Source organism: Mesorhizobium sp. WSM4815, from assembly GCF_055811575.1.
The window spans coordinates 167,413-219,641 of the sequence record NZ_JBVVQS010000099.1 but is presented as its reverse complement, the minus strand read 5'-3'; the positions used below and the strand labels follow the sequence as shown (position 1 = coordinate 219,641).

Here is a 52,229-nt window from a genome sequence, read left to right as displayed (position 1 = left end):
GATCGGGATTGGCGATCTCGCCAAGGGAGTGAATGCGCCGCGCTCGACGATCTACACGCTTGTGCGCTCGCTCGTGGATGCGGGCCTGCTGGAAATGGCCGGCGACGGCAATCGCGTCTATTTCGGGAAGAAGCTTTATCTCTACGGAATGGACTATGTGCGCGGCAACGACCTGCTCAGGAGAGGGCGTCAGGAAGTCGACAATCTTTCGCGCGAGACAGGCGAGACCTCCGAATTGTGCATGCTGCAAAACGGCCGCTACACGATTGTCCATTCAAGCCCGGGCACCAGGCCGTTCCGGATCAGTTCGGCCACGGGTCTGCAGATACCGCTTCCCTGGACCGCTTCCGGGCGCCTGCTTCTCGCCGGTTTCGAACGGGCGGTGATCGAAGACATGGTGTCCGAAGACGATCTCGTCCTGCCGGATGGCCGCAGATTGCTGCTGGACGACTTCATTGAAGATATCGCTACGGCCGGGGCTACCGGCTACTGTGTGACCTCCGGTCTTGTCGACGCCTATACAAAGTGCCTTGCCGCGCCGGTCTTTTCAGCTGCCGGCAAGGTCGAGGCGACGATATGCCTGGTGGTTCCCATCGACACTTCCGAGGAAAAGACCGGCGATCTCATCGCCCTACTGCGCGAACGCGCCGCGAGGCTTTCGATCACGGGATGAGCAGGATTTGTCGCGACCGCAAGTGGGATTCGCTCACGCGATGATGTCGGGGATGATCCGGTCTTCCAGCGCCATCAGCCGGTCTTTCAGGAAGAGCTTTTTCTTCTTCATGCGCTGGATCTGCAGAGGGTCGCAGCCCATGGCGATCATCGCGTTGATCGCCGCGTCGAAATCGGCGTGTTCTTGCTTCAGCCGAGAATATTCGAGGCGGATGTCGGCCTGTTCCTGTTCGGACATTATTTACCGTCTGCACGTCTGCGGCGCCCAAAAATGGGCCTGATTGGGCGAGGCCGGAGGTATCTTGCACCGGCGCGCAGCCAATACCACATTTCGTATTGTCGTGGAATGCTACCACGCAGCATTCGACATCGGTGCCCGATAGTGGCACACTGTCATTATGCCGTCACAGAAGCGAAATTGCGGTGGGACGCGCCTTGACGGCTGCAATCGAGGAAACCATGAAAGGGAGAACCAATCATGTCTCTTGCATCCCATCTTGATGAGCTGCAGCGGAAACACGGCGACATCGAACGCGAAATCGATGATGCGATGAACCATCCATCGGTCGACGACCTCGAAATCGTGAATCTCAAGCGGCGCAAGCTGGCGCTCAAGGACGAGATTGAGAAACTGAAGGCGAAACCGAAACCCACCACGCACTGACGCTCAGCTACGGCGCTGCGCGTCCTTTGGACGCGCAAAAGGGCGCTGTCGTGCTTCTGATTTTGGCGCATGGTCCTTTCCGAAAATCCTTTCGGTTTCTGGGTCACGCAGGGGCAGCGCGCGCTTTGCGCGACCATCTTCTCCGGTGGCGACCAATGCCGCCGGAGCGTTTCCTTGTTTGTCCGGCGGTTCGATTTGACAGGTTTGCCTGCCTGGCGCCATTGACAAGCCATCTTTGCTCCTCCACCTCATGCCGGGACCTTCTACAGTGCCGCGCCTCCTTTCGGACGCGCAATGGACGCTGTATTTTGATTTTTGCGCAGATTGTTTCCGGAAACCGATTCCGGAATTCGGCGCTAACAAAGGGCAGCCGGCCATGACCGGATATTTTTCTTCACCCTTCTCGCGCCGCACGTCTGTCGGTGTCGACGTCGGCGGCGTGATGGTCGGCGGAGGCGCCCCTGTCGTCGTTCAGTCGATGACCAACACCGACACCGCCGATGTCGACCAGACAGTCGCTCAAGTTGCCGCGCTGCATCGCGCCGGCTCCGAGATCGTGCGCATCACCGTCGACCGCGACGAGAGTGCCGCCGCCGTGCCTGCCATCCGCGAGCGGCTCGAACGGCTCGGTATCAATGTGCCGCTGGTCGGCGATTTCCACTATATCGGCCACAAGCTGCTCGCCGACCACCCGGCTTGCGCCGAGGCGCTGGCCAAATACCGCATCAATCCTGGCAATGTCGGCTTCAAGGACAAGAAGGACCGGCAGTTCGCGGCGATCGTCGAGATGGCGATCCGGTACGACAAGCCGGTGCGCATCGGCGTCAATTGGGGGTCGCTCGACCAGGAGCTTTTGACCAGGCTGATGGACGACAACCAGCGCCAGGGCTTTCCGCTGACCGCGCAGGAGGTAACGCGCGAGGCGATCGTGCAGTCGGCGATCCTTTCGGCCGACATGGCCGAGGAGATCGGCCTTGGCCGCGAGAAGATCATCCTGTCGGCCAAGGTCAGCGGCGTACAGGATCTGATTGCGGTCTACACCGAGCTTGCCACCCGCTCCAACCACGCGCTGCATCTCGGCCTCACAGAGGCCGGCATGGGTTCGAAAGGCATCGTCGCCTCATCCGCGGCGATGGGCATTCTTCTCCAGCAAGGCATTGGCGACACGATCCGCATCTCGCTGACGCCGGAGCCGAACGGCGACCGCACCCGCGAGGTGCAAGTGTCGCAGGAACTCCTGCAGACCATGGGGTTCCGGCAGTTCGTACCGATCGTCGCCGCCTGCCCCGGTTGCGGCCGCACCACCTCTACCGTGTTCCAGGAACTCGCGCAGGACATCCAGGCGGATCTGCGCAAGAACATGCCGGTGTGGCGTGAAAAATATCCCGGCGTCGAAAACCTCAAAGTCGCGGTGATGGGCTGCATCGTCAACGGTCCAGGTGAATCCAAGCATGCCGATATCGGCATTTCGCTGCCCGGCACCGGCGAGACGCCGACGGCGCCGGTATTCGTCGACGGCAGGAAGGCGGCGACGCTGCGCGGGCCTTCGATCGCCGCCGACTTCGAGAAAATGGTCGCCGACTATATCGAGCAGCGGTTTGGGCAACCTGGCAAGGCTGCGGCGGAGTAGGTCGATGCGACGCTTCCCCTGGGCGACGCCGATTTTGCTTGGTGGATTGGTTTTGCTTGGTGGGCTGGGCTGGGCGACAGCCGTCCACGCCGATCCGCCGCGTCCCGCCAAGCAGCGGCTGCTCGACCGGGTTTGCAATCTGATCGAGGCGCATGCCGATCAAAACGGCCTGCCCAAGGATTTCTTTGCCCGGCTGATCTGGAAGGAAAGCCGCTTCGATCCCAATGCGGTCAGTCCGGTCGGTGCCGAAGGCATAGCCCAGTTCATGCCGGGCACCGCCAAGATACGCGGCCTCGCCAATTCCTTCGATATCGAGCAGGCCATCCCGGCCTCGGCAAAATATCTCGCCGAGATGAAAACCGGCTTCGGCAATCTGGGCCTGGCCGCCGCCGCCTACAATGCCGGCGAAAGCCGGGTGTCGCGCTGGCTGAGTTCCGGCGGATTCCTGCCGATGGAGACCGAAAACTACGTTCTGGACATCATGGGCGAGCCGGCCGACAGGTTCACCGACACCGCCTATGCCGGCAGCATCCAGCCGCTCGACAAGAAAGCGAGCTTCGCGGTCGCCTGCCGAAAACTGCCGGTCATCAAGTCCCAAACCGTGGCCATGGCGTCGATCAACATCAAGCCGTGGGGCGTGCAGGTGGCCGGCAATTTCCGCCGCGCCGCGGCGCTCAATCAATGGACTGGCGTGAAGCGCCGGTTTCCGGCCTTGCTCAAGGGCCATGATCCGGTGGTCAGCCGGGTGCGCTCGCCGATCGGCAGGCGCGGGATCTATGCTGTCCGCATCGGCGCCGACTCCAAAGCCAAGGCCGACAACATCTGCCGGAAACTGCAAAGCGTCGGCGGTGCATGCATTGTGGTGCGGAATCGGTGATGGGTGCCGATTGATTTTTCCGACAAACCACCGAAGCTGCGCTTTTATTCCACGAATTCTGCTGGTCCACCGCTTCAGCTATAGGCTTAAATGAACGACCGTCTCTACAGCGATCCCGATCTCGTCCAGTTCTACGATATCGAGAACGAAGGCGGCGTGGATTTCGATCATTGCGTCGGCTTCGCCAAAGATGCCGGCTCGGTTCTCGATCTCGGCTGCGGCACAGGGCAACTGGCTGCCGCGCTCGCCGATCGGCGCGGCGTGACCGGCGTCGATCCCGCGCCGGCGATGCTCGATATTGCGCGCCGCAGGGCCGGCGGGCAGAGGGTCGACTGGGTCGAGGCCGATGCGCGCAACGTCCGGCTCGGACGACGCTTCGATCTGGTGCTTTTGACCGGGCACGCCTTCCAGGTGTTCCTCACGCCAGAAGATCGAGAGGCGGTGCTTGCCACGATCGCCGCTCATCTGGCGCCCGATGGACGCTTCATCTTCGACACGCGAAATCCAGTCGCGCGGGAATGGCTCGAGTGGACGCCGGAACGGTCGCAACGGGAGCTCAGTCATCCCGAATTGGGCACGGTAAGAGCGTGGAACGATTTCCGCTACGATTCCGCTACCGGTGTCGTCACTTACTCGACCCATTACGAAATGCCCGGCAACGGACGCGTGCTCAGCGCCGAATCGAAAATCGCCTTCCCGACAAAGGAAAGCCTTGCGCAGATACTGGACCAGACCGGGCTGGTCGTCGAAGAATGGCTCGGCAACTGGCGTGGCGAGCCATACGCTCCAACATCGCCAGAAATCATTCCGATCGGCCGGCTGCGCTAGCCCGGACGTTGCTTCGCCTTGAGCGTTTTCCCATTCCTTGACGTGACCGATTGAGCGTACGGATAAGCCAAAGACACCACCGCCCAATTGCGGCGCTGCGCTGACGACGTGCCCACCGATGCACGTCGTGAGCGTCTCGCAGGTTTACGTGTTCTGCACCCATGGCACCTCCTCTCCAGCATTTTGCATGCTGAAGAGGAAAACATATTATGGTTCGCATCTGCTGATAATCGGTGATAGTTTCCGTTCATCTGTGACGAATTGGAATAGATATCATCGACCGGCAAGAGACGATGGGTGTGTACCTGGCAGTTGTCGAGGAAGGCGACTTCTCGGCAGCGGCACGCCGGCTGCGGATGACACCTTCGGCCGTGAGCAAAATCATCGGTCGGCTTGAGTCCCGCCTTGGCGTGCGCTTGCTGCAGCGCTCGACGCGGCGCATCAGCTTGACGGCGGAAGGCAGCACCTATGCCGAAAGCGCTCGCCGCATCCTGAACGACATCAAAGAGGCTGAAATCGCGGTTCAACCCGGAGCAGAACCGCGCGGCCGGCTGCGCGTCAGTCTTCCGAGCGCCTTCGGCCATCGCTTGATCGTGCCGATGTTGCCGGCCTTCATCGATCGCTACCCGGCCGTCGAGCTCGAGCTGATGTTCACAGATGCGATTGTCGACCTGTTGGCTGAGGAAACCGACGTCGCCGTGCGCGTTGCCGCACACAGCGATTCGAGGCTGGTGGTGCGGCGGCTGGCGCCGAATCGCCGTGTCATTTGCGCATCACCTCGATATCTCGAAAGACATGGCATGCCGACAACGCCAGACGACCTTCAAGGTCATGTCTGTCTTGGCGTCACAGCACGCGGTGGTCTCAATATCTGGGAGTTCGATGGCCCGGACGGTCTGCAAAGCATGCGTATCCGCAGCCCGATAGAGGCCAACAGCACCGAAGCGCTACGCCGGCTTGCGCTCGCCGGTATAGGCATAATCCGCATGTCGGAGATATTGGTCGGGCCGGATATCAAGGCAGGCAGACTGACCGCGCTGCTCACCGGATACAATCATCCTGACGGAGCGCCAATCTGCGCGGTCTATCCGCCTGGCCGAATTCTGTCGCCGCGCGTGCGCGTGTTCGTGGATTTCCTGGCCGAACAGTTCGCCAACCCTCCTTGGCTACACGGCGCGCCATAGGACGGGAGTACAGCTTGGAACAGCGTCAGCTGTTGCGGGCCGCCACGAATTCCGCTGCCTGCTTCAGAAGCACGGCGTCTTCGCCATAGGGACAAAGCAAGGCGTGGGCCTGGTCGACGAGGCCTTGAAGCTGGTCCCGCGCCCAGTTGGCGCCGTGCAGCGCCACCAGCGTCGCCTTGCCGGCGGCTGCATCCTTGCCTGTCGCCTTGCCCATCTGGCGCGCATCCGCCGTCAGATCGAGCAGGTCGTCGGCAAGTTGAAAGGCAAGCCCGATCGCCGAACCGAATTCCGCCAGTCTTTCACGGTCGGCCGCCGGCGCGCCGGCAACAATTGCGCCCGCCTCGCAGGCGAAGCGGATCAACGCGCCGGTCTTCATCGCCTGAAGCCGGATGATGCCGGCTTCCTCCGGCCGGTTACGCTCGGCTTCGAGATCGAGCATCTGGCCGCCGACCATGCCGCCGGCTCCGGCGGCGCGGGCCAGCGCCAGCACCAGCGCCGCCCGCCGTTCGGCCGGCAGCATTGTCGCTTCGTCGGCAATGATGTCGAAGGCGAGCGCCAGCAAGGCGTCGCCGGCGAGGATGGCGGTCGCCTCGTCGAAGGCCTTGTGCACGGTCGGTTGGCCACGGCGCAGATCGTCATCGTCCATGGCCGGCAGATCGTCATGGATCAGCGAATAGCAATGCACGCATTCGAGCGCCGCCGCCACGCGCAGCGCCGCCTCGCCGTCGGCGGAAAACAGCGCGGCGCTTTCCATGACCAGGAAAGGGCGCAGGCGCTTGCCGCCATTCAGCACGCCGTGGCGCATCGCCTCCATCAGACGCTGCGGCCGCGCGATCTCGCCTGAAAGCGGGCGGTCGTCGAGCAACCGCCTGAGCAGCGCCTCGATCGGCCCTGTGCGTGCGAGAAGCGCTGCCTCGAACGGTATTTGATCGTCTTTCGCCATGCCGGGGACGGGTAGCCGACACTCAGACGTTGCGCAAGAAGCCAAGCGCCATTATGCCGGGGGAAGGGAGCAGCATGGATTGAGCGGCTTGGCGGAACCGATCGTCGATCACGAAACCGAAGGGCTGGACATGGTGAGGCCGAAACGCGGCAATCGCATCGGTCTCAAACGCTGGCCTCGGCACTGGGTCCGGCGCGGTATCTCCGTCGCCGTGGTGCTGGCGCTGATGCCGCTGGTGTTGACCTTTCTGTACCTGCCGCCGTTCGTGCATCCGGTATCGACACTGATGCTGAAGGATCTGGCGACGTTTTCCGGCTATGACCGGCGCTGGGTCTCGATCGACGATGTGGCGCCGGCGCTGGCGCATTCGGTCATCATGTCGGAGGATGGGCAGTTCTGTTTCCATCGCGGCATCGACCTTGGCGAGTTGAGGGGCGTCGTCGACGACGCGCTGGCCGGCGAGATGACGCGCGGCGCCTCGACCATCACCATGCAGAGCGTCAAAAACCTCTATCTGTGGTCGCGGCCGCTGGGCTCGGTCCGGAAAGTCGTCGAGCTGCCGCTGGCTGTCTATGTCGACATGGTGATGTCGAAACGGCGCATCATGGAAATCTATCTCAATATCGCCGAATGGGGGCCGGGCATCTATGGCATCGAGGCCGCCGCCCAGCACCATTTCGGGGTTTCGGCAAAACGATTGTCGCGTCGCCAGGCGGCGCTGCTTGCCGTCACCCTGCCGAACCCGATCGCCCGCAACCCGGCGAAGCCCGGGCCGGGGCTGAGACGGCTGGCCTCGCTGATCGAGCGGCGCGCCGGTCGGTCCGGCGCCTATGTCGGCTGTCTGCGATAGCTTAAAAAAATTCGCGACGGCGCTGGCCAAAACGGCGCAGGGCGTGTATAGGCACCCGACTTTCTCAGATTCCGGCCCTGACGCGGCCCTTTCACGAGGGCAGCCGGGGCATTTTGACCATGTAGTGGAGCATATCCATGGCCGTACCGAAACGAAAAACCTCCCCATCGAAGCGCGGCATGCGCCGCTCGGCCGATGCGCTGAAGGCCCCGACCTATGTCGAGGACAAGAATTCCGGCGAGATGCGCCGCCCGCACCATATCGACCTGAAGACCGGCATGTATCGCGGTCGCCAGGTTCTGGAGCCGAAGGAAAGCTGAGAACGCTTTCGACGGCTTGTGACTATTGAAGGACCGGCCATCGCGCCGGTCTTTCTGCGTTTTGCGCAGATGATCGCCCCTCGAATTGTTGTCAAATATGCCAGCAGCCATGCCTATGGCAGCCGTACCGGCTGGTACTGTTATTTCGCACGGTCTTTGTCCGTGTTCGCGGTCGCATGCGAAAATTCTTGACGGCGAACGCCGAGCGCATACTAGAGAAGGCTGTCCAACCGGAGCCTTCTGATGTTCGGTGCCATCCCGCTGCTGATCGTACCCTTCGTCCTCTATAATCTTGGGCTTCTGGGAATATTCGGCGGCGGCGACGATCCCTGGGCAATCCAAATTTTCTCGATCCGCATGATGTCGGGCGGAGTGTTCTCGATGACGCTCGGCGATCTGATCGTGCTGATCGGGCTGCTTCTCTTCTTCGTCGAAATCTTGAAATCGACGCGCACGACGAGCGCCTCGATCATGGACCACCTGTTGTCGACCTTCGTCTTCGTGGCGTTCCTGGTCGAGTTCCTGCTGGTGAAGGGCGCGGCGCACTCGGTTTTCTTCATTTTGATGGTCATCGCACTGGTCGATGTCCTGGCCGGCTTCTCAGTATCGATGCGAGCAGCCAGCCGCGACATAACCATGAGCTAATGCATGTCGTGCAAAGCATGCCTCGGGCTTGAACGAGGGTGCGCAGCGGTTTTGCTGTAACGACATGCATAAAGGCGGTGAAGCAGCCGCCTCGTGCCGACGGCAGGACACGCCGGACCGCTATTTTTTCTTGGCGCGTGTCGGCTTCTTCACCGGAGCAGCCGGCGCATTGGCGAGGTCTTCCGCTTCCTTGGCAAGGCGGAGCGCCCTCAGCTTGTTGGTCTTTATCTGGCGGGCATCGCTCTCGGCGACATATTCCGCCATCGCCTTCTGACGAACCGTGGCTGCCTCTTCCTGCTTCTTGAAACGCAAATCGGCCCGCGCGCGGGCAGTATCCTTAGAGTTCTCAACCAAGGCTTTTCCAATCCCGTAAATTATAGTTTTCAATGGCTTTAATAGCAGAGCCGCCCTGCGATGGGGGAAATAAGTTGGTCAGGCGCCGGCATCGCAGCCGGCGCCCGGCGCCTTTCGGGCGACAACCGCCTCGTATCCGGCCTGCAACGTCGCACGCACGGTGGCATCCGGCGGCGTGTCGGAAGGCGTGCCCAGATGTTCGTGGCGCAGTTCGTCCATGAACTTTTCCCACATCGGCGGGCCGCCCTTTTCCAGAAGCTCGGCGCGGATCGAGAGCTCCTCGCTGACCGGCAGCCAGACGCGACCCCAGGCGCCGAGATGCGCCAGGATCGGCACCAGCGTTATCGCCATTTCCGTCAGGCTGTAGATCGCCTTCTGCTTGTGGGTGGGATCGTCAGCTCTGGTCAGCATGCCGAGTTCCATCAGTCGCTTCAGCCGATCGGCGAGGATGTTGGAAGCGATGCGTTCCAATGACCCGTTGAGCAGGTCGCGAAAGTGGCGTTTGCCGCCGAAAATCATGTCGCGGAGGATGATCAGGCTCCACCGGTCGCCGAACACTTCAAGCGACAGGTTGATCGGGCACCCAGAACGATGATCGATGCTCATGCGAATCTCCGACAGAAACTGGTTGCATTATCATATCAGTTTTATTATCGTGCAACTGATTGCGAAATGCAATCGGTTTTGCAGAGAGGAGACGGCGACCATGACCAAGGCAGCGGAACCCGAAATCGTGTCGCAGACGTTTGGCGATCCCGCGCATCCGCCGATGCTGCTGATTATGGGCGCGATGGCATCGATGCTCTGGTGGCCTGAGGCGTTCTGCCGGAAACTGGCCGGCAACGGCCTGTTCGTGATCCGCTATGACAATCGCGATACCGGCCGTTCGACCAAATATGCGCCGGGCGAACCGCCTTACACTTTCGACGACATGGTGGACGACGCCATTCGCGTCCTCGACAATCATGGCATCGCGAAAGCGCATGTCGTCGGCATGTCGATGGGCGGCATGATCGCACAGCTCGTGGCGCTGAAATATCCGTCGCGGATCATCTCGCTAACGGCGATCAGCACTTCGCCAATCGGGATCGACACGTCGCATCTGCCAGGGACGAGCGAAGCCTATATGAAGCATTCGGCCGAAGGCGCCAAGGTCGACTGGTCGGACCGAGCCCAGGTGGTCGACTACATCGTCAAGGACGCGCACGCGATCGCCGGCACCGCGCATCCATTCGACGGGAAGCGGACGAGGGCCTTCGTCGAACAGGACTACGACCGGTCCGGCGGTTTTCTAAGCGCGACCAATCATTTCATGCTCAAGACCGGCGAGGATCGGGGCAGCGAGGATTGCAAGGGTCGCCTGCACGACTTGAAGGTTCCGCTCCTCGTCATCCACGGCACCGACGATCCGATCTTTCCGGTCGAGCATGGCGTCGCTCTGGCCGAAGCAGTTGCCGGCGCCAGGCTGGTCCGCATTGAAGGCGGCGGCCACGAACTGCATCCCGACGATTGGGCCGCGATCGTTGATGCCATCGTCGCCCATAGCCAAGCCAGGTAAGCAGCGGGTCGAACCTTGACACACCATACAACCTGCGGGTGGAATGCGCGCGAGCGCCCCAGCCTGAGCCAAAGACCAGCAGAATCGGGAGGATATAATGAAACTCTACTGCGGCATCGGTCCGAATTCCTACCGCGTCCGCATCTTCATGGCTGAGAAAGGCATCGACGTTCCGCGGGTTGATGTCGATCTGACAAAAGGCGAGCACAAAACCCCGCAATTCCTTGAGCTCAACTCACTCGGCCAGATTCCCGTGCTCGTGCTCGATGACGGGACGGTGATCACCGAAAGCATCGCCATCTGCCGCTATCTGGAGGCGCTTCATCCAACGCCGGCACTGTTCGGCTCGGACGCGGTCAGCCAAGGCAAGGTCGAGATGTGGAACCGCCGCGCCGAGATCGAGATCTTCGGAACGATCGGCAGCATTGCGCTGCATTCCGATCCCATGTTTGCGGAGCGGCTTGTGCAGTTCCCGGCTTTCGCCGAAACCCAGCGCGAAGCCGTTCCGGCAAAGTGGGCGTGGCTTGACCGCGAGATCGCCGATGGCCGCCCGTTCATCGCGGGCGACCAGTACTCCGTCGCCGACATCACCGCCGCCGTCGCAGCGTGGCTTGGCGCCTTCTTCGGAGCCGACATCCCGGACTCGCTCGTCAATGTCCATCATTGGCTCGACCGCGTTCAGAAACGTCCAAGCTGGAACGCTTAGGCCGGTGTCTGACATTGTTTCAATGAGATGTGCGGCTCAGCGCCAGCACCTGGATCCAGAGGAGCTTCGCCATGCCTGTCTACTGGCAAAGATGCGACGGCGCACCTCAGCTTCCGGGCGAGCCAAGCTGCTCGACTTCCCAGAACTGGTCGAGCCAGATGTTGAGCTTCAGGAAACCGGCACTGCTGACCGTATAGACGCGCCTTGTCCCTTCCGGCTTGGCGTTGACCAGCCCGGCGTCGAGCAGCACTTTCAGATGCTGCGAAACCGCCGGGCGCGAGACCGGCAACCCGGCGGCCAGTTCGTTGACGGTCTTCGGGCCGCGCCGAAGCTCTTCCAAGAGGTAGCGCCGGTTGGGATCGGCAATCGCCATGAAGGCGTCGGAAAACATCATGCCTTATTTGTGAGGCAAAGTTTTCCAAATCTCAACCGTTGGTTTCAGGCTTTCTGCGCGGATCGAGCCGCAAGGCTTCCGGCGTGATCGAGCGCTCGGCCGGTTGCGTCTTGAAGGCGTCGCGGTCTTCGATTGGCACCGGTGCGCGCCGGCTGATGCGCAGCAGCGTATAGCCTGCCAGGCAAAGATGCGCGAGGGCCGTTGCAAGGAACAGGCTTTCCGGCCGCATCCAGCCCATCAGGCCGGCGGCCAGCAGCGGCCCGATCATCGTGCCGAAACCATAGAGCAGCAGCAGGCCGCCGGACACTTTGACAAAATCCTCCGCCCGGGCGTGGTCGTTGGCATGGGCCACGGCGATCGAATAGAGCGTGTAGGCAAAGGCCCCGTAGGCGGCGGTGCAGACGATGACGAAGACGCCGGAGCGCGGCTCGAACAGGAACAGCGCGATGGCGAACAGCGCCGCGCCGAATGCCAGGCCCGCCAGCACAAAGCGGCGGTCAGTCTTGTCGGAGAGACGCCCAGCCGGAAGTTGCATGGCGGCGCCGGCGACGACCACCAGGCTCATCATCAGCGCGATCTCCGCCGTGGAAATGCCGATGCGGGCGCCATAGACGGCGCCAAGCGTGCCCCAGGCGCCGTTGGCGACGCCGATCAGAACGCAGGCGATCGCCGACACCGGCGAATTGACATAGAGCCCCTTGACGTCGAGCGAGACGTCCTGCAGCGGCTTGGGATGCGAAGCCGTCGAGACTGCGGTCGGAATGAGCGACAGGCAGAACAGGATACCGGTGATCATGAACAGCGAGGCCGACTTCACATCACCGCCGGCAACGATCATCTGGCCGCCCATGATCGAGGCATAGGTAACCATCATGTAAAGGCCGAAGACGGCGCCGCGGTTCTCGTTGGTGGACTTCTCGTTGAGCCAGCTTTCGATGATCATGAAGGCGCCGGCCATGGTGAAGCCGGTGAAGGCGCGCAGCAGGATCCAGATATATTCGTCGATGATCAGGCCGGTGAGCAGTGCGACGATGGCTCCCGATGCCGCAAAGGCGCCAAAAGCGCGTACGTGACCGGCGCGGCGCACCAGGCGCGGCGCAAAGAAGCAGCCGGTGACGAAGCCGCCGGCCCAGGCGGTGCCCATCAGGCCGAGCGACGCGGTCGAGAAACCTTCCAACTGGCCGCGCAGCGGCAACAGCAGCCCGTGCAGCCCGGTCGCCGCCAGTAGGAAAGCGGTGCCGCGAAGCAGCGAGAGGATCGGTCGGTAGCTTGCAAACATTTAGCTGATCCGGCTGGAATTTGGGGAGGATCTGAAGACAGCCGCATTCGAGCTTTTCGGCGGCGGGCGATTCGGCTCTGGAAACTATTCGCGGCGAAACAGCGCCTCGGCCGCTGATTTGGTGGTGCCCTTGGTCTTGAGCTCGGCTTCGAGGCGGGCGATCTCGTCGCGCAAGATGCCGATCCGCTCGGACAGTTCATCGACGGAAAGCAGCGACAGATCCTGCCCGATCTCATGCGGGCGCGCTTTCTTTTTGGGTTCGTCGTCGAAGATCGCCATCGTCGCTCCTCGCTCATGCGCAAAAATTAAATTGCTGCCTTGCGCGTCCAATCGAACGCCCGGCGCTGCAGTGGCCATTTGCCTGATTTGGCAATGAGCATACATAGGGCAGGGGCATGGATGCAAACAGTCGGCAATAAAACCGGCAAGTCGGCAAGAAACTGGCGAAGCGAGACGGGAAAAATTCATGGCGAGCGGACAGGACAAGCTTCCGGCGAAGATGACGGCCATCGCGATCTCGGAACCCGGCGGACCGCGGGTTCTGAAACCGGAAACGCGCGACGTGCCCGTGCCCGGACCTGGCGAAATCCTGATCCGGGTGCGCGCCGCCGGTATCAACCGGCCGGATGTGCAGCAACGCAAGGGCGTCTACCCGCCGCCGCCTGGTGCGTCGGACCTGCCGGGCCTCGAAGCGTCAGGCGAAGTTGCCGCTCTTGGCGACGAGATATCGCGCTGGCGCGTCGGCGACCGGGTCTGCGCGCTGACGCCCGGCGGCGGCTATGCCGAATACGTCAAGGTGCATGCCGGCAGCGTGCTGCCGCTGCCCGCCGGCTTTACCCACACCGAAGCGGCGGCGGTACCGGAAAACTACTTCACCGTCTGGCATAATGTCTTCGAACGCGGCGCCCTGAAGAGCGGCGAGACGCTGCTCGTGCATGGCGGCTCGTCCGGGATCGGCACCACGGCGCTCCAGCTCGCCTCGGCCTTCGGCGCCCATGTCATTACCACTGCCGGCAGCCAGGAGAAGTGTGACGCCTGTCTGAAGCTCGGCGCCGACCGGGCGATCAACTACCGCGAGGAGGACTTCGTCGCGGCGGTCAAGGACGCGACCGGCGGCAAGGGCGCCAACGTCATCCTCGACATGGTCGCCGGCGACTATGTGGCGCGAAACTACGAGGCCGCGGCGGTGGAAGGTCGCATCATCCAGATCGCCACGCAGAGCGGGGCGGTGGCAAGCACCGACTTCTCGAAGATGATGGCCAAGCGGCTCACCCACACCGGCTCGATGCTGCGGCCGCGCACCGTCGAATTCAAGGCGGCGATCGCCGCAGCGCTGGAGGCGCAGGTGTGGCCGCTGCTCGGCACCCGCAAGGTGGCACCGGTCATGGACATGATCTTTCCGCTCAGGGAGGCGTGGCGGGCGCATGAGCGGATGGAGGACGGCGACCACATCGGCAAGATCGTGCTCGATGTCGGTTGACGGTCGGCAAGCAAGCTGAACGAAACCTTAATTGCGCAATGCAACAAACGCATTGCCGCCATGCAAAAGCGTCTGTTCAACTTTTCATCAGCGGTGCCTATTTGAGCGGCATCGAAACGATGGAGGACTACCATGAACCCGATCCGTGCTTTCCGTAACTGGCGCATGTACAATGAAACCGTGCGCGAACTGAACCGTTTGAACGCCCGCGAGCTCAACGACCTTGGCATCAACCGTGGTGACATCGAGAGGATCGCCCGCAAGACGCTTTGATCCGCCAAGCAAGAGCCGAGGCAGGCGGATTTCCCGCCGCCGGTTCCGAGCCCGCTGGACCAGTCCGGCGGGTTTTGTCGTTTTGAAGTCCGAGGCAACAGCAGCGGCTGCTATGATGGCCACTATCCAGATCCGAATACAACTCGACCGCAATTGACTCCAGTTTCAGCGTGGGCATTTTGATCGCGCGGGACTAGGTCAGAGGGTGGGAGCGCTGATCCGGGCCAGTAGCGTGCTGACTCTGAAACAGGCTTGGGCCCATGTTCGACGATCTGACGGACAAGATCTACGAGGCGGCTTTCGTGCCGGAGCTTTGGGGGGAGACGCTCGAATCTGCCGGCAGTATTTCTGGTTCGGCCACTGGCGCCATCTTCCTGTTCAGCGCCGATTCTCCGGTCCGCGGCAGATTGAGTGACGTTTCTTCGGGCAACGCCATCCGATCCTTGTTTGACGAATTTGTCGCCAGCGACGCCTGGAAATTCTCTGACGCCACCCAGCGTATGTGCAGCATGCAGCCGGCGAGCTTCGTTCAGGTCGAAGATTTCCTGACAGCCGAAGAGGTCGAAAACGATCCTGTGCGGGTAAAACTGAGAGCGGCCGGTATCGGCGCGCACGTTTGTTCGGCAGTTGCGATGCCGAGCGGCGAACTCGTCACTTTCGTCTTTCAACGGTGGATGAAGGATGGCACCTACGATCGGGCGTCGGTCGATCGGCTGGAGCAGCTTCGCCCGCATTTCGCGCGGGCCGGCATGGTCTCGGCGCGATTGGGGTTGGAACAGGCCAGGGCGACCGTCTCGGCACTCGAGACCATCGGGCTGCCGGCCGCGGTCATGGCTGCATCGGGACGCGTGCTGACGGCCAACGGCCTGCTGGAAGAAATGACCGAGATGTTTCTGCCAACCGCCTATGGCGGCATGGCGATCGCCAATGCCTCCGCCAATGCGCTTTTCCAGCAGGCCATCCTCGAGAACCGCAACGATTTCGCGGTCCGATCCATTCCTGTTGCCGCGAACGAAAGCCGGCCGGCACTAGTCATCCATCTTTTGCCGCTGCGCCGCGCCGCACATGACATTTTCACCGGCGCGGACATCCTGGTTGCTGCAACGGAAGTAAGGGCCAGTGCAGTCGTGCCTTCACCAATCCTCCTCGCGGGCCTGTTCGACCTGACGCCCTCCGAGGCACGTCTGGCCGCCGTGCTTTCGCAGGGACGACCCTTGAAAGATGCGGCATCCGACTTGAAGATCACCGTAAAGACCGGCCGGACCTATCTCGAACGGATTTTCGCCAAGACCGGGACAAGTCAGCAAAGCCAACTCGTCGCCTTGCTCAAGAGCACAGAACCGCTCAATCGCAGATGACGATCGGCCTAAGCGCGTCGCGTTCGACCGGCCTCATGCGACGCGCTTAAGGTTGTTGTTTTTATGCATGTCGTTATCGCAAAACCGCTGCACACTTTTGCGCGACATGCATTAAATCGGTGGAAAGGCCGTCTATTTGTCGCTTCAATGGCTAAGCGCGGCAAAACCAATCGCTATCAAGGCGCCTCCCAGCACGATGTCCACGTGCTTGCGGAAACGGTTATAGAATTCGCGCATGGCTGGCTGGGAAATAGCCAGCCCGACAAGGCCAAACCAGGCGATTGCAATGGCAAAAACCAGCGCTGCCACGGATATCTGGATTGCCCCGCGCGTATTCAAGCTCAGCGCAGAGGATGCAAAAAACAATGCGGTGGCCGGATTTGCCGCCGCCGTGACAAACCCCAGCCGGAAGTACCGAACGATTGGAAGTGGCTTCGGCTCGTCGGCGCCGATCGTGATCGACAGCGCCCGCCGCATCGAATTCCAGCCGATGAAGACCAGCATTGCGCCGTAAAGGCTGGCTGCTATCTGGTGCGCAATGCCCCCCGGCGGCAGCGCGGCGGCGCCCGTCGCGACGACCATCGCCAGCGAACTCGCGCCCAAGGCAATGCCGGCAGCTGCCGAAAGCGCTGTAGTACGCGAAGCGGTTAGCCCGGCCTGCGCGACGACAGCAAAATTGGCGCCCGGCAGCATTGCCAGAAGCGCATAGGAAATGGCGAACGGAAACAACCCCGCCGCCGCGACAGCGTGCCCGGTTTCCAACATCGATCAGCCCACATCGGCGGCGGCTTGCTCTCCCAAAGCAGGTCGCCGCTACCGAAGCGAAATGTGGATGAAACATGTTCCCACTAACAGTCGGCAAATGCCGACAGAAGGACGTTTTGTTGCCCGGGCTAGCGGCCGCGGCCGCTGAGCGGCTCACCGAAGGCGCGATGCTGAAGCCGACAAGGCTGCCTTGACAGGTTCGATATCTCCCGCCATCTCGCGACCACCTTCCAAAAACGTTGCGGAACGGCAACGGAGCGGCTATATAAACCGCGATTTTCCCATTTTGGTGGCTCTAAAACCACCGCCCGCGCGGGAACGCGGGCGAACGAGAAGGATATTTGCAATGGCCAATACGCTGCTGATGCCCAAGGCGACCGCCGTCTGGCTGGTTGACAACACCGCGCTGTCCTTCGAGCAGATCGCGCAGTTTTGCGGACTGCATCCGCTCGAGGTCAAGGCGATCGCCGACGGCGAATCGGCGCAAGGCATCAAGGGCATGGACCCGATCATGACCGGCCAGCTGAGCCGCGACGAGATCGCACGCGCCGAGAAGGATCCGAACCATCGGCTGAAGCTGTCAGACCCCAAGGTGCGGGTGCCGGAATCCAAGCGCAAGGGTCCGCGCTACACGCCGCTGTCGAAGCGCCAGGACCGGCCCAACGCCATCCTCTGGCTGGTGCGCAACCATCCCGAGTTGAAGGACGCGCAGATCGCGCGCCTCGTCGGCACCACCAAGTCGACGATCGACCAGATCCGCGACAGAAAGCACTGGAACTCAGCCAACCTGCAGCCGATGGATCCGGTGACGCTGGGGCTCGCCTCGCAGATCGACCTCGACATGGAAGTCAACCGCGCCTCGCGTGGCCGCGAACAGGCACAGCCGGCCGGCGACACGCTGCTGCCGGCGGCATTGACCGAGCGCCTCGTGCCGGCGCCGGAGAAGCCAAGGGACGAGGATGCGGAACTCGACGCCAACGCCGTCTTCGCCAAGCTCTCGGCGCTGAAGTCGAAGGACGAGGACAAGGACGACGAGGAGGGCTGAGGCGCCTCTTCCTTCTCCCCTTGTGGGAGAAGGTGGATCGGCGCGCAGCGCTGAGACGGAAGAGGGGTGTTGGAAGAAATGAGGCGTCGGCGTTCCCTGGAACAGCCCTCATCCGGCCGCGGAGCCTGTCCTCGGGCTTGCCGGAGGCAAGACCCGTGGGCGGCCACCTTCTCCCACAAGGGGAGAAGGAAGAGGCGCCGCGCCTAGGTTCGCGCGGCCCGGTCCGGCGCCATGCCGTAGTCCTCGCTGCGTTCCACCGCACGGTAAAAATCGGCGAGCTGCTTGCCGCGCTCCGGCTTGAAGACGCGGCCGGCTATGACCACTGAAGCAATGCGGTCGATGCGGAAAGCGCGAAAATCGTCGCGCATCTCGCACCAGGCGACCAGCGTCCACACCTTGCCCCAGAACCACAGGCCCAATGGCCTGATGTCGCGCACGGTGCTGCGGCCTGCTTCGTCGGAGTAGTCGATGGTCAGCACCTGGCGTTTTTCCACCGCGCGCTCGATCAGGTCGATTGCTTCGCGGGCGGCGTCGCTCACCACCCACATCGGCGTGTGGATCTCGGTGCGGGCGATGCGGTCCTTTTCGGCATCGGGCAGCACGGCTCCGATCTTGACCAGCGCCTCGTCGGCGGCCCGCGCCATGGCAGCGCCGCCAAATGCTCGCACCATGCGGGCGCCGGCGACCAGAGCGACGATCTCGTCACGCGTGAACATCAGCGGCGGAAGGTCGAAACCCTCCCTCATCATGTAGCCGACGCCGGCCTCGCCGTCGATCGGCACGCCCGTCGACTGCAGGTCGGCGATGTCGCGGTAGATGGTTCGCTCGGAAACCTCGAGCCACGTGCCCAGCTTCTGGGCGGTGACCAGACGGCCACCGCGCAGATGCTGCACGATCTGAAAGAGCCTGTCGGCGCGGCGCATCGTACGGTCCCTCGATGTTGTTTTTAGCCTGTCGTTGTCCCCAAACCGGTTCCAACTTTCGGGCGATGCATTATGGCTCAAGCCCTTCGCGCTTGCGCTGCGCGGCGACGAATGCCGCGCCGAAGGACAACTTCCCTGTTGTCGGCGTCTTTGCATCCAGCACCCGCCAGAACGGTGTGATGTCGCTCAGCGTCATGCCACGTTCCAGATCCTCGTTCGCGGCTCGGCGATAGTGCGCAGATGATAGCCGATGGTGACCGGACATGTCACTTCGGCGCCATGCTCAATGGCGAGCGCGGCGCGCAACGCGCGGATATCCATGGGCACGCCCTCTGGAATGGAGCGAATGAAATCATCGACCTGCCGAGCCGTCGGCACCAGCATCGGCTGGCCCTCGACGACGTCGCCAACAGTCCGCGGCGTCGGCTTGATACCGTTGATGCCCGGCGTGTTCAGCCTGTCGTTCCAGCTCTTTACCATGCGTCACCTAGACGAAGAGCCCGAAGCTGTTGCAGGGATGAAGGCCATGTCTGTCTCCTGGTACTTTCGAAGTATTGCACGCCGCTCCTGACACCATACTGTCAGGAGGCTTCAGCATATTCCCCTTCTGCATACTCCTTGGCGAACAGCGTGCGCATCTCAGCGAGATCGCTGCTTCTCTGGGGATAGAGCGTCTTCAAATAGGCAAGAGCAAAGGTGCCGGGAGCCGAACCCGGCGCGGACACGATGCGACCGTCGGCGACGGCATAGGGCACGTCCTGATAGTTCTGGGCGCCCGGATAGCCCGGTTCCTTTTCGTTGATCCAGTCACGACCATTGCTGGTGTGTTTGGCGTTGCCGAACAGGCCGGCACGCGCTAGTGCCAGCGTGCCCGCGCAGATGCCGCCGACCACACCGCCGCGCGCTGCGACGGCTGTCAGCAGTGCGGAGACGTCAGGCGGAGCATCGACCCACTGGTCGGAGCCGATGACCGCGACGGCGTCAAGATCGGTGTTTTCATCAACCGCGGTGGAGCGGTCCGGCGTCAGCATAAATCCGCTGGCCGAAGTCACCGGTTTGCCGTTCGGCGCCAGCGAAACCGCGCGTGCGCCGAACCATTCGACCGCCGAAGCCGCCAGCAGCCCGTATTCCCAGTCGGCGAAGCGATCGATGAAAAGAACGCCGATAGTTTTCTGTTCGGACATTTGCTGCTCCGTCTTTCGGTCCGCCGGACCTGTTTATCTGGGCGCGTGGCGTCCGCATGCAACCGCTGCTGCGATAAAATCGCCTCAATGGCCGCGGCGGTGGCGGCAATCATAGTTATCCGGCCAACCGATGTCCTTGCGGATGCTCTGCGGCAACCCGTTCATGAAACGCCGGGTGCGGATCTCGTTGCGCATCGTCCGGATCTTGCCGACATAGTGCTGAACGCTACGCAGAATGGTAAAACCGTTCATGGCTAGTCTCCTCTCTTTCGATGGAGACACTATCGCACAGCCCTCCTGACAGCAGTCTGTCAGGAGGCTGAGCGGTCTTTGGTGAGCGTGCCAGGTTTTGCCGGTTCTGATCCGTTTGCCCGAGTGAAGCAGGCTTTCTGGTCGCCGGGATCAAGTCTTTCATCTGCCAACGACGGACCGTCGGAATCCGCAGCAGCGACAGGGCCGGGGTTCTGATATCTAAGGAGAAAAATTTTCCAGAGATCAGGGAGATGACAATGAGCCTGCAACTGACAGGAATTCACCATCTGACCGCAATCACGGCCAATGCACCCGGAAACCTTCGTTTCTACACCAGGACCCTGGGCCTGCGACTGGTCAAGAAGACGGTCAATCAGGACGACACGTCGGCCTATCACCTTTTTTATGCCGACGCCGAGGCGACGCCTGGCACCGATCTTACCTTCTTCGATTGGCCGGTCGGACGCGAGCGGCGCGGCACCAACAGCATCGTGCGGACCAGCCTGAGGGTCGCCAGCCCTGAAAGCCTTGTCTGGTGGAAGCAGCACCTGCCCGGCGAGACCCTCGCGACGGAAGAGATCGGCGCGACGGGAGAGATCGGCGATATCGGCGGCTACCCGTCGCTGGACTTCGAAGACCCGGAAGGCCAGCGCCTGCGTCTCGTCAGCGATGGCGGCAAGGGCGACAGTCATCCCTGGGCTCGAAGCCCGATCCCCATCGAGCACCAGATACGCGGGCTCGGACCTATCGTCGTCAGCGTTCCCGACATCACCAATACTGAAACAGTGCTGACCAGGGTGATGAACATGCGCAAGGCGAGAAACTATGCCTCGCCGGATGGTCAGGGCCAGGTTCACGTCTTCGAGATGGGAGAAGGCGGCCCGGCGGCGGAGATTCATGTCGCCGTGCAGCCGGGCCTTGCGCCGGCACGGCAGGGCGCCGGTGCGGTCCACCACGTCGCATTCAGGGCGCCGGACCAGGAGATTTTGCATCAATGGACGGCGCGGCTGGCCGAATTCCGCCTGCCGTCAAGCGGTGAGGTCGAGCGATACTACTTCCGTTCGCTCTACTTCCGTGAGCCGAACGGCATATTGTTCGAGATTGCCACCGACGGCCCGGGATTTACGGCCGACGAGCCGCTGGAAACGCTGGGCGAAAGGCTGGCCTTGCCACCGTTCCTCGAACCGAAACGGGCTGCGATCGAGGCCGGTCTCAAGCCGCTGGCATAATATCTCTCAGCGTTATGGCGATCTGGTGCCAGCGGAGCGCTTTGACAGCCGACCGCAACGCTGATCAAAAGCGGCATGTCGAAACTTCTTGCGCTCGTTATCGTCGCCATGATGGTCATCCAGCTGATCAAGCCGCTTGGCTGGCCGGGGCTGAAGCGGCGCAGCGATTTCTGGAAGCTGGCGGTATTGGCGATGGCGGCGATTTCGATAACAGCGGCGCTGGGTCATTGGACGTAGGGCTGGGGACGTAGGGCTGGGGACGTAGCGCTGGCGGGCCGCTATGCGAGGCGTGGTTCGTTGGCCAGCACCAAATCGACCAGATGTTCCGCCCAGGCCCGGTAGCCGGCTTCCGAGGCATGAAATCCGTCGGAGGCAAAACCGGCTTCGGCATTGGTGATCGGCAGGCGCGGCGCCGGCACAGCCCCGCGTTCGAGGCAAAGGCGCTCGCCCATCCGGTTCATCTCGGCGGCGCGGATTTCCAGGATCTTTCCGAGCAGCGGCGGCATTGCCGGTGCGCGGGTGAATTCCAGCACCGGCGACCACACCACGCGCGCCTCCGGCCATTTGGCGCGCAGCGCGTAGAGCAGGCCGCCAAAATCGCTTTTGAAGCGTGGCACCGAGTGAAAGTTCTTGGTGTCGTTGGTGCCGACGGCGAGCACGATATGCGTCCAAGGATCGGCCGACAGATTGGGCAGCACATGATCGCGGATCTGGCCTGAGGTCGCCGAGTTGAAGCCGGCTGCCCGCCAGCGCACCGCGCGGCCGGTGCGTTTCGAGATCAGCTCGGCCAGTTGCGCGGCCAGCCCGTATTCGGAATTGCCGATGCCGACCGAGGCGGCGGAAGAATCGCCAAGCATCAGCAGCGAGATCGCCGGCGCTTGGCCCGAAATCCCGTGCATGACCGGACCTTGCGCCGGCAGCATGCGGCTGGTGCGGCGGCGCACGCCGAGTCCCTGCCAGACATAGACCGGAAAGGCGAGCCAGGTGAGGAGGGCAAGAAAGCGCTGCATCGCACACCGTTAATGGGGCCAACCGCTAATGGGTAAGTCCGTCAAAGGGCATAGCTAGCAGCACTTAGCGCATATCAGGCCAGAGGCGAAAGACCTTGCGTCGACGGTCCGTCATCAATGGCAGCAGGCGTCCTGCATTTCGTGCCTGCCCGCATATTCGTCGTGCAGCCGCACCCAGTCCATCAGGCTGTGATAGGGACCGGTCTCGTTGCGGCCCTTCGGCGTCAGGTCGAGATAGTGATAGGCACCGATCAGCGGATCGCCGCCCCTGGAGCGCGACATGAAGGTCAGGAAGATGTCGCCGTTCTCATCCCTGTAGAACACGCTGATGCCGGGAAGGTCCTTCGATTTCAGCGCGCGCTGCTCGAAATTATAGGTCGTGTCGCCGGATGCGATCTGCTTGTCGGTGAAGGAAACCTGCATGTCGAAGTTGAAGTCCGAGGCGTAGGACGACACCCAGTCGAATTTCCAGCCCATGCGCTGTTTGTAGGGCAGAAATTCGGCCAACGGCGCCCGCGAGATCACGACCAGCGACACATCATGGTGCTTGAGGTGCTGGTTGGCGCCGTCGATGTGATCGGCAAGGAAGGAACAGCCTTCGCAACGGTAGTCGGCGCCCGGCCCGAACATGAAGTGGTAGACGATCAGCTGGCTCGCGCCTCCGAACAGGTCGGCCAGTTTCTTCGGGCCCTGTTCGGTCTCGAAGACATAGTCCTTCCGCATCTTCAGCCAAGGCAATTCCCGCCGTTCGGCAGCGATGCGGTCGCGAAAACGCGTCAATTCCTTCTCGCGGGCCAGATGCGCCTTGTGCGCCTGGAACCAGTCTTGCTGTGAAACGATCTTTTTGTTTGGCATCAGCCTGCTCCTCGTTGAGCCCCAAGGACGTTCGGGCTCAACGCAAGCCGACACCGGAATCGCATTTTCATGGAGCATTTTGGAGCAGATGGAACCCGGACACATGGCCCGGGTTCGGACGAAGTTAAAAAGATCGGTCAGGCGGCCTGTTCCAGCTCCGGCTGCCATTTGCCAAGCGCTGCCAGGTGGTTCATGTGGGCGCGGTGGGCGAAGGCTGCCTGGGCAGCGGCGACGTTGGCCGCCTTGCCGCTCCATGCCTTCTGTGGCGCCGCCTGCAAGGCGCGGCCATAGGAGAAGGTCAGCTTCCATGGATGCGGGCCGATGGCGTTGATGGCGTTGAGGTTGGCGGTCGCCTCCTCATCCGATTGCCCACCGGAGAGAAAGGCGATGCCGCCAATCGCTGCCGGCACCGTCTCGCGGAACAGTTTTATGGTCTTTTCGGCGACTTCCTCGGGGCTGCTGGTGCTGCCGGACTTTTTGCCTGCGAGAACCATGTTCGGCTTCAGAATGGTGCCTTCAAGGACGACGCGGGCGGCGTAGAGCTCGGTGTAGAGTTTCGCCAGCGTTGCCTTGCTGATCTCGTAGCAGGTGCCGATGTCGTGGGCGCCGTCCATCAGCACCTCCGGCTCGACGATCGGCACGATGCCGGCCTCCTGGCAGAGCGCCGCATAGCGGGCGAGCGCATGGGCGTTCGAGCCGATCGACGTGGCGGAGGGCACGCCCCTGGCGACGTCGATGTCGATCACCGCACGCCATTTGGCGAAACGGGCGCCGAGCTTGTAATAGTCGGCGAGCCGCTCGCGCAGGCCGTCGAGGCCTTCGGTGATGGTGTCGCCGGGGTACCCGGCCAGCGGCTTGGCTCCGGCATCGACCTTGATGCCTGGAATGGCGCCGGTCGCCTTGATGATGTCGACCAGCGGCGTGCCATCGGCGGCTTTCTGGCGAATGGTCTCGTCATAGAGGATGACGCCGGAGATGTATCTGGTCATCGCCTCCCTGGCGCGGAACATCATCTCGCGATAGTCGCGGCGGCTGTCGGCGGTCGATTCGACGCCGATGACGTCGAAGCGCTTCTTGATGGTGCCGGAACTCTCGTCGGCGGCCAAAAGACCCTTGCCGTCGGCCACCATCGCAGCGGCAATGTCCTCGAGTCGTTCGCTCATTGTGCATCCTCCTGAACCGGTTGTTCCAAACAGTGTGAAAATCCGGGCTAGCAGACCACTAGAGCAAAGCAGGTTCAAGTCGAACCATTCCAAGCGGAAAGCTCGAATCGATTGAAACGCGCAAACGCCCCTGTTCGCCTGTTGCCCAGGGCCCAGGGCCTAGGGCCTCAGCGCTTCAGCACGTCGACACCGGGCAACGGCTTGCCCTCCATCCATTCCAGGAAGGCGCCGCCGGCGGTCGAGACATAGGTGAAGTCGTCGGCGACGCCGGCATGGTTGAGGGCGGCCACCGTGTCGCCGCCACCCGCCACCGAGATCAATTTGCCGGCCTTGGTGCGGGCCGCGGCGTGCCTGGCCGCCGCCACCGTCGCCCGGTCGAACGGCTCGATCTCGAAGGCGCCGAGCGGGCCGTTCCAGACCAGCGTCGCGGCGCGGTCGATCCAGTCGGCAACGGTCTTCACGGTCTTTTCGCCGACATCGAGGATCATGGCGTCGGCCGGCACCTCTGATATGGCGACGGTTTCGCTGGCGGCGCCCGCCTTGAATTCCCTGGCGACGACACCGTCGACCGGCAGGATGACGGCGCAGCCGGCTTCGGCCGCCTCGATCATGATCTGCTTGGCGGTGTTGGCGAGATCATGCTCGCACAGCGATTTTCCGACGGCGGTGCCGCGCGCGGCGAGGAAGGTGTTGGCCATGCCGCCGCCGATGACCAGCGCGTCGACCTTCTTCACCAGATTCATCAGGAGGTCGATCTTGCTCGAGACCTTGGCGCCGCCGACGATGGCGACGACAGGGCGGACGGGATTGCCGAGGCCCTTTTCCAGCGCGTCGAGCTCGGCTTGCATGGTACGGCCGGCGAAGGCCGGCAGCAGCTGCGCAAGCCCTTCCGTCGACGAATGGGCGCGGTGGGCGGCGGAAAAGGCGTCGTTGACGAAGATGTCGCCATTGGTGGCCAGCTTTTCGGTGAAGGCCGGGTCGTTCTTCTCCTCGGCCTTGTAGAAGCGGGTGTTTTCGAGCAGCAGCACGTCGCCGTTGTTCATGGCGGCGACGGCGCTCGCGGCCTTGTCGCCGATGCAATCGGCCGCGAAGCCGACAGGGCGGCCAAGCACCTCCGCGGCCGCCCTGGCGATCGGCTCAAGCGAGAATTCGGGCGAAGGTCCATCCTTGGGCCGGCCGAAATGAGCAAGCAGGATGACCTTGGCGCCCTTGCCTGAAAGCTCGGCGATGGTCGGCGCGATGCGCTCGATGCGGGTGGCGTCGGTGACCTTGCCGTCGGCGACGGGAACGTTGAGGTCGACGCGCACCAGCACGCGCTTGCCGTCGATATTGCCGATGTCGTCCAGTGTCTTAAAGCCGGCCATGCTGTTCCCTTTCGCGAAAAATCGCGGGGACCTTACCCCGCATCAACGACGATGCAAGACCTGCATGGGAGTTCACGGAAAATATGATCCACGCCTCGGGTCGCAGGCAGTCAGCCCTCGCCGGTTGTTTTTTCCACCACTGGCTGTGGAGCCGGTTCCGCGTCGTCCGGCGCCTCGGCACCCGGCTTTTTGGTCCGCTTGCGCCAATTGCGCACAAAGCCAACGATGCGGTCCGCGATTTCGCCGGCACTCAGGAACACCGGCACCCGCGCCACCGGCGCGGTCGGCTCGAGGGAAAGACCGAGACCGGTGATCCTGCCCTTGTCGTCGACGTCGCGGACGATCAGCTCGATCGGACCAATCAGCACGCGGTCGGCATATTCGGCATGGCCGCCGAGCCGCGCCGTCACCAGGTCGCCAACCGTCAGCTTGCGTTCCTCCTCGGTCAGGCCTGGCGCGTAAGCTGCTTCCAGTTCCGCGGCGGAGCGCGCCGGATCGACGGCGAAGGCGCCGAAGAAGTCGGCATCCTCGGGGTCGACCACGGCGCGGCTGGCGAACAGCTTGTCGAGCAGGGCCGGATAGCGATCCGGCACGAAGATGTAGACATGGTCGCCGGCGGCGAGCCTGCCCATGTCCTGGAAGCGCATCGAGCGGCCGTCGCGCAGCACCAGCGACGGCCGCGCCCAGCGCGGAATGCGCTCGCCGCGCGCCACCGGGCTGCCTGGTGCCACGCGGTAGGCGAGCAGTTCGTGATGGGCGGAGCCAGGCAGTTCGAGCTCGACCTTGTCCAACGGACCCAGCCGGGCGGGCACGATCAGACCGAGCCGGCGCGCCAGCGGTCCGACGGTCCATCCCTGGATGACCAGCGATACCAACACCACGATGAAGGCGGTGTTGAAGATGAGGCGGCCATTCTCAAGACCGCCAAGCAGCGGCGTGATGGCGAGCAGGATCGACACGGCGCCACGCAGACCCACCCATGAGACGAAGGCGACTTCCGGGCGCGGCAGACGAAACGGCATCAGGCAAAGCCAGACGGCGATCGGCCGCGCCACGAATATCAGGAACAGGCCCAGCAGCACCGCCGGCAGCAGGATCGCCGGAAATTGCGAGGGCGTCGCGAACAGGCCGAGGATCAGGAACATGATGATCTGCGCCAGCCACGACATGCCGTCCTGGAAGCGCTTGAGGATGGTGACGGCGCGGATGTCGGAATTGCCGGCAATGAGGCCGGCGAGATAGACCGCCAGAAAGCCGGAGCCGCCAATGGCGCCGGCGGCGGCGAACACCATCAGCGACAGCGTCAGCACGAAGATCGGCAGCAGCCCGTGGTCGAGATTGAGCCGGTCGACGAGGCGAACGATGGCGAGGCCGCCGAAAATGCCGACGACGGCGCCAAGCCCCATGTTGAGAAGGAAGCCGAGGACAAGGTCGGTAACCAGCACCCTGGCCTCGGGGCTGGCGTTGGCGGCGATGATCTCGACCAGGCTTATGGTCAGGAAGATGGCGATCGGGTCATTGGTGCCGGACTCCACCTCGAGCGTCGAGCGTACGCGTTCGCGCAAATTGATCTCGCCGGCGCGCAACAGGAAGAACACCGCTGCCGCGTCGGTCGAGGCGACAGCGGCCCCGAGCAGGAAGGATTCCAGCCAGCTGAGATCGAGCAGATAGTGGGCGACCGCGCCGAACAGGCCAGTGGTCAAAAGGACGCCGATGGTCGCCAGCGACAGCGCCGGTCCGGCCGCCTGGCGCAACGCGTTGAGCGGTGTGCCGAAACCGGAATCGAACAGGATCACCGCCAGCGCCAGTGAGCCGGCAAAATAAGCCAGCCGCGCATTGTCGAACTGGATGCCGAGGCCGTCGGTTCCCGTGGCCAGGCCAATGCAGAGAAACAGCAGCAAGAGAGGGGCGCCGAAGCGGAAGGCGATCAGGCTCGAAAACGCGGCGGCAACGACGAGAGCGGCGCCGACCAACGTCACGAGATAGATCGCATGCTCCATCCGCCAATTGCCCCTCGAATTCGTGTCCCTCTCGCTTTACGGGAGAGTGAGGCGAAGACATGACCGGTGCAAGGCGTGAGGGTGGTTTTTTGCCCTATGCCGCTGATTTTCGAGTGTTTTGGCGCTCAAGGCGCGGGTCTTGCCAAACAAACCCTTAGAGCGTCGTTGCGCATTCAAAAGGGCGCTGCGCGCTCTCATGAAAACGCCCGGACAGGCCGGGCGTTTCAAGTCGCAAGAAGATGGTTCTGCGGTCAGGCGATGGTCTTGCCGAAGGCGACGGCGGTGTCGGCCATGCGGTTGGAAAAACCCCATTCATTGTCGTACCAGGACAGCACCGAAACGAAGTTGCCGTCCATGACCTTGGTCTGGTCGAGCGCCATGATCGAGGAATGCGGGTCGTGGTTGAAGTCGATCGACACGTTCGGATGACGGGTGACGGCGAGAACGCCCTTCAGCTTGCCGTTGGAGGCGGCGATCACCGCCTCGTTGATTTCCTGCACCGTGGTCGAACGCTTGGCGATGAACTTGAAATCGACGACCGAGACGTTCGGGGTCGGCACGCGGATGGAGATGCCGTCGAGCTTGCCCTTGAGGTCGGGCAGCACCAGGCCGATCGCCTTGGCCGCGCCGGTCGAGGTCGGGATCTGCGACAGCGCTGCGGCGCGGGCGCGGTAGAGATCCTTGTGCATGGTGTCCAATGTCGGCTGGTCACCGGTGTAGGAGTGGATCGTCGTCATCATGCCCTTCTCGATTCCGACGGCCTCATGCAGCACGGCTGCCAGCGGCGCCAGGCAGTTGGTGGTGCAGGAGGCGTTCGAGATGACGATGTGGTCCTTGGTCAGCTTGTCGTGGTTGATGCCGTAGACGACGGTTAGGTCGGCGCCCTCGGCCGGCGCCGAGACGAGGACGCGCTTGGCGCCGGCGGCCAGATGCGCGGCGGCCTTGTCGCGGGCGGTGAAGATGCCGGTGCATTCGAGCGCGATGTCGATGCCGAGATCCTTCCACGGCAGCTGCGTCGGGTCCTTGATGGCGGTGACCTTGAATTTTTCGCTGCCGACGGTGATCTGGTCACCGTCGACCGTCACTTCATGCGGGAAGCGGCCATGCACGCTGTCGTATCGCAGCAGATGCGCATTGGTCTCGACCGGGCCGAGGTCGTTGACGGCGACGACATCGATGTCCTTGCGGCCGGATTCGTGGATGGCGCGCAGGATGTTGCGGCCGATGCGGCCGAATCCGTTGATGGCAACTCTGACGGTCATTTTTCTCTCCCTGGGAGTTGGAGGCCGAAGATCAAGTCCGCAGCTTCATAACGGCGGGCTGGCAAAGAATCCAGCCGTCGATGGGTTGGATTTAAGTCCATTAGGTCGCGGCTGCCGGCGAAACCGCCATGTGCGGCTTCGCCGGGTACCAGCACATTTACTCGCCGTGCAGGCGGGCTTCCGCCGCCTTCACCGTCGCTTCGGCGGTGATGCCGAAATGCGGATAGAGCTGTTCAATCGTGCCCGAGGCGCCGAAGCCGGTCATGCCGATGAAGATGCCGTCGGTGCCGATGAAATGATCCCAGCCCTGGCGGATGCCGGCTTCGATGGCGATCTTGATCGGCGCGTTGCCGATCGTCTTGTTGCGGTAATCGGCATTTTGCTTGTCGAACAATTCGAAGCAGGGCACAGAGACGACGCGGGTCGGATGGCCGTGCTTCTCCAGCGCCTCGCGCGCCGCCAGCGCAATCTCGACCTCGGAGCCCGAAGCGAAGATCGTCACCGCCGCATCGCCACTGGCGGCGGCCAGCTCATAGGCGCCCTGGCGACAAAGGTTTTCCGCAACGAAGTCGTTGCGCACCGCTGCCAGGTTCTGCCGGGTCAGCGCCAGCGTCGAAGGCGTCTTTTCCTGCTCGAGGGCCAACTGCCAGCATTCGGCGGTCTCGACCGCGTCGGCCGGGCGGAAGACATTGTGGTTCGGAATGGCGCGCAGTGCGGCCAGATGCTCGACCGGTTGATGGGTCGGGCCGTCTTCGCCGAGACCGATGGAATCGTGGGTCATGACGAAGATCGAGCGGATGCCCATCAGCGAGGCGAGCCGCATCGACGGACGGGCATAGTCGGAAAAGCACATGAACGTGCCGCCATAGGCGATGAGGCCGCCATGCAGCGTCAGTCCGTTGAGCGCGGCGGCCATGCCGTGCTCGCGGATGCCGTAGTGAACGTAGCGCTGGCCGTAGTCGTCCGAGGTGATGTTCTTGGTCTGGCTGGTCTTGGTGTTGTTGGAGCCGGTCAGGTCGGCCGAGCCGCCGATCGTTTCCGGCACGGCGCCGTTGATGATCTCGAGCGCCATTTCCGACGATTTGCGGGTAGCGACCTTCGGTTTGTCCGCGGCGAGCTTCTTCTTGTAGTCGGTGATGACGGCGTCGAAATTAGCCGGCAGCGTGCCGCTGATGCGGCGCTCGAATTCGCTGCGCAATTGGGCGTCGGCGCTGGCAAGGCGGCCTTCCCAGTTGGTGCGTGCCTTGATACCGGTCTTGCCGGCGTCGCGCCAGGCGTCGAGGATATCGGCAGGAAGCTCGAAAGGCGGACAATCCCAGCCGAAGAATTTTCTGGCGCCGGCGATTTCCTCGGCGCCGAGCGGCGAACCGTGTGCCTTGTTGGTGCCGGCCTTGGTCGGCGCGCCGAAGCCGATCGTCGTCTTGCAGGCGATCATCGTCGGTTTGTCGGAATGGCGCGCCGCCTCGATGGCATAGGCGATCGCTTCCGGATCCTGGCCGTCGATGTGGCTGGCGTTCCAGCCGGACGCCTGGAAGCGGGCGACCTGATCGGTGTTGTCGGCCAGCGAAACCGGGCCGTCGATCGAGATGTTGTTGTTGTCCCAAAAGACGATCAGCTTGTTCAGCTTGAGATGTCCGGCAAGCGCGATGGCTTCCTGGGAAACGCCCTCCATCAGGCAGCCGTCACCGGCCAGCACATAGGTGTAGTGGTCGACGAGGTCGTTGCCGAAGGCGGCATTCATGATGCGCTCGCCGAGCGCGAAACCGACCGAATTGGCAAGTCCCTGGCCGAGCGGGCCGGTCGTCGTCTCGATGCCGGCGGCATGGCCATATTCGGGATGGCCCGCCGTCCTCGATCCCACTTGCCGAAAATGCTTGATCTGGTCGAGGGTGATGTCCTCGTAGCCGGTCAGATAAAGCAGCGAATAAAGCAGCATCGAACCGTGGCCGGCCGACAGGATGAAGCGGTCGCGATCGGGCCAATGCGGGTTCTTCGCATCGTATTTCAGGAAACGCGTGAACAGCACCGTGGCGATGTCGGCGCAGCCCATGGGCAGGCCGGGGTGGCCGGACTGGGCCTTCTCGACGGCGTCCATGGAAAGAAAACGGATCGCATTGGCCATCCGGTCATGTTGTTCACGCGAGGTCATGCTTCCTCCAGTGTCGGGGTTCGGGGCCTTGGGGGAGCCCTGGAAAGGGGTGCGCGACACATAGCAGGCGCGGCTTTTTAGTCAACAAACCGGCGCGTATTTGCCAATCTTGCTGGTCAGTAAGCCGGCGCTTTTGCCGGTCTTGCGATGGCGCCAGAAGGGCTTTGGTGGCCTAAATTAGCGTTAGCAGGGGACAGTCGCGAGAGCTTTATTGACGTTGGCTTCACACGGCGCGTAATGTTTCAGACATAACGCGTTCTGAACGTGGATGATTCGGTGATGGGCAGGGCGCAGGACGAAAGCCATGACCGGGGAAACGACACTCAAGGAAGTCATCGCCAGGCTGGGTAAGGCCATCGAGGGGCTGGAAAACGCCGTCGCGGCCAAGCTCGAGCACGAGCGCGACTATACGGAAGCCGAGTCGGAGGTGCAGCGCATGAACGCCGACCGCTCGCGGCTGGCGCAGGAACTCGACAATTCCGAAGCGCGCGCCGAACGGCTGGAAGACGCCAACAAGGAAGTGTCGCGTCGGCTGGTGACCGCCATGGAAACCATCCGCGCCGTGTTGGATAGATAGGGGCTGGCCCAATGGCACAAGTCACGGTTTCCATCGATGGCAAGCAGTATCGCATGGCTTGCGACGAGGGCCAGGAAGAGCATCTGATCGACCTTGCCGAGCGCTTCGACCGCTATGTCTCGCATCTGAAAGACTCATTCGGCGAAATCGGCGACCAGCGGCTGACGGTGATGGCCGGCATCATGGTCATGGACGAGCTTTCGGAACTGCAAAAACGCGTCAAGGGCATGGAAAGCGAAGTGCTGACGCTGCGCAAGACGCGTGACGACGCGCTGACCAAGGCCGACAAGAACGATTCCGTGCTGACCCAGGCGCTTGGCGCGCTCGCCCAGCGCATGGAAGATCTGGCGACGACGCTGGCGGTGAACAAGGCCTAGATTTCCACTGCTGTCGCGCCCAACGCCCTATTGCGCCGGCATCAATGGGCGCGAAATGCTGCTGTTTACGACAAAAAGCGAAAAAGTTGTCGTCGCCGGCCCCGGTACCGGTGCAACAGGCGTATGAAGGATGACGCCGCAGTGGTAAAAAGGCAGAAGCAGGGCCGGTGGATGGTCAATGCCGGCTGCAATCACAGGGTAGGGACGCATCATGAGCCTTCGTATCAACGACACCGCGCCGGATTTCACGGCCGAAACCACGCAAGGGACGATCAACTTCCACGAATGGATCGGTGACGGCTGGGCAGTGCTTTTCAGCCATCCGAAGAATTTCACGCCGGTCTGCACGACCGAACTCGGCACGATGGCCGGGCTGGAAGGCGAGTTCAAGAAGCGCAACGTCAAGATCATCGGCATTTCCGTCGATCCGGTCGAAAGCCATGGCAAATGGCAGGACGACATCAAGAAGGCGACCGGCCAATCGGTGAACTACCCGTTGATCGGCGACAAGGACCTCAAGGTCGCCAAGCTTTACGAGATGTTGCCGGCGGGCGCCGGCGAAACCTCGGAAGGCCGCACGCCCGCCGACAACGCTACGGTGCGTTCAGTTTATGTCATCGGCCCCGACAAGAAGATCAAGCTGGTTCTCACCTATCCGATGACGACCGGCCGTAACTTCGATGAGATCCTGCGTGCGATCGATTCCATACAGTTGACCGCCAAGCACCAGGTGGCGACGCCGGCGAACTGGAAGCAGGGCGAGGACGTCATCATCACCGCCGCTGTTTCGAACGAGGATGCGGTCAAGCGTTTCGGCGCCTTCGAGACGATCCTGCCGTATCTCCGCAAGACCAAGCAGCCCTCCGCCTGAGAAGGCGGCACGGAAGGATTTTCGGCTTTTTTGCCTCGGCGAAGCATGCGGTGCTTGACGGCGTGGCGCTGGCGAATGACCATGCTCTTCTTTTACCCCGGCAGGGAAAACCATTCCTGCCGGGTGGGAGTTGAGGGAGCCGGGATTGGACGCATCATCGGCCAAGCTGCAGGTGGCAGGCTTTTACGACAAGCCGAGCGGGTCCATCCAGTATGTCGTTGCCGACCCGCAGACGCGACGATGCGCAATCATCGATCCGGTCCTGGATTTCGACGAGAAGTCCGGCAGCACTGACACGAAAAATGCCGACGCCCTGCTCGACTTCATTAGAGATCAACGGCTGGTTGTCGAATGGATCCTCGACACCCACCCGCATGCCGACCATTTCTCGGCGGCACACTATCTCAGCACGAAGACAGGAGCGCCCACGGCGATCGGCGAGAAGGTCGTCGACGTCCAGAAACTGTGGAAGGCAATCTACAACTGGCCGGGGTTTCCTGCCGACGGATCCCAGTGGAACAGGCTGTTTGCCGACGGCGAGACCTTTTCGGTCGGCGGCGTTCCGGCAAAGGTGCTTTTTTCGCCGGGCCACACGCTGGCCTCGATCACCTATGTGATCGGCGACGCCGCTTTCATCCACGATACGTTGTTCATGCCGGACAGCGGCACGGCGAGAGCGGACTTTCCCGGCGGCAGTGCCGCGCAACTCTGGCGCTCGATCCAAAATATCCTCGCGCTGCCGGACGAGACACGTCTGTTCGTCGGTCATGACTACCAGGCGGAGGGGCGCGAGCCCTTGTGGGAGAGCACGGTCGCGGAACAAAAATCCAAGAACACCCATGTTGCCGCCTGCAGGACGGAGGCCGATTTCGTCGCGTTGCGCGAGGCGCGCGACAGGACGCTGCCGATGCCGAGGCTGATCCTGCACGCGCTGCAGGTCAACATGAATGGCGGGCGCTTGCCGGAACCGGAATCCAACGGCCGCCGCTATTTGAAATTTCCGTTGGATTGCCTTTGAGGGGCGCGGGTCCAACTTTTGCAATCTCGGCGCCGCCCCTCATCGCCCTGCCGGATGAGGGGCAGCGCAGACGCCAGCCAGTCTAGCTTCAGGGTTTTGTCCGGCGGACTAAATGTTCATACGTGATTTGCCAAGGATCGCTCTCGGAAGATCTTTCCTCGCCGATCCAATGGAAGCTGTTGGCAGTGATCTCGGTGAAACGCCATCGAGTTTTCAGACCGCGCGAATCAGTGCCGAGTTGGACAATGTCCTTACCCTCGGCCCGCCCGATCTGGCGCGAGTGATCTCGGTTGAGCGGGTCGTTCCATATGATGTGCCAGCCATCGATCCCAAGATCGAAGATGCGCAAAGTCGTGCCATACATCGTGGACGGCGCAGGGCGCTTGGGCCTGATCCAGACGTCCTGAATCGCGCGGCCTTCGAGCACCCAGCCAAAATGGCATTCTCCATCCCACTTCTGGATTGTGCCGTCGTCGCGGTAGTGGACCGTGTCCATTTCCCAGCTTCCAATTAGCCATCCATACAGGTTCATGTCTTTCGCTCGCTCGGCTGGGGGACCTTCGGATCCGAGAGCGGTGAGAAACGGAGAAATCGTCATCGTCATACTGCCTTTGGTTTCCAAATAGGCGATCTCAACTGCCCAGCGCAGCCCCGAGGGCCCGTTGTCGCGCCCGCTTGCCGCAAGCGCCGCCTCGTGAAATTTCGCGACGGAAGCCCGTGTCGGCGCCGGAACATTGCCGCCACAATTTGCAGCGTTGCGGTTTCCAGGGCTTGGGGAAAATTGCTATAATGCCGCTATGAGCCGGCCACCACACCGATGATTGAGCGGTTTATGGCGACGGATCGGGCGTTCGCGAAGGCGCGGCGGAACCGGCAACCCTAGCTGGAATATGGCACCAAAGGACAGTTCCCCCGCAGTCGGTGGACCATAAAAAAAACGGCGGCGCCAGTTACCTAGCGCCGCCGCTATTTGTTTCCGCCGGAGGTTTTACGCCGCCGGCTGCGCCTCGATGGTGCGCAGCGCCTGCATCTGGCGCTTGGCTGCGGCCTTGACCGCGTCCTGCACCTTCTCGAAGGCGCGCACCTCGATCTGGCGCACGCGCTCGCGGCTGATGTCGAACTCGGCCGACAGCTCTTCCAGCGTCAGCGGCTCCTCGGCCAGGCGGCGCGCCTCGAAGATGCGCCGCTCGCGCTCGTTGAGCACGGCAAGAGCGCCGGACAGCATGCCGCGCCGGTTTTCCAGCTCGTCCTGCTCGATCAGCGCCTCTTCCTGGCTTTCGTGGTCGTCGACCAGCCAGTCCTGCCACTCACCTGATTCACCTTCGCTTGCCCGGATCGGCGCGTTGAGCGAGGCGTCGCCCGACAGGCGGCGGTTCATCGACACCACTTCCGCTTCCGACACGTTGAGGCGGGTGGCGATCTCGGTGATCTGCTCGGGCTTCAAGTCGCCGTCGTCGAGCGCCTGGATCTTGCCCTTCACCTTGCGCAGGTTGAAGAACAGGCGCTTCTGGTTGGCGGTGGTGCCCATCTTGACCAGGCTCCACGAGCGCAGGATGTATTCCTGGATCGACGCCTTGATCCACCACATGGCGTAGGTGGCGAGCCGGAAGCCGCGCTCCGGTTCGAATTTCTTGACGGCCTGCATCAGGCCGACATTGCCTTCCGAGATCACCTCGCCGATGGGCAGGCCGTAGCCGCGATAGCCCATGGCAATCTTGGCGACGAGCCGAAGGTGGCTGGTGACGAGCTTGTGCGCAGCCGTTGTGTCCTCATGCTCAGCGTAACGCTTGGCGAGCATGTATTCTTCCTGCGGCTGAAGCATCGGAAAGCGACGGATTTCTTCCAGGTAGCGGCTGAGACCGCCTTCGCCGGAAACGATACTGGGTAGTGACTGGGCCATGATAGCGCCCCTCTCTCTTGGAGTGGTGCCCCCTAACGCGGCGGGCATAAATCACGAACGCCAAAAGGCTCGTTCGCGACAGCGGATGTATACAGGAACAAAACCAGAAAGGACAGCATTTGGTTCAACACGAAACAGTGTGTCACGCCAAAGTGAACAACGCGGGTCAGGTTTTTGCCGATCTGGTTTTGAATGGATGAAGCCGGTTCAGAATCTGCGGAAGCCGCCCACGAGTTCCTCCATGTCGCTCGGTAGCGGCGCCTCGAACCTCATCGGTAAATGGGTAGTCGGATGCCGAAATTCAAGCAGGCGGGCATGCAATGCCTGTCGCGGAAAGGCCTTCACCTGACCTTTCAGCGGCTCGGGCAACCGGTTCGCCTTGGTGCGAAAGGCCTGGCCGTAATCGGGATCGCCGACGACGGGATGGCCGATATGAGCCATGTGGACACGGATCTGATGGGTGCGGCCGGTTTCGAGCCGGCATTCGACCAGGCTCGCCGTGGCAAACTCCTCTTGCTGCTCGCCAAAGCGCTCGACCACCGTGAAATGGGTGACGGCGTGGCGGGCATCGTCGCGGCCCTCTGGCACCACGGCACGGCGCACGCGGTCGGCGGCGCGACCGAGTGGCTCGTCGACCGTGCCTGTCGGTCTCATCGGAATGCCCCAGACCAGCGCCAGATAGGCGCGTTTGAGATCGCCGGTCAGGCCATGGTCGGCAAACGCCTCCGACAATGATTTGTGGGCGCGCTCGGTTTTTGCCACGACCATGACGCCGCTGGTCTCCTTGTCCAGGCGGTGGACGATGCCCGGCCGCCGCACCCCGCCGATGCCGGAAAGACTGTCGCCGCAATGGTGGATCAGCGCGTTGACCAGCGTGCCGGTCCAGTTGCCGGCACCGGGATGGACGACCAGCCCCGGCGGCTTGTCGATGACGATCAATTCATTGTCTTCATAGAGGACGTCGAGCGGGATGTTCTCGCCTTGCGGCTCCGCCGGCTCCGGCTCCGGCATGTCGACCGATACGCGTTCACCGGCTGCCATCTTGCGTTTGGTCTCGTTGACCGGCTGGCCGTCGACCTTGAGGGCGCCCTGCCGGATCAGCATCTGCACCCGGCTGCGCGACATGTCCGGGCCGAGCTTGCCAGCCAGCCATTGGTCGAGCCGCTGGCCGGCCGCATCGGGGCCTGCTTCCAGCACGACCGATCCGTCTGGCGATCCCCCGTTTGGCGATCCGCCCGTCAATCCATCCTCTATCAATATCGGGGTCTCTTCGTTATGAGCGCTCATCGAAAATCGTTCCGGAATGTTTGCCATGGCTGCTGCCGATGAAGACGAGGAAAAGCCGCTCGACCCCGAAGTCGAAAAGGTGCGCAAGAAGCTCGTCCGCTTCGTCGCCATCAATCTCGGCCTGCTGTTCCTCGCCCTTATGGTGGTGATTGCAGCCCTTGTCTACAAAACGCGCAGCGCACCACCGGCAGCCCCATCCCTTGCCGGCGACATCCAGGTGCCCTCTGGCGAGCCGCTGACCGGCGACATCGTGCTGCCGGTCGGCGCCAGGGTCATCAGCCAGTCGCTTTCCGGCAACCGCGTCTCCATCGATGCGGAGCTTGCCGACGGCAGCCGCGCCATTTTTGTCTACGACATCACTGAGCGCCGCATCATCGGTCGCTTCTCGATCCGCAACAAATGACTGGTTTCGCCGAAAATCGCCGCGTCGCCAGCGTTGCGCTTGTCGTCGCCAATTACGATGAGGCGATCGCCTGGTATGTCGACAGGCTGGGCTTTTTGCTCACAGAGGACGTCGATCTCGGCGACGGCAAGCGCTGGGTCACGGTGGCGCCGGCGAATGGGCAGGGCGCGCAGCTGCTGCTGGCCGAAGCGTCGGACGATATGCAAGCAAGCCGCATCGGCAACCAGACCGGCGGCCGCGTCTTTCTGTTCCTCGAGACCGACGATTTTGTCCGCGACCATGCGGCAATGCTCGCAAAGGGTGTCGAATTCCGTGAGGCGCCCCGCGTTGAGCCCTATGGCACGGTAGCGGTTTTCGCCGATCTCCATGGAAATCTCTGGGACCTGATCGAGCCAAAACGATAGGCCTGCAACGGATATTTTCCCGGCAACATTGACTGCCAGAAGCCCAGTTGCTTTTTCCCGGCCGTCAGCCTATATCGCCGGTTCTTGAACGCGCCCATCGTCTAGCGGTCAGGACACCGCCCTCTCACGGCGGGAACAGGGGTTCGATTCCCCTTGGGCGTACCACTTAACTACCTGAAATCGTTAAATATTTTTTCGAGATGGCCATGTCCCGTTTCGATGGAACAAATATCCGACCAAATATAAAATTGGATTGCGCCTCGCAGAATCAGCGACGCAGCCCGTACGACAACGCCAAAGACACCTAGCTTAAGGAAACAGGTCTTTGTCCGTCTCAGTGACAACGACGTCAGATTTTACGGCCTTTGGCAGTTGCAGTTTCATCGCGTTCAGAATTCCGACCAACTCGTCCACACTCTGCTGATCGCGGAAAGAAAACCTGCCGCTAATAAGCTTGCCCGTTTTCGAATTGCCCGAGATTGATACCTCGTACGGGTCGTCATCCTCGGATGCGGTAGAAGCATCGCCGCCCCCAAAAAACTGCGACGGCCTCATAGGAAGGGCTTCACCTCCGAATAGTGCGGGGGGTGCGGAAGCCCGAGGAAATATCTCGCTTACCTGCAGCGCCACTCGGTCGGACGCCGACGGTGACGCGTCGTCCAATTTGTATCCAGACGTTTCCAGTTCGACCAGCTGTTTCGTTTCGCGATAGGACCGGACAACGTTATCAGCAGCAGATGGAATAAACTTCTGCGTTAACAGGTATGCCCTTATAGCTGTATCGCTCGCCTTGCCGGCCGCGTATCGCTTGTCAATTTCTTGAAACAATTCCGGCCCATTCGCGGCTTCTCGTATCGCCTCGGCCCGTTCTGGCATTCCCGGCACATGCGCGATGATCTTAACCGCAAGGTCTGAAACCCGAGTTTCGTCTCCTCGACCCTCTAGAAGTCCGTACTTGAGCAACGACGACAAAACACCGAGTGACTTTCCATTCAGGCCACCATAGCCCATCAGTTCGGCGGCGACGGAACGCGGTATAGGAGCCTGATAATTCTGATTGTAGATAGCCGTGACCTTCTCGATTGCCTCTTTAAGGCTGATCGCGGGGTATGACGGGCTGCGAGTTTTCGCCATGACAATCTCCTGTAATTCAAGCCTAAATACCCCCTTACGCGTCATCTGTCAATTGTTACGCTTACAATCGTAGTCCGTGATTGTGGCGTAAACTGCGTAAAGTTTCTCTGAGCGTATTGCGCAATGCCTCCACCTATGTTCCAGTGGCGGTGGGCGATTCCCGCCCGTGAGACGTGACATGAAAAGAAGAGTTCAGGGCCCGGCCAAGCCGCCGACCGGTGATCCGGGCCTGTGCAAATAGAAAAGCCGCTGCGAAGTCCCCAGGGAAAGGAGACGCAGCGGCTTTAGGTCGGCAGGGGCGGTTGGCTTTCGGGCCAGCCGCTTTGCGCTCGTAGCTCAGTGGATAGAGCAGGTCCCTACTAAGTTCCTGGTCGTCGGTTCGAATCCGGCCGAGCGCGCCATCCAACTTGCTACGGTCGCCACCTATAGCACAGTGGCGACCGTAGAGGAATCGTTGGGGCTGTAAAAATCGAGCTAATCATAATTTAAGATTCGTAGGCTCTCGTTTCCAGCCCCGTCGGCGTGCGACGCGCGCTCCTCAGCCCTTCGGGTGCGCCGGATCGTCCGCGCGCGCCCTGCACAGAGATAGCTGGGGGAGCGGTTAGAAGAGAACCGGAAGACCGTTCAACCGCCGCCAAGCTCTGTACTCGTCGGGTATTTTATTGTGCTTCTCTTGGTTGCATTGGACGCACGCCAGAACCAAATTCTTGAGCACACGCATTCCGCCCTTAACGACAGGAACCATATGGTCAATGTGAAAATCTTGCTGTAGCTCGGTCTTGCAGTAAAAGCACTTCGTCCCGTCTCGGCGGACGAGAGCGGCCGTGAACCTTTCTCGCTTAGCAGCAGAAAAGTGCTCCCGCCTCATCGCCCGCTCAGAAGCCGCTTTTTTTCGTTCAACAGATGCATTGTCATAATCGTGCACATGCTTGCGCATACATGCTCGACATTTGTGTCGAAGGCCACCACTGGGCGTTGACCCGAAATTTTCTCGGCTTAGAGGCAGATCATTGCCGCAAGTCTTGCAAACGCGCATTTCAACCATACGGCCAGCCTCCCTCTGATGAGGATAGTGGAGACCTTGCGACGTGGGTAGATGGGTGTCCAAATGGGCTCCCTCGCGCGCGGGCGACCCCTCTGGTACGAACGTGGCGCTATGTTTCGACCGGCGCCCCTAGAGCCTTCGCGAAAGCTGCGTCGGCTTCGGCCGTAGCCTGGGCGTCCTTAACGGCGCGGCCTTCCGCCTCGATGTCTCTCATCCGTTCGGCTTCGCGGGCGAATGTGTCGACCGCGATGTCCAAGTGTGTTTCCGCCACCTTGAGGTCTTCAAGCTCCGCGTCGAGCTCCGGCGCGACCTTCGAGATGATCAAATTTTCGATGAGCTCCATCGGCATGCCGATCTTGCCGGTCAACAACGGCGGGTAATTTCGAACTGCCGCAATCACCCAGACGTCGCCGCGATCGACAGCGGCATTGATCTCGGCATCGCGCTCTTTTTGCGAAAGTCCGCGCAACACCTGCCGGACCTCCTGCGCTTGCGGATAGGTTTCGAGAAGGCCTGACTTTTTGAAGGCCTCGGTGCGGAGGCGTTCCCGGCGATCGTCCAGCGCTTTCCGCGCCTGCGCGTTGATCAAGCCGACCTTTGCCAGAGCCTGATCGCGGACGGTCTTGTATTTGAACGCTCGCGCCTCGGGAGTTTGGCGGCTATCGCTCGTCGCCCGGATGGGATCGCGCCAGCGTCTAACTCGCCGGCTGTGTCTTTGGCGAAGCTGGACAAGTTGTCCACTTTCGTGTGAACGAGCGCGATCGTTGAAGCGGCAGCCAAGGCCGCCGCGGTTGCCCCCATGCCGAGCAGCATTCGCCGCCGGTCGATTCTGATTGATGGTCGCTCCAGGTTGAGCAGGCGGCGGCGGTTGATTGCGGGCATGCCTTCGGCGGCAGCCCGAACAGTGATGTTCGGCATGGTGTTTCTCTTGGAAAAGTTGTTACATTGTGATAGATACTTTGTATCTGGTGTTAATGTCAACACGCAGTAATGACTACTCAGCACAGGGTGATAACTTGACGCCTTCCCAGATGCGAATGGCTCGGGCCGCGCTTAAGATCGGTGTCCGCGATTTGGCGGAAATGGCGAACGTGACGACTGCCACCCTGACGCGCTACGAAAACGAGCGCGGCGGGATGCATGCTGATACCCGAGACAAGGTGAAGCGCGCTCTCGAATCCGCCGGCGTCGTCTTTATCCCTGAAAATGGAGGCGGTGCGGGTGTCCGCCTGAAGTTCAACCGCCGTGAGGTCAAGGCGATCGAAAGGCTGGAAAATGAGGGCGGGATCGTCGGTGATGATGATGTGTAAAGGGCGACCGACCATCCCGCTGTCCGCGATATTGCTTGCGGCCGCAATCCTGACGGGCTGCGGTGACCCACCACAAGAGCCAGCCGGCTCGGCATATCGGATCGTTGACGCGGTGAGCGCTGGTGCATCGTGCGATGCTGGCGAACTCCTGCTGAGCGCCTACTGCTTCTCTGATGCCGGCCGAAGCATCTCAGCGAGTGGTCCGGCACTCCAATCAGATGCAAACGGCAGGATTGTAGCAACATGCCTCACGGGCGGCCGCCATCTGCGTCTGTTCTGCATCAAACAGCCGTGACATGGACGCCAGCAATGATGACTAAGGGGCGAATCGAGTTCATCCCGGAGAACGGCGGCGGCGCCGGGGTGAGGTTGAGGAAGAAATAACGCGGAAATCGTCAGCGCGCCCTTGCACTTGAAACTACACTTTTATGCCGATAACCCTTTATGCGGATTGCTCTGGCTTGCCTTTGCGCCAGATCGGCGCGATGCTGCCCTTGGGAGTTGTCAAAGGAGAGATCTCCAGCAGCACACCGCTACCAGGAGGTAAGCGATGGGTCCTATGGAAAAGCCGCCTTATGTGCCGACAGAGATTCATGTCGGAACGGTCACGGACAAGATCGGCAATCTCGGAATCCTCTCAACCAGACGACAGAAGGCCGCCTGGATGTTGCGCTCGACCGCCAGGCAGCGGAGGCGATCGTCAACGCCATTAGCGCAATTCGGAGGAAGCTTGCATCGAACCAAAGCTAGTGGCCTTAGTCGTTCAACATTCTGCCGGTAAAAACTTTCTATTGACTTCCGCTTTTGCGGTTGGAGGGGCATCAACTGAAACCGCTTTGGAGATTCCTGATGCACCTCGTCATAGCAGCACTGAGATGGCGGTCCAATCGTTCGAAGGCAGCACTGCTCCTGGGATCGGCACTTTTCGCCGCTAGCGCATCCGTAGCATGGGCCGATGCTCTTGAGGTTTTGCAAGGCGTCTGGGTCGGGGAACGCGCCGACTGCACGAGGGTGTTCGAGAAGATCCAGGGGAAAGTCCGCTTCAAGGACCGTACCTATTCGTCCGAGAACGGTTTCATCATTACCGGCAACAAGGCAAAGGGCCCGGTTGGGGGCGCCTGCACGATCTCGCAAGTCAACGAGGAGAACGACCGCTTCTCCGCCTTATTAACCTGTGCGGACGCTGTTGTATCCCGGAACTTTTCATGGTCATTCCGCATCATCGACGCAACCCACTTTGAGCGCTTTGATGCGATGGTTGGTGCCTTTAAATACAAGAAATGCGCGTTCTGACTAAAGCGTTGAACAAGCCTGCCCGACACCCACTCATGGAACCGAGTCTAGGCTCATCCGATTTGAGGGCTAGAGGAACCGAACACAGCCGTCTTGCTAAGTTAGCGATGCTTGAGCGGGCTACAGTCTTCCCAGCCGGCGAACCTACCCCGTTTGCTGGTTAGGCCCGGAGGCCGGCTGTTGGTCACCCCCAATAGTGGCTGTCGGGCCGCTCGAACTTGCGGTGATGGCTGAAATGCACAAAGCCCCGCCGCTCCATTTGCGAAGCGGCGGGCCCCCCACTCGCCCCGATGCTGACCATGCAATTGCGGTGCCAGCAGCAAATGACCCACTGTGGGACAGGCCCACGGGCGCCGTGGTTTTTCCGTGCCGTACAGAGCCTCGCCAGCGTGCGTTCCCGCTGGCCGCTGTCCTACACCGCCGAAGCACCTCGCGCGTCCTGGCGGCCCCTTGTGCCAGCGCCGGCACTCACTCTTTTAGGCACCAAATTGACTCTAGGCTCATCCGATTTGACAGCCAGGGGAACGGAACGTGACCATTTTACTAAATTACAAATGATGCATTTAGCCGCCTATCGTAGAAGTAGCCGGCGACCGTCCCGCAGACGCCCCCTCGCCGGTCAGGCCCAGCGGCCACCCGCCCAACTCCAACTGACTGCTGGGCCGCCCATTGACTCTCGCTCTCGCTACTCAAAGCTCGGGCTGTGACGTGCACACCTTCGCCGTGCGTAACGGAAACTCAGGCGCTATAGAAAATACCTGCCAGCGAGGGCGTACCATGCCAAGCCCAACATTGAGAGCACATACAGAACCAGGAACGGAAGCACGGACGGCTGGCTGTCGAGGGCGGGGTCAGCTCTTTCCAGTTCCTCGACCAGATTGCGATCCCGCCTGGGCCTTCGTGACCACCAAACCGTGCGGCGCAATTTTACTCTCAGCTTCTCTCGAAATTCTTTTCGCGATATCGGCTCGGATCACTGGATCCTCGGGCAGGTTGCCCGGAAACCCCTCAGGAAGATTGTCGCCATCGTTCTTGTCCATGGCGCCAACAATGTTCTCTGCCTCACTTATGTTCCAAGTTTCTAATGTAAAATTTTGACCGCTGGCCAGTCAACACTGCCCGACGGCATCGAGGCTGACGCCGCGTTGCTCGGTCTAAGGGGCTGGACGTCCGAAGAGCCTGGCGTGAAATGAGCAGCGGGGACCGGGTGGGGGGCTTGGGGTTAGTCCCCGCTGCTTTGAGCTGCCTTCGCGGGGTGCAGTGGCAGCACAACTAAATAGTGACTGAGCGATGACAGGACCAAGACAGCGGAGCCTTGGGCACCCTGTCAGTCTTACACCGGCTAGTGCCGGCCCCAAAGGCCACCCGGGCGGGTGTCTCAAGAGTGCGGCCGGGGACGGGCCTTCAAAGATTGCGACTTCCGTACCCCAGCCTACACTCCGGCCTGACGCGCGTGCCCACCCAACCCAGCGTCAAGCGACAGGTCATTAGTAGCCGATAAAGATCGCCCCCAAATCGGCCGCTTGAGCTAGCTCGGATAGACAATTCGGGTGAGCGGGTTCAACGGGGTTAAAAGGAGGGGTCAGAATATCCGGGCCAACAGGCTAATGCGAACTAAAGTGAGAGCTTCATGGCCATAGTACACCTCCTCCTCGCCACCTAAGGCTTGAAGGGCAGAGGGCCGATGCACGTTTCCACTTGGGTCCCCGCTTGGACCAGCTGCTCGGATGCACCTCGGACATTGTTGCAGGCATAGCTGACGCCGACCAATTCGGTCTTCACGAACTCGCGCGTGTTTAGAATTGCGGCGGTCAGTTCTCCGTGGAAGCACAGCCGCTGTGGGCTCATCGCTTGTCCCTCAACGGCGGCGGGCTCCCCTTAGCAGGACCCGTAAGGGCAGCTATGGAGTTTCGTCCCGCCCGGCCTTGCCGATTGCCTCAAACAATGATGCCAGAGTTGGCGGCAGTTCTGGTTCGACCTCCAGCCCAAGCAGCTTGTGTACGTGATGACGATTGTCTTCGGTGCCGATCAGCTCCCGAACGGCGTCGGCAAGGGTCTTATGGCCCGCTGCATCACGCTTTGCCATGTCTGCATGTCCCAACCCGCCCAAGGGCCGCAACTCGCAGGTCACGGAATGGTTGCATTAGGGGCCGGAATGTTTGGTAGAAATTTCTGAGCGGGGGATCGGATAACTGGCTCACCAGATCACCAGGCCCCTTCATGAGGCCCACGGACTTTATGAACTGTCATTTTGAAAAAGCCCGCGCCTCTGGCGGAGAACGCGAGGCGATAACCTCTTACCGAAGAAGGGATAGTCAGGCGGCGATACACAAAACCCCGCCGGAGCGGGGTTTTGATTCTAAGGCCGTTGCAGACTTGTTATCGTCCTCGCAATGGCCTGCCACCGTTGCCAGTGGTCTTACAATCCGCCGAAGCGGTAACGCTACCGGCAGCGACTTCGGTGTGTCCTTTCCTGATTTTCCCGGCGTTGTCACCGCCGGCACCGATCTGGACGACGCTAGTGCTATGGCTGAGGAGGCCCTTGCCCTTCACATCGAAGGGCTTGTGGAAGATGGCGAAGCCATTCCAGAACCCTCCAGCTTGGAAGATGTCATGGCCGACGCCGATAATCGAGACGGCGTCGCAATCTTGGTTGCGGTGAAGACCGAGGCCAAGAAAGCTGTCCGCGTCAACATCACGCTCGCTGAAGATGTTCCAAGCCAAATTGACGCCTTTGCCGAGGCGCACGGTTATACCCGGTCCGGCTTTATCGCGAAGGCGGCTCAAAGAATCATCGAGCTTGAGGGCGGCCGAAAGGCTCGCAGCGCTTAGCTACCGTTTGCGCTACCCAGGGTCTTCCAATGCAAGCGTCCCTATGTGGCCTGGCTTCTGGCGCATCGTCACCGGTTGATTTAGCATCTCCTGATAATCCTCGTGCCAGGCACAAGGCAGCACAACTGCGAGCGGCACCGGGGCGAGGTGAACACGACGACGACATCCGGCTGCCAGGGAGACGGCCAATGCAGAAGCTGCAATCGCAAGGCGTCCATCACATCACGCTGGTCGGCGCCGGGCGCCAGACCTCGATCGATTTCTGGGAAGGCGTGCTTGGCATGCCTTTCATCTTCGAGCAGCCCAACCTCGACAAGGCCAGCGAAAGCCACCTCTATTTCGATCCGGGCGACGGCCGGCTGATCACCATCTTCACCGACGAGAGCCGCACGCCGGTCAAACGGCGCACGCCGACCGATCCGGGCTGCGTCCATCACATCGCGTTTGCGGTGTCGCGGGTCACCTTCCTGCAGGCGGTCGCCCGGCTCGACGAGCGCGCCATCAAGCACAGCGGCGTCAAGGATCGCGGTTTTATGGATTCGATCTACTTCGAGGATCCGCTCGGCCTGCTGATCGAGCTCGCTTCCTACCGTTTCGAGCCGCCGGCGGGATTTACCCATGCCGACGTGCTGATGCAGGCGCACAAGCTTCGCGTCGCGCGCGGCGACTACGCAATCGCCGAAGTGCATCTCGCCGACGCGATCCAGGCGCTGGTCGAGCGCTCCCGTGCGACCTTGTCAGAAGACCGCGCGCCGAAAAATCCATTCTGACAACAGGCCAAACAAAGGGAGGGCACAATGGCAAAGATGACAACGAAGAGTGCGAAGAAGCCGGCCGCCAAGGCCGCTACAAAACCAGCTGCCAAGGCCGCGACAAAGCCTGCAGCCAAGGCATCGAAAGCTTCCGCCGAGCCGGCAGCGAAAGCCGCCGCAAAAGCTGCAGGTAAGGCGTCCGCGAAATCCGCGCGGAAGACTAAGGCGAAATCAGGAAAGAAGCCTGCGCTGACGCTCAGCATGCTGAAGCCGAGCGTCAACAATATGAGCGTACGGGTGTTTGCGCGCGCGGCCGGGCTCGACCATTCCGAGACCGACGTATGGGGCCACACGCGCTCGCCCGAGTATATGGCGCGAAACCCGGCCCATCTGACGCCGATGATCGAGGACAAGAGCCTGCCCAGGGGCGTGTTGTGGGAAAGCTGCGCCATCATGCAGTATCTCGCCAACAAGCACGGGCTGGACAAATTATATCCCAAGGCGCCGGCCAAGCGGGCGATGATCGACAGCGCCATGTTCTATCTGATCGGCACGCTCTACCCCTATGTGGCGCGCGCCACCTATCCTGCGCTGAATTTCCCGCAATATGCCGGCGAGGTCGGCCACAGCGACGCTCATCCCGACAAGAAGGCGGAAGCCCAGAAGGCCGCTATAGCAGCGATAGCCGAGCCGCTGGAGGTCTTTCACAGCTTCTTCAGGAACGGCAAGCCGTTCATCGGCGGCAAGAACCCGTCGATCGCCGACATCCGCCTGGCGGCGACGCTCGAATTCCTGGCCGCCATCGACTACGCGCTGCCGCAATGGGCGAAGGAGTACATGACGGCGATCGAAAAGAAGCTCGGCAAGGCCTACGCCGAGCCGGCGGCCGACGTGCGCGGCTATATCGCCCATGTGAAGTCGCAGGCCGGGGCGTGAGGCTTTCACTCTCACGGTTTTGCTTGCCCAGGCCGATCTAAACCGAGCCCGAAGGCCCGCGGCCTTTTACGGGACGTAAGAATGTTTGAAGCGTCGACGACGAAGCGACGATTGACCTGGAGGCAGCGGTCCTGATGATCAGGCCTGCGCGGGTGGCGTCCATAGAAGGGACTGTGTATGACCCGCAAACTACCCTTATTCGCCGCGTTCGGCCTGGCGCTTGCTGCCCTGGCGGCGTGTGACCAAACTCAATCGGGAGGAACGCAGGCGACGACCGCTGGCCAATTGCCGCCACCTCCAGCCGACACGATGACGCCGGCACCCGCAACCCCGCCAGCTCAGACAGCCCCTGTTCAGTAGCAGATCGTCGTTTTCAAAAAGGAACCCTCGCCCCGAGAGGCGGGGGTTCGCTTTTGCCATTTCAGCTGCGAAGCGGTGCGGCATGACTGATGCTGCGCTTGTCCTTCAGGGACCGAACATTACAAGCTCGGTGAACGACAGATCTCCAAGCGAGGGTGGTCTGGGACCCCTAAAATATTTCAGCCCGCTGTTGGCGCGGTACCACCCGAACAGACCTCCAATCGGCTCCCTGGCGTCGACGACGCAAAGCAGGATGCCGCTTCGCAAGAGAAAGCGCCCGATGGCACCGGCGCACCGGCTCAAATCCGCGAGGGAGCGGCAATAGACGATCTGATAGGATGGGATAAGACCGCGCAATATCCGGCGCGGCATCAATACGAAAGGAAACGCTGCTCCGTCGCAAATGCAAATCAATGACCGGCAGCCAAGTGCTGAGTGTTCCGAGAGTATGTACCTCTCGCTGTCGGACAGCATCGCCATTTCCGCAAGATCGGGACGAGCTTCAAGCACGCGACATGACCGCTGCGACGAACTAAAAGCCGGCAAGAAGGCAAATTGTCCGGTGGTGAAGGGCCGAAAACCGAGCGCCCAGTTGGCTTTCAACGTTGCGGGCGCCGGCGAAATATTGGTGTAGGTCACGTCCCTTCGCTTGAGAATCGTCGTGACCAATTTGGCGCCATAGGGACGGAATTCTGCGTCGACGGACCAGCTTGAAAGGTTGCAGCGGACTTCGTCGCCTTCCTGCCCGGGATAACGGGTATAAAGGGTCAGCACAACGCCGACGATCCGATCGGCCTTCTCCAAGGCCAAGCCGTATTGTGGGAACTCGGCGACGGGAGGCCGCTGCGCCAAACGGGTTAGCGCCTGTATCCAGTAACTCCGGTCACGCTTCGGAAACCCCCGGCACAGGCAGTCGACCACTCCTTGCCAATCTGCTTCGCGAATTGGTCGACAGCGAACGCCAGGAGGGAGAGCGCCAAGCACGGCCATAAGTCGACTTCCAGAATAGGCTAAAGCGCGTTTCGGCTGAACGGATCCAATGCGACGCGCTTTAAGTTCTTGATTTTATGCATGTCGTTATCGCAAAAACGCTGCGCAGCCTCGGGTCAGGCCCGAGGGCATGCTTTTGCGCGACATGCATCTTCGGTATGCCTCATACGCTAACACGTTGGCGTACAACGATTAATAATATGTGCCGCATTTAAAGACGACTTTCTGCACTGATCACGAAGACGCAAATCAGATTGGCCACGACGCGTCGACGAGCGGTTCCCGTCAATTAAGGAATCGTTAACTAAATCCCTATCTACTGGTCGGCAATTCACCTCCAACCCGTGACCACGGATGTACTGGCGCGGTCGAGGTGGAAGGAAAGGTCGGCCATGTGCCGGCCTTTTTGTCTCGAGGGCTATTGTCGTCGGGCGCCCTCAGCTTCAAGCGTAACGGCACGCTGATGGGGCCGCCGATTCAGCCAAGCGTCGTTCGGTGGCGTCACCTCGAGCGATCGGACCGGTTCACCAGATATCAGTGTTGCCCGCGTCTCGCATTGACATGGCGTGCCAATTCCGGCGTCTCGAAGACGTAGTCGCTCCAGGCCGATTCCGGAATCTGACCGGCCAGATAGCATTCCAGCAAAAGACGTTGCTCAGGACTGAGAGGTCTCGGCGCGCGCTCATGGTCCAGTCTCAGCGAGTGAAGCAGATTTCTGGTCACGTCCGAGACAGTGAAGTGAATCGACATGTGTTCGGTCTCCATGCGCCAAATCAAAACGCCACAGCGTGTGTTGTGCGTCCAAAGCGACGGGCGGCACTGCAATGGCTGTTTAACGTCGAAGGCCGGATAAGGTTCAACGCGGCTGCCGGCAACGCCGATCAGGCAGCCCGAAACCCACCAGTCAGCTCTCGGCCTGCGCGTCTAACCGAACCGCTGCGGCAGCTGCGCAGCAACGTTTTCGGGGCGGCCGGCTGGCTATTCGCAGACCATGCGGACCCGTTTCCCGGGTTGGCTGACGTTCCTGCAGGCGAGCGGTTTCGCCGGCTCGGGTGACGGCGTCGGCGGTTGTTTGGCAATCCTGGCGATTTTCCTTCTCGGCGCCGCGGAGGTGTCGATTTTGCGCGCCGCCGCTGTTTCAGGCGTTTCGGGCGCCGCAGGAAAGATATCGGTCTGCAGCAACTGAGGCCGTTCGGCTTGCGCCTGCTGCTGCGGCCGGTCCCAGAACCGCCGGACATCGAGCGGCCTTGGAATGACGACGGTGCCGTCGTAGCTGCGCGAGCAGCCGCCCCCTAGCAGCAGCATCGGGCACACGAAAAAAGGCAGGATCCGTCGCAACATCGGCAACACCCTTGCGGGATCTATAACGCGGCTTCGGTTCTACCGACAACCGTCGGAATACACTGCGGACAAGGCTAGCGCATGACCCGGAGAATCGGAATCGATTTCGCTGGGGATCATGCGCAAAAATCAAAGTGCCGCAGCGTCCCTGGCGCGACTTTGGCGCGATTGGGGGTCGGGGCATGGACGATTGCCTGCCCAAGCCCATCAGCCCTAAGCCCATTAGCCAAGGGCGCCTTGCTCGAAAAGGTCCGCGGACGGGAAATCCACGCGCGGGATAGCCACGTCGGCCTATCGGGTCCAGCCGATTCGGCGACGCGTTGCGACAAGGCTATGGTGCGATCGCACCATACCAAAGCATGCGCCCGGTTGGAACAATAAGCGCATTCGAGTTCCGCTCCTCCAGTTACGGGCGGGAGCAGCGACCGCCGGCAAGAAGCAGGGTCAGATTTACCCCAACGGACCTGCTTCGGCGATGGCACGGCCATGACCTCCTTGGCCGCATGCAACGCGCTCCCGCCCGGATTTTCTTTTTCGGCGCCAATTGTTCGCCCGTCCAGGCAAATGCCGGCCGCAATTCGCGCAAGCTGCTGATTCCAGCGGCAAACCACGGCTGTACCGGCGAGACCCGCGGCCCTTCCTTTTGACGGGGCAGTGCGGCGGTTACCGGGCTGACATCAAACTGTCATGTGACTGTAATAATCGGGGGCTATGGCCTCAGCGGGCGCCGAAGGAATGGCGCCGAGAGACCATTTTTCCGAACAGGAGCAGGCCACATGAAGAAATTCCTCCTTACGGCGTCGGCCGCGGCGCTTGCGCTCGCCGCGTCGGCTGGTTATGCCGCCGCGCGCGACCAGATTCAAATCGTTGGTTCGTCCACAGTGTTCCCCTTCACGACGGCTGTCGCTGAAAAGCTCGGCCAGAGCGGAAAGATCAAGACCCCGGTCGTCGAGTCGACTGGCACCGGCGGCGGCATGAAGCTGTTTTGCCAGGGCGTCGGCGAAAATACCGCCGACTTCACCAATGCCTCGCGCGCCATCAAGGATAGCGAGCTTAAAACCTGCAAGGCAAACGGCGTGACGCCGGTCGAAATCAAGGTCGGCTTCGACGGCATCGTACTGGCCAACTCGAAGGCAGGGACTGTCGTCGATCTGACCAAGGAACAGGTTTTCAAGGCGCTCGCCAAGAACGTCGCTGTTGACGGCAAGGTCGTCGCCAACCCCTACAAGAACTGGTCGGATGTCGATGCATCGCTTCCCGCGACAAAGATCGAGGTGCTTGGCCCGCCGCCGACATCCGGCACGCGCGATGCGTTCGTCGAACTCGTCATGGATGCGGCCTGCCAGGAAGAAGTGAAGGCGGCTAATGAAAAGGGCTGCGGCGAGATCCGCGAAGACGGCGCTTTTGTCGAGGCCGGCGAAAACGACAATCTGATCGTCCAGAAGCTGGAAGCCAACCCCAATGCCTTCGGCGTCTTTGGCTTCTCGTTCCTTGACCAGAACGCCGACAAGCTGCAGGGCCACAAGGTCGACGGCGTCGAGCCGACTTTCGAGAACATCGCATCCGGCGATTACGGCGTTTCCCGCTCGCTCTTTGTCTATGCCAAAAAAGAGCATGTCGGTGTCATCCCCGGCATGCAGGAGTTCATCGCCGAGTACACCTCGGATGCTGCATGGGGTCCTGATGGTTATCTGGCCGACAAGGGCCTGATCCCGCTGCCGGACGCCGAGCGCGCCAAGTCGGCCGAAAACGCCAAGGCCCTGAAGGGCATGGGCTCCTGATGTTTCGGGGTCCGAGCCTACCGCTCTGACCCCTCATATCCTAAAGCACAAAGCGCGGGATCTTAGGTCCCGTGCTTTGAGCCGGTGAATGACCGGCGGTCGAGGGGACGTCCCGAATCATGGTCGGTTATCTCGTTGTTCTTCTGGTGGTTCTGGCCGCTGCTGCCTATTGGCTCGGCCGGACCCGCGCTATTGCCAGCGTCAATGGCGACGTCGCGCGACTGCATTCGCTGCCTGGCCAGCATGGCATGTTTCTGGCGCTTTTTGCTGCCGGTCCCGCGCTGCTTGCGATCGTGTTGTGGTCGCTGGTGACGCCGGGAATTGAATCGTCGATCATTGCCGACCGCTTCGCCTCCGAGTTGTCGGGAATGGGCGTCCCGCAGGTCGAAGCTTTCATCCGCG

At 61.6% G+C, this 52,229-nt stretch carries 62 protein-coding genes, 2 tRNA genes and 1 pseudogene (2 of these 65 only partly in view); 33 read left to right on the top strand and 32 right to left on the bottom strand.

Translation table 11 applies throughout. From position 1 onward, the window contains the following. Nucleotides 1-673, top strand: partial view of an IclR family transcriptional regulator gene (locus AC0L2B_RS24305; RefSeq protein WP_473512227.1) — the 3' portion only. It extends 131 nt beyond the left edge of the window; only the last 673 of its 804 coding nucleotides appear in the window; its start codon lies beyond the left edge, outside the window; it ends in the stop codon at nucleotides 671-673. A 33-nt stretch (nucleotides 674-706) separates the two neighbouring features. Here AC0L2B_RS24305 and AC0L2B_RS24300 read toward each other — a convergent pair whose 3' ends face one another. Further along, complete coding sequence (locus tag AC0L2B_RS24300) at nucleotides 707-910, bottom strand: YdcH family protein (RefSeq protein ID WP_023797035.1); 204 nt, start codon at nucleotides 908-910, stop codon at nucleotides 707-709. A gap of 240 nt (nucleotides 911-1,150) precedes the next feature. Here AC0L2B_RS24300 and AC0L2B_RS24295 point away from each other — a divergent pair, with 240 nt between their 5' ends. The 5 genes from AC0L2B_RS24295 (at nucleotide 1,151) to AC0L2B_RS24275 (ending at nucleotide 5,855) form a co-directional block, all read left to right on the top strand. Beyond that, entirely contained in the window at nucleotides 1,151-1,336 is a 186-nt protein-coding gene (locus AC0L2B_RS24295; protein ID WP_023797036.1) for a YdcH family protein, read from the top strand. A gap of 376 nt (nucleotides 1,337-1,712) precedes the next feature. Further along, nucleotides 1,713-2,966: a flavodoxin-dependent (E)-4-hydroxy-3-methylbut-2-enyl-diphosphate synthase gene (gene ispG, locus AC0L2B_RS24290; RefSeq protein WP_473515502.1), complete on the top strand. Its 1,254-nt coding sequence runs from the start codon at nucleotides 1,713-1,715 to the stop codon at nucleotides 2,964-2,966. A 4-nt stretch (nucleotides 2,967-2,970) separates the two neighbouring features. Next, on the top strand, nucleotides 2,971-3,843 hold the full coding sequence (locus AC0L2B_RS24285) for a lytic transglycosylase domain-containing protein (RefSeq protein ID WP_473612109.1): 873 nt from the start codon (nucleotides 2,971-2,973) through the stop codon (nucleotides 3,841-3,843). A gap of 90 nt (nucleotides 3,844-3,933) precedes the next feature. Continuing rightward, entirely contained in the window at nucleotides 3,934-4,671 is a 738-nt protein-coding gene (locus AC0L2B_RS24280) for a class I SAM-dependent methyltransferase (protein WP_473747109.1), read from the top strand. Between the two features lie 293 nt (nucleotides 4,672-4,964). Further along, on the top strand, nucleotides 4,965-5,855 hold the full coding sequence (locus tag AC0L2B_RS24275) for a LysR family transcriptional regulator (RefSeq protein ID WP_036262160.1): 891 nt from the start codon (nucleotides 4,965-4,967) through the stop codon (nucleotides 5,853-5,855). 25 nt (nucleotides 5,856-5,880) lie between these two features. On the opposite strand, the gene AC0L2B_RS24270 is transcribed toward AC0L2B_RS24275, so the two are convergent. Further along, nucleotides 5,881-6,798 carry a polyprenyl synthetase family protein gene (locus AC0L2B_RS24270; protein ID WP_128170591.1) on the bottom strand — a complete coding sequence of 306 codons (918 nt, stop codon included), beginning with the start codon at nucleotides 6,796-6,798 and terminating at the stop codon, nucleotides 5,881-5,883. Nucleotides 6,799-6,877: 79 nt separating this feature from the next. Between AC0L2B_RS24270 and AC0L2B_RS24265 the strand changes: the two genes are divergently transcribed. The 3 genes from AC0L2B_RS24265 to AC0L2B_RS24255 all read left to right on the top strand — a co-directional run bounded on the left by AC0L2B_RS24265 (nucleotide 6,878) and on the right by AC0L2B_RS24255 (nucleotide 8,613). Then, nucleotides 6,878-7,648 (top strand): biosynthetic peptidoglycan transglycosylase, encoded by a 771-nt coding sequence (locus AC0L2B_RS24265; protein WP_128181973.1) that lies wholly within the window; start codon nucleotides 6,878-6,880, stop codon nucleotides 7,646-7,648. 137 nt (nucleotides 7,649-7,785) lie between these two features. Continuing rightward, nucleotides 7,786-7,968 (top strand): 50S ribosomal protein L32, encoded by a 183-nt coding sequence (gene rpmF, locus AC0L2B_RS24260; protein WP_006203806.1) that lies wholly within the window; start codon nucleotides 7,786-7,788, stop codon nucleotides 7,966-7,968. Between the two features lie 243 nt (nucleotides 7,969-8,211). Further along, nucleotides 8,212-8,613: a hypothetical protein gene (locus AC0L2B_RS24255; RefSeq protein ID WP_473494675.1), complete on the top strand. Its 402-nt coding sequence runs from the start codon at nucleotides 8,212-8,214 to the stop codon at nucleotides 8,611-8,613. Between the two features lie 120 nt (nucleotides 8,614-8,733). Here AC0L2B_RS24255 and AC0L2B_RS24250 read toward each other — a convergent pair whose 3' ends face one another. Both AC0L2B_RS24250 and AC0L2B_RS24245 read right to left on the bottom strand, forming a co-directional pair. Continuing rightward, the gene (locus tag AC0L2B_RS24250; RefSeq protein ID WP_023797044.1) at nucleotides 8,734-8,967 is read right to left on the bottom strand and encodes a hypothetical protein; all 234 of its coding nucleotides are present in this window, start codon (nucleotides 8,965-8,967) and stop codon (nucleotides 8,734-8,736) included. Nucleotides 8,968-9,045: 78 nt separating this feature from the next. Then, nucleotides 9,046-9,573 (bottom strand): winged helix-turn-helix transcriptional regulator, encoded by a 528-nt coding sequence (locus AC0L2B_RS24245; RefSeq protein ID WP_236368879.1) that lies wholly within the window; start codon nucleotides 9,571-9,573, stop codon nucleotides 9,046-9,048. Between the two features lie 100 nt (nucleotides 9,574-9,673). On the opposite strand from AC0L2B_RS24245, the gene AC0L2B_RS24240 reads away from it, so the two are divergent. After that, entirely contained in the window at nucleotides 9,674-10,525 is an 852-nt protein-coding gene (locus tag AC0L2B_RS24240; RefSeq protein WP_473747108.1) for an alpha/beta fold hydrolase, read from the top strand. Between the two features lie 97 nt (nucleotides 10,526-10,622). Further along, the gene (locus AC0L2B_RS24235; RefSeq protein WP_027152974.1) at nucleotides 10,623-11,231 is read left to right on the top strand and encodes a glutathione S-transferase family protein; all 609 of its coding nucleotides are present in this window, start codon (nucleotides 10,623-10,625) and stop codon (nucleotides 11,229-11,231) included. Between the two features lie 106 nt (nucleotides 11,232-11,337). Here the strand turns inward: AC0L2B_RS24235 and AC0L2B_RS24230 are convergent, their stop codons facing one another. The 3 genes from AC0L2B_RS24230 to AC0L2B_RS24220 form a co-directional block, all read right to left on the bottom strand. Next, nucleotides 11,338-11,625: an ArsR/SmtB family transcription factor gene (locus tag AC0L2B_RS24230; protein ID WP_254019480.1), complete on the bottom strand. Its 288-nt coding sequence runs from the start codon at nucleotides 11,623-11,625 to the stop codon at nucleotides 11,338-11,340. 31 nt (nucleotides 11,626-11,656) lie between these two features. Continuing rightward, nucleotides 11,657-12,904 carry an MFS transporter gene (locus AC0L2B_RS24225; protein ID WP_023797051.1) on the bottom strand — a complete coding sequence of 416 codons (1,248 nt, stop codon included), beginning with the start codon at nucleotides 12,902-12,904 and terminating at the stop codon, nucleotides 11,657-11,659. A gap of 84 nt (nucleotides 12,905-12,988) precedes the next feature. Further along, the gene (locus tag AC0L2B_RS24220) at nucleotides 12,989-13,183 is read right to left on the bottom strand and encodes a DUF1192 domain-containing protein (protein WP_091593307.1); all 195 of its coding nucleotides are present in this window, start codon (nucleotides 13,181-13,183) and stop codon (nucleotides 12,989-12,991) included. Nucleotides 13,184-13,370: 187 nt separating this feature from the next. Between AC0L2B_RS24220 and AC0L2B_RS24215 the strand changes: the two genes are divergently transcribed. From AC0L2B_RS24215 to AC0L2B_RS24205, 3 genes are all read left to right on the top strand, one after another. Beyond that, nucleotides 13,371-14,384 (top strand): NAD(P)H-quinone oxidoreductase, encoded by a 1,014-nt coding sequence (locus AC0L2B_RS24215; protein WP_473747107.1) that lies wholly within the window; start codon nucleotides 13,371-13,373, stop codon nucleotides 14,382-14,384. Nucleotides 14,385-14,516: 132 nt separating this feature from the next. Further along, nucleotides 14,517-14,657: a DUF1127 domain-containing protein gene (locus AC0L2B_RS24210; protein WP_023797054.1), complete on the top strand. Its 141-nt coding sequence runs from the start codon at nucleotides 14,517-14,519 to the stop codon at nucleotides 14,655-14,657. Between the two features lie 260 nt (nucleotides 14,658-14,917). Next, nucleotides 14,918-16,015, top strand: a complete 1,098-nt coding sequence (locus tag AC0L2B_RS24205; protein ID WP_473747105.1) for a helix-turn-helix transcriptional regulator — start codon at nucleotides 14,918-14,920, stop codon at nucleotides 16,013-16,015. A gap of 144 nt (nucleotides 16,016-16,159) precedes the next feature. Here the strand turns inward: AC0L2B_RS24205 and AC0L2B_RS24200 are convergent, their stop codons facing one another. Further along, on the bottom strand, nucleotides 16,160-16,708 hold the full coding sequence (locus AC0L2B_RS24200) for a LysE family transporter (protein ID WP_473747104.1): 549 nt from the start codon (nucleotides 16,706-16,708) through the stop codon (nucleotides 16,160-16,162). A 418-nt stretch (nucleotides 16,709-17,126) separates the two neighbouring features. Here AC0L2B_RS24200 and AC0L2B_RS24195 point away from each other — a divergent pair, with 418 nt between their 5' ends. Continuing rightward, a complete protein-coding gene (locus AC0L2B_RS24195; RefSeq protein ID WP_023797057.1) occupies nucleotides 17,127-17,825 on the top strand; it encodes a DUF1013 domain-containing protein in 699 nt (232 codons plus the stop codon). Nucleotides 17,826-18,028: 203 nt separating this feature from the next. Here AC0L2B_RS24195 and AC0L2B_RS24190 read toward each other — a convergent pair whose 3' ends face one another. The 5 genes from AC0L2B_RS24190 to AC0L2B_RS24170 all read right to left on the bottom strand — a co-directional run bounded on the left by AC0L2B_RS24190 (nucleotide 18,029) and on the right by AC0L2B_RS24170 (nucleotide 20,184). Next, complete coding sequence (locus AC0L2B_RS24190) at nucleotides 18,029-18,748, bottom strand: helix-turn-helix transcriptional regulator (RefSeq protein WP_023797058.1); 720 nt, start codon at nucleotides 18,746-18,748, stop codon at nucleotides 18,029-18,031. 70 nt (nucleotides 18,749-18,818) lie between these two features. Continuing rightward, nucleotides 18,819-18,944, bottom strand: a complete 126-nt coding sequence (locus AC0L2B_RS24185) for a hypothetical protein (protein WP_473747103.1) — start codon at nucleotides 18,942-18,944, stop codon at nucleotides 18,819-18,821. Continuing rightward, nucleotides 18,941-19,228 (bottom strand): hypothetical protein, encoded by a 288-nt coding sequence (locus AC0L2B_RS24180; protein WP_473747102.1) that lies wholly within the window; start codon nucleotides 19,226-19,228, stop codon nucleotides 18,941-18,943. Before AC0L2B_RS24180 ends, AC0L2B_RS24185 begins: the two co-directional genes overlap by 4 nt. Before the next feature lie 101 nt (nucleotides 19,229-19,329). After that, a complete protein-coding gene (locus AC0L2B_RS24175) occupies nucleotides 19,330-19,932 on the bottom strand; it encodes a DJ-1/PfpI family protein (RefSeq protein ID WP_128246005.1) in 603 nt (200 codons plus the stop codon). A gap of 84 nt (nucleotides 19,933-20,016) precedes the next feature. Beyond that, a complete protein-coding gene (locus AC0L2B_RS24170) occupies nucleotides 20,017-20,184 on the bottom strand; it encodes a hypothetical protein (protein WP_023797061.1) in 168 nt (55 codons plus the stop codon). Nucleotides 20,185-20,441: 257 nt separating this feature from the next. Between AC0L2B_RS24170 and AC0L2B_RS24165 the strand changes: the two genes are divergently transcribed. Both AC0L2B_RS24165 and AC0L2B_RS24160 read left to right on the top strand, forming a co-directional pair. After that, nucleotides 20,442-21,413 carry a ring-cleaving dioxygenase gene (locus tag AC0L2B_RS24165; protein ID WP_473747101.1) on the top strand — a complete coding sequence of 324 codons (972 nt, stop codon included), beginning with the start codon at nucleotides 20,442-20,444 and terminating at the stop codon, nucleotides 21,411-21,413. A 75-nt stretch (nucleotides 21,414-21,488) separates the two neighbouring features. Then, complete coding sequence (locus tag AC0L2B_RS24160) at nucleotides 21,489-21,650, top strand: hypothetical protein (protein WP_023797063.1); 162 nt, start codon at nucleotides 21,489-21,491, stop codon at nucleotides 21,648-21,650. Nucleotides 21,651-21,691: 41 nt separating this feature from the next. Here the strand turns inward: AC0L2B_RS24160 and AC0L2B_RS24155 are convergent, their stop codons facing one another. The 7 genes from AC0L2B_RS24155 to tkt all read right to left on the bottom strand — a co-directional run bounded on the left by AC0L2B_RS24155 (nucleotide 21,692) and on the right by tkt (nucleotide 31,216). After that, nucleotides 21,692-22,423 carry an SGNH/GDSL hydrolase family protein gene (locus AC0L2B_RS24155; protein WP_473747100.1) on the bottom strand — a complete coding sequence of 244 codons (732 nt, stop codon included), beginning with the start codon at nucleotides 22,421-22,423 and terminating at the stop codon, nucleotides 21,692-21,694. A 114-nt stretch (nucleotides 22,424-22,537) separates the two neighbouring features. After that, on the bottom strand, nucleotides 22,538-23,278 hold the full coding sequence (locus tag AC0L2B_RS24150) for a DUF899 domain-containing protein (protein ID WP_473747098.1): 741 nt from the start codon (nucleotides 23,276-23,278) through the stop codon (nucleotides 22,538-22,540). Nucleotides 23,279-23,415: 137 nt separating this feature from the next. Beyond that, nucleotides 23,416-24,441 (bottom strand): class I fructose-bisphosphate aldolase, encoded by a 1,026-nt coding sequence (locus AC0L2B_RS24145; RefSeq protein WP_473512207.1) that lies wholly within the window; start codon nucleotides 24,439-24,441, stop codon nucleotides 23,416-23,418. 167 nt (nucleotides 24,442-24,608) lie between these two features. Continuing rightward, nucleotides 24,609-25,805, bottom strand: a complete 1,197-nt coding sequence (locus tag AC0L2B_RS24140) for a phosphoglycerate kinase (RefSeq protein WP_473512206.1) — start codon at nucleotides 25,803-25,805, stop codon at nucleotides 24,609-24,611. A gap of 110 nt (nucleotides 25,806-25,915) precedes the next feature. Beyond that, on the bottom strand, nucleotides 25,916-27,805 hold the full coding sequence (locus AC0L2B_RS24135) for a potassium/proton antiporter (RefSeq protein WP_473512205.1): 1,890 nt from the start codon (nucleotides 27,803-27,805) through the stop codon (nucleotides 25,916-25,918). 251 nt (nucleotides 27,806-28,056) lie between these two features. Continuing rightward, nucleotides 28,057-29,067 carry a type I glyceraldehyde-3-phosphate dehydrogenase gene (gene gap, locus AC0L2B_RS24130; RefSeq protein WP_128246012.1) on the bottom strand — a complete coding sequence of 337 codons (1,011 nt, stop codon included), beginning with the start codon at nucleotides 29,065-29,067 and terminating at the stop codon, nucleotides 28,057-28,059. Nucleotides 29,068-29,224: 157 nt separating this feature from the next. Beyond that, on the bottom strand, nucleotides 29,225-31,216 hold the full coding sequence (gene tkt, locus AC0L2B_RS24125) for a transketolase (protein ID WP_473747097.1): 1,992 nt from the start codon (nucleotides 31,214-31,216) through the stop codon (nucleotides 29,225-29,227). 304 nt (nucleotides 31,217-31,520) lie between these two features. Here tkt and AC0L2B_RS24120 point away from each other — a divergent pair, with 304 nt between their 5' ends. The 4 genes from AC0L2B_RS24120 (at nucleotide 31,521) to AC0L2B_RS24105 (ending at nucleotide 34,059) form a co-directional block, all read left to right on the top strand. Next, nucleotides 31,521-31,793: a DUF4164 domain-containing protein gene (locus AC0L2B_RS24120; protein WP_473747096.1), complete on the top strand. Its 273-nt coding sequence runs from the start codon at nucleotides 31,521-31,523 to the stop codon at nucleotides 31,791-31,793. A gap of 11 nt (nucleotides 31,794-31,804) precedes the next feature. Continuing rightward, nucleotides 31,805-32,170, top strand: coding sequence for a cell division protein ZapA (locus AC0L2B_RS24115; RefSeq protein ID WP_023797070.1), 366 nt, complete (start codon nucleotides 31,805-31,807; stop codon nucleotides 32,168-32,170). Nucleotides 32,171-32,381: 211 nt separating this feature from the next. After that, on the top strand, nucleotides 32,382-33,041 hold the full coding sequence (locus AC0L2B_RS24110; protein ID WP_077380501.1) for a peroxiredoxin: 660 nt from the start codon (nucleotides 32,382-32,384) through the stop codon (nucleotides 33,039-33,041). A 145-nt stretch (nucleotides 33,042-33,186) separates the two neighbouring features. Further along, the gene (locus tag AC0L2B_RS24105) at nucleotides 33,187-34,059 is read left to right on the top strand and encodes an MBL fold metallo-hydrolase (RefSeq protein ID WP_473645635.1); all 873 of its coding nucleotides are present in this window, start codon (nucleotides 33,187-33,189) and stop codon (nucleotides 34,057-34,059) included. An 88-nt stretch (nucleotides 34,060-34,147) separates the two neighbouring features. On the opposite strand, the gene AC0L2B_RS24100 is transcribed toward AC0L2B_RS24105, so the two are convergent. Further along, nucleotides 34,148-34,663, bottom strand: a complete 516-nt coding sequence (locus AC0L2B_RS24100; RefSeq protein ID WP_473747095.1) for a hypothetical protein — start codon at nucleotides 34,661-34,663, stop codon at nucleotides 34,148-34,150. Nucleotides 34,664-34,870: 207 nt separating this feature from the next. Between AC0L2B_RS24100 and AC0L2B_RS24095 the strand changes: the two are divergent. Continuing rightward, nucleotides 34,871-34,942: pseudogene (locus tag AC0L2B_RS24095) on the top strand (DUF2274 domain-containing protein); the annotation flags it as partial. Nucleotides 34,943-35,047: 105 nt separating this feature from the next. Here the strand turns inward: AC0L2B_RS24095 and rpoH are convergent. Then, nucleotides 35,048-35,959, bottom strand: a complete 912-nt coding sequence (rpoH, locus tag AC0L2B_RS24090) for an RNA polymerase sigma factor RpoH (RefSeq protein WP_292512139.1) — start codon at nucleotides 35,957-35,959, stop codon at nucleotides 35,048-35,050. Between the two features lie 207 nt (nucleotides 35,960-36,166). Further along, nucleotides 36,167-37,246 (bottom strand): RluA family pseudouridine synthase, encoded by a 1,080-nt coding sequence (locus AC0L2B_RS24085; RefSeq protein ID WP_473747093.1) that lies wholly within the window; start codon nucleotides 37,244-37,246, stop codon nucleotides 36,167-36,169. 25 nt (nucleotides 37,247-37,271) lie between these two features. On the opposite strand from AC0L2B_RS24085, the gene AC0L2B_RS24080 reads away from it, so the two are divergent. The 3 genes from AC0L2B_RS24080 (at nucleotide 37,272) to AC0L2B_RS24070 (ending at nucleotide 38,218) form a co-directional block, all read left to right on the top strand. Further along, nucleotides 37,272-37,649, top strand: a complete 378-nt coding sequence (locus AC0L2B_RS24080; RefSeq protein ID WP_473747092.1) for a fimbrial protein — start codon at nucleotides 37,272-37,274, stop codon at nucleotides 37,647-37,649. Beyond that, entirely contained in the window at nucleotides 37,646-38,053 is a 408-nt protein-coding gene (locus AC0L2B_RS24075) for a VOC family protein (RefSeq protein ID WP_473747090.1), read from the top strand. Before AC0L2B_RS24080 ends, AC0L2B_RS24075 begins: the two co-directional genes overlap by 4 nt. A gap of 90 nt (nucleotides 38,054-38,143) precedes the next feature. Beyond that, nucleotides 38,144-38,218 (top strand) — tRNA-Glu (locus AC0L2B_RS24070). Between the two features lie 144 nt (nucleotides 38,219-38,362). Here the strand turns inward: AC0L2B_RS24070 and AC0L2B_RS24065 are convergent. Next, nucleotides 38,363-39,187, bottom strand: a complete 825-nt coding sequence (locus AC0L2B_RS24065) for a hypothetical protein (RefSeq protein WP_473747089.1) — start codon at nucleotides 39,185-39,187, stop codon at nucleotides 38,363-38,365. 325 nt (nucleotides 39,188-39,512) lie between these two features. Here AC0L2B_RS24065 and AC0L2B_RS24060 point away from each other — a divergent pair. Continuing rightward, a tRNA-Ser gene (locus tag AC0L2B_RS24060) sits at nucleotides 39,513-39,588 on the top strand. A 200-nt stretch (nucleotides 39,589-39,788) separates the two neighbouring features. Here AC0L2B_RS24060 and AC0L2B_RS24055 read toward each other — a convergent pair. From AC0L2B_RS24055 to AC0L2B_RS24045, 3 genes are all read right to left on the bottom strand, one after another. Further along, nucleotides 39,789-40,055, bottom strand: a complete 267-nt coding sequence (locus tag AC0L2B_RS24055) for an HNH endonuclease (protein WP_473747243.1) — start codon at nucleotides 40,053-40,055, stop codon at nucleotides 39,789-39,791. A 286-nt stretch (nucleotides 40,056-40,341) separates the two neighbouring features. Continuing rightward, nucleotides 40,342-40,821, bottom strand: coding sequence for a hypothetical protein (locus AC0L2B_RS24050; RefSeq protein WP_473747088.1), 480 nt, complete (start codon nucleotides 40,819-40,821; stop codon nucleotides 40,342-40,344). Then, on the bottom strand, nucleotides 40,818-41,150 hold the full coding sequence (locus AC0L2B_RS24045) for a hypothetical protein (protein WP_473747086.1): 333 nt from the start codon (nucleotides 41,148-41,150) through the stop codon (nucleotides 40,818-40,820). The genes AC0L2B_RS24050 and AC0L2B_RS24045 overlap by 4 nt, the downstream gene beginning before the upstream one ends. A gap of 119 nt (nucleotides 41,151-41,269) precedes the next feature. Between AC0L2B_RS24045 and AC0L2B_RS24040 the strand changes: the two genes are divergently transcribed. Both AC0L2B_RS24040 and AC0L2B_RS24035 read left to right on the top strand, forming a co-directional pair. Then, the gene (locus AC0L2B_RS24040; RefSeq protein ID WP_031254090.1) at nucleotides 41,270-41,542 is read left to right on the top strand and encodes a helix-turn-helix domain-containing protein; all 273 of its coding nucleotides are present in this window, start codon (nucleotides 41,270-41,272) and stop codon (nucleotides 41,540-41,542) included. An 849-nt stretch (nucleotides 41,543-42,391) separates the two neighbouring features. Then, on the top strand, nucleotides 42,392-42,835 hold the full coding sequence (locus AC0L2B_RS24035; RefSeq protein WP_023797081.1) for a hypothetical protein: 444 nt from the start codon (nucleotides 42,392-42,394) through the stop codon (nucleotides 42,833-42,835). Between the two features lie 851 nt (nucleotides 42,836-43,686). On the opposite strand, the gene AC0L2B_RS24030 is transcribed toward AC0L2B_RS24035, so the two are convergent. Beyond that, nucleotides 43,687-43,875: a hypothetical protein gene (locus AC0L2B_RS24030; protein WP_473747085.1), complete on the bottom strand. Its 189-nt coding sequence runs from the start codon at nucleotides 43,873-43,875 to the stop codon at nucleotides 43,687-43,689. Nucleotides 43,876-44,735: 860 nt separating this feature from the next. Then, nucleotides 44,736-44,921 (bottom strand): hypothetical protein, encoded by a 186-nt coding sequence (locus AC0L2B_RS24025; protein WP_023797083.1) that lies wholly within the window; start codon nucleotides 44,919-44,921, stop codon nucleotides 44,736-44,738. A 338-nt stretch (nucleotides 44,922-45,259) separates the two neighbouring features. Between AC0L2B_RS24025 and AC0L2B_RS24020 the strand changes: the two genes are divergently transcribed. The 3 genes from AC0L2B_RS24020 to AC0L2B_RS24010 all read left to right on the top strand — a co-directional run bounded on the left by AC0L2B_RS24020 (nucleotide 45,260) and on the right by AC0L2B_RS24010 (nucleotide 47,355). Beyond that, the gene (locus AC0L2B_RS24020) at nucleotides 45,260-45,667 is read left to right on the top strand and encodes a type II toxin-antitoxin system HicB family antitoxin (protein WP_473747241.1); all 408 of its coding nucleotides are present in this window, start codon (nucleotides 45,260-45,262) and stop codon (nucleotides 45,665-45,667) included. Nucleotides 45,668-45,855: 188 nt separating this feature from the next. After that, nucleotides 45,856-46,437 carry a VOC family protein gene (locus tag AC0L2B_RS24015; RefSeq protein ID WP_091593265.1) on the top strand — a complete coding sequence of 194 codons (582 nt, stop codon included), beginning with the start codon at nucleotides 45,856-45,858 and terminating at the stop codon, nucleotides 46,435-46,437. Nucleotides 46,438-46,464: 27 nt separating this feature from the next. Beyond that, a complete protein-coding gene (locus tag AC0L2B_RS24010) occupies nucleotides 46,465-47,355 on the top strand; it encodes a glutathione S-transferase family protein (protein WP_473747084.1) in 891 nt (296 codons plus the stop codon). A 465-nt stretch (nucleotides 47,356-47,820) separates the two neighbouring features. On the opposite strand, the gene AC0L2B_RS24005 is transcribed toward AC0L2B_RS24010, so the two are convergent. The 3 genes from AC0L2B_RS24005 to AC0L2B_RS23995 form a co-directional block, all read right to left on the bottom strand. Further along, on the bottom strand, nucleotides 47,821-48,705 hold the full coding sequence (locus AC0L2B_RS24005; RefSeq protein ID WP_473747083.1) for a hypothetical protein: 885 nt from the start codon (nucleotides 48,703-48,705) through the stop codon (nucleotides 47,821-47,823). A gap of 534 nt (nucleotides 48,706-49,239) precedes the next feature. Continuing rightward, on the bottom strand, nucleotides 49,240-49,455 hold the full coding sequence (locus AC0L2B_RS24000; RefSeq protein WP_473515472.1) for a hypothetical protein: 216 nt from the start codon (nucleotides 49,453-49,455) through the stop codon (nucleotides 49,240-49,242). Nucleotides 49,456-49,683: 228 nt separating this feature from the next. Beyond that, entirely contained in the window at nucleotides 49,684-50,010 is a 327-nt protein-coding gene (locus AC0L2B_RS23995) for a hypothetical protein (RefSeq protein WP_473747082.1), read from the bottom strand. 812 nt (nucleotides 50,011-50,822) lie between these two features. Here AC0L2B_RS23995 and AC0L2B_RS23990 point away from each other — a divergent pair. Further along, on the top strand, nucleotides 50,823-51,827 hold the full coding sequence (locus tag AC0L2B_RS23990; protein ID WP_473747081.1) for a PstS family phosphate ABC transporter substrate-binding protein: 1,005 nt from the start codon (nucleotides 50,823-50,825) through the stop codon (nucleotides 51,825-51,827). Nucleotides 51,828-51,946: 119 nt separating this feature from the next. After that, nucleotides 51,947-52,229 carry the beginning of a phosphate ABC transporter permease subunit PstC gene (gene pstC / locus AC0L2B_RS23985; RefSeq protein ID WP_473512191.1) on the top strand. 1,106 nt of this gene lie beyond the right edge of the window, so 283 of the gene's 1,389 nt are visible here — the first part of the coding sequence; it begins with the start codon at nucleotides 51,947-51,949; the stop codon falls past the right edge of the window.

Excerpts from the sequence above, each read along its gene's own strand:
- AC0L2B_RS24230 (WP_254019480.1), bottom strand. The coding sequence starts at position 11,625 with ATGATGTTTTCCGACGCCTTCATGGCGATTGCCGATCCCAACCGGCGC.
- rpoH (WP_292512139.1), bottom strand. The coding sequence starts at position 35,959 with ATGGCCCAGTCACTACCCAGTATCGTTTCCGGCGAAGGCGGTCTCAGC.
- AC0L2B_RS24135 (WP_473512205.1), bottom strand. The coding sequence starts at position 27,805 with ATGGAGCATGCGATCTATCTCGTGACGTTGGTCGGCGCCGCTCTCGTC.
- AC0L2B_RS24010 (WP_473747084.1), top strand. The coding sequence starts at position 46,465 with ATGGCAAAGATGACAACGAAGAGTGCGAAGAAGCCGGCCGCCAAGGCC.
- AC0L2B_RS24115 (WP_023797070.1), top strand. The coding sequence starts at position 31,805 with ATGGCACAAGTCACGGTTTCCATCGATGGCAAGCAGTATCGCATGGCT.
- AC0L2B_RS24205 (WP_473747105.1), top strand. The coding sequence starts at position 14,918 with ATGTTCGACGATCTGACGGACAAGATCTACGAGGCGGCTTTCGTGCCG.
- AC0L2B_RS24175 (WP_128246005.1), bottom strand. The coding sequence starts at position 19,932 with ATGTCCGAACAGAAAACTATCGGCGTTCTTTTCATCGATCGCTTCGCC.
- AC0L2B_RS24180 (WP_473747102.1), bottom strand. The coding sequence starts at position 19,228 with ATGGTAAAGAGCTGGAACGACAGGCTGAACACGCCGGGCATCAACGGT.
- AC0L2B_RS24080 (WP_473747092.1), top strand. The coding sequence starts at position 37,272 with ATGGCTGCTGCCGATGAAGACGAGGAAAAGCCGCTCGACCCCGAAGTC.
- AC0L2B_RS23990 (WP_473747081.1), top strand. The coding sequence starts at position 50,823 with ATGAAGAAATTCCTCCTTACGGCGTCGGCCGCGGCGCTTGCGCTCGCC.
- AC0L2B_RS24200 (WP_473747104.1), bottom strand. The coding sequence starts at position 16,708 with ATGCTGCCGGGCGCCAATTTTGCTGTCGTCGCGCAGGCCGGGCTAACC.
- AC0L2B_RS24140 (WP_473512206.1), bottom strand. The coding sequence starts at position 25,805 with ATGGCCGGCTTTAAGACACTGGACGACATCGGCAATATCGACGGCAAG.
- AC0L2B_RS23995 (WP_473747082.1), bottom strand. The coding sequence starts at position 50,010 with ATGCTGCTGCTAGGGGGCGGCTGCTCGCGCAGCTACGACGGCACCGTC.
- AC0L2B_RS24190 (WP_023797058.1), bottom strand. The coding sequence starts at position 18,748 with ATGCGCCGCGCCGACAGGCTCTTTCAGATCGTGCAGCATCTGCGCGGT.
- AC0L2B_RS24040 (WP_031254090.1), top strand. The coding sequence starts at position 41,270 with ATGGCTCGGGCCGCGCTTAAGATCGGTGTCCGCGATTTGGCGGAAATG.
- AC0L2B_RS24195 (WP_023797057.1), top strand. The coding sequence starts at position 17,127 with ATGGCCAATACGCTGCTGATGCCCAAGGCGACCGCCGTCTGGCTGGTT.
- AC0L2B_RS24035 (WP_023797081.1), top strand. The coding sequence starts at position 42,392 with ATGCACCTCGTCATAGCAGCACTGAGATGGCGGTCCAATCGTTCGAAG.
- tkt (WP_473747097.1), bottom strand. The coding sequence starts at position 31,216 with ATGACCTCGCGTGAACAACATGACCGGATGGCCAATGCGATCCGTTTT.
- AC0L2B_RS24015 (WP_091593265.1), top strand. The coding sequence starts at position 45,856 with ATGCAGAAGCTGCAATCGCAAGGCGTCCATCACATCACGCTGGTCGGC.
- AC0L2B_RS24220 (WP_091593307.1), bottom strand. The coding sequence starts at position 13,183 with ATGGCGATCTTCGACGACGAACCCAAAAAGAAAGCGCGCCCGCATGAG.
- AC0L2B_RS24075 (WP_473747090.1), top strand. The coding sequence starts at position 37,646 with ATGACTGGTTTCGCCGAAAATCGCCGCGTCGCCAGCGTTGCGCTTGTC.
- AC0L2B_RS24160 (WP_023797063.1), top strand. The coding sequence starts at position 21,489 with ATGTCGAAACTTCTTGCGCTCGTTATCGTCGCCATGATGGTCATCCAG.
- AC0L2B_RS24225 (WP_023797051.1), bottom strand. The coding sequence starts at position 12,904 with ATGTTTGCAAGCTACCGACCGATCCTCTCGCTGCTTCGCGGCACCGCT.
- AC0L2B_RS24245 (WP_236368879.1), bottom strand. The coding sequence starts at position 9,573 with ATGAGCATCGATCATCGTTCTGGGTGCCCGATCAACCTGTCGCTTGAA.
- AC0L2B_RS24295 (WP_023797036.1), top strand. The coding sequence starts at position 1,151 with ATGTCTCTTGCATCCCATCTTGATGAGCTGCAGCGGAAACACGGCGAC.
- AC0L2B_RS24145 (WP_473512207.1), bottom strand. The coding sequence starts at position 24,441 with ATGAGCGAACGACTCGAGGACATTGCCGCTGCGATGGTGGCCGACGGC.
- AC0L2B_RS24255 (WP_473494675.1), top strand. The coding sequence starts at position 8,212 with ATGTTCGGTGCCATCCCGCTGCTGATCGTACCCTTCGTCCTCTATAAT.
- AC0L2B_RS24275 (WP_036262160.1), top strand. The coding sequence starts at position 4,965 with ATGGGTGTGTACCTGGCAGTTGTCGAGGAAGGCGACTTCTCGGCAGCG.
- AC0L2B_RS24280 (WP_473747109.1), top strand. The coding sequence starts at position 3,934 with ATGAACGACCGTCTCTACAGCGATCCCGATCTCGTCCAGTTCTACGAT.
- AC0L2B_RS24085 (WP_473747093.1), bottom strand. The coding sequence starts at position 37,246 with ATGAGCGCTCATAACGAAGAGACCCCGATATTGATAGAGGATGGATTG.
- AC0L2B_RS24120 (WP_473747096.1), top strand. The coding sequence starts at position 31,521 with ATGACCGGGGAAACGACACTCAAGGAAGTCATCGCCAGGCTGGGTAAG.
- AC0L2B_RS24285 (WP_473612109.1), top strand. The coding sequence starts at position 2,971 with ATGCGACGCTTCCCCTGGGCGACGCCGATTTTGCTTGGTGGATTGGTT.
- AC0L2B_RS24240 (WP_473747108.1), top strand. The coding sequence starts at position 9,674 with ATGACCAAGGCAGCGGAACCCGAAATCGTGTCGCAGACGTTTGGCGAT.
- AC0L2B_RS24300 (WP_023797035.1), bottom strand. The coding sequence starts at position 910 with ATGTCCGAACAGGAACAGGCCGACATCCGCCTCGAATATTCTCGGCTG.
- AC0L2B_RS24170 (WP_023797061.1), bottom strand. The coding sequence starts at position 20,184 with ATGAACGGTTTTACCATTCTGCGTAGCGTTCAGCACTATGTCGGCAAG.
- AC0L2B_RS24005 (WP_473747083.1), bottom strand. The coding sequence starts at position 48,705 with ATGGCCGTGCTTGGCGCTCTCCCTCCTGGCGTTCGCTGTCGACCAATT.
- AC0L2B_RS24100 (WP_473747095.1), bottom strand. The coding sequence starts at position 34,663 with ATGACGATGACGATTTCTCCGTTTCTCACCGCTCTCGGATCCGAAGGT.
- AC0L2B_RS24150 (WP_473747098.1), bottom strand. The coding sequence starts at position 23,278 with ATGCCAAACAAAAAGATCGTTTCACAGCAAGACTGGTTCCAGGCGCAC.
- ispG (WP_473515502.1), top strand. The coding sequence starts at position 1,713 with ATGACCGGATATTTTTCTTCACCCTTCTCGCGCCGCACGTCTGTCGGT.
- AC0L2B_RS24000 (WP_473515472.1), bottom strand. The coding sequence starts at position 49,455 with ATGTCGATTCACTTCACTGTCTCGGACGTGACCAGAAATCTGCTTCAC.
- AC0L2B_RS24165 (WP_473747101.1), top strand. The coding sequence starts at position 20,442 with ATGAGCCTGCAACTGACAGGAATTCACCATCTGACCGCAATCACGGCC.
- gap (WP_128246012.1), bottom strand. The coding sequence starts at position 29,067 with ATGACCGTCAGAGTTGCCATCAACGGATTCGGCCGCATCGGCCGCAAC.
- rpmF (WP_006203806.1), top strand. The coding sequence starts at position 7,786 with ATGGCCGTACCGAAACGAAAAACCTCCCCATCGAAGCGCGGCATGCGC.
- AC0L2B_RS24030 (WP_473747085.1), bottom strand. The coding sequence starts at position 43,875 with ATGGACAAGAACGATGGCGACAATCTTCCTGAGGGGTTTCCGGGCAAC.
- AC0L2B_RS24045 (WP_473747086.1), bottom strand. The coding sequence starts at position 41,150 with ATGCCGAACATCACTGTTCGGGCTGCCGCCGAAGGCATGCCCGCAATC.
- AC0L2B_RS24055 (WP_473747243.1), bottom strand. The coding sequence starts at position 40,055 with ATGAGGCGGGAGCACTTTTCTGCTGCTAAGCGAGAAAGGTTCACGGCC.
- AC0L2B_RS24210 (WP_023797054.1), top strand. The coding sequence starts at position 14,517 with ATGAACCCGATCCGTGCTTTCCGTAACTGGCGCATGTACAATGAAACC.
- AC0L2B_RS24185 (WP_473747103.1), bottom strand. The coding sequence starts at position 18,944 with ATGACGCTGAGCGACATCACACCGTTCTGGCGGGTGCTGGATGCAAAG.
- AC0L2B_RS24110 (WP_077380501.1), top strand. The coding sequence starts at position 32,382 with ATGAGCCTTCGTATCAACGACACCGCGCCGGATTTCACGGCCGAAACC.
- AC0L2B_RS24215 (WP_473747107.1), top strand. The coding sequence starts at position 13,371 with ATGGCGAGCGGACAGGACAAGCTTCCGGCGAAGATGACGGCCATCGCG.
- AC0L2B_RS24155 (WP_473747100.1), bottom strand. The coding sequence starts at position 22,423 with ATGCAGCGCTTTCTTGCCCTCCTCACCTGGCTCGCCTTTCCGGTCTAT.
- AC0L2B_RS24065 (WP_473747089.1), bottom strand. The coding sequence starts at position 39,187 with ATGGCGAAAACTCGCAGCCCGTCATACCCCGCGATCAGCCTTAAAGAG.
- AC0L2B_RS24270 (WP_128170591.1), bottom strand. The coding sequence starts at position 6,798 with ATGGCGAAAGACGATCAAATACCGTTCGAGGCAGCGCTTCTCGCACGC.
- AC0L2B_RS24235 (WP_027152974.1), top strand. The coding sequence starts at position 10,623 with ATGAAACTCTACTGCGGCATCGGTCCGAATTCCTACCGCGTCCGCATC.
- AC0L2B_RS24025 (WP_023797083.1), bottom strand. The coding sequence starts at position 44,921 with ATGGCAAAGCGTGATGCAGCGGGCCATAAGACCCTTGCCGACGCCGTT.